General features: G+C 72.6%; 56 protein-coding genes and 3 pseudogenes (1 of these 59 cut by a window edge). 24 read left to right on the top strand and 35 right to left on the bottom strand.

Annotated features, from left to right (window positions below; translation table 11 throughout):
- The 6 genes from BKD26_RS06920 to BKD26_RS06945 all read right to left on the bottom strand — a co-directional run.
- The coding region (locus BKD26_RS06920; protein ID WP_179166443.1) for an AAA family ATPase at positions 1-1,747 on the bottom strand (1,747 nt) is incomplete at its 3' end.
- Positions 1,744-2,910, bottom strand: a complete 1,167-nt coding sequence (locus tag BKD26_RS06925; protein WP_084896868.1) for an exonuclease SbcCD subunit D — start codon at positions 2,908-2,910, stop codon at positions 1,744-1,746. The genes BKD26_RS06920 and BKD26_RS06925, both read right to left, overlap by 4 nt.
- A 106-nt stretch (positions 2,911-3,016) precedes the next feature.
- Positions 3,017-4,138: a nucleotide exchange factor GrpE gene (gene grpE / locus BKD26_RS41205; protein ID WP_241518561.1), complete on the bottom strand. Its 1,122-nt coding sequence runs from the start codon at positions 4,136-4,138 to the stop codon at positions 3,017-3,019.
- Complete coding sequence (dnaK, locus tag BKD26_RS06935) at positions 4,135-6,018, bottom strand: molecular chaperone DnaK (protein ID WP_084896870.1); 1,884 nt, start codon at positions 6,016-6,018, stop codon at positions 4,135-4,137. Before dnaK ends, grpE begins: the two co-directional genes overlap by 4 nt.
- A gap of 10 nt (positions 6,019-6,028) precedes the next feature.
- Complete coding sequence (locus BKD26_RS06940; protein WP_241518562.1) at positions 6,029-6,394, bottom strand: J domain-containing protein; 366 nt, start codon at positions 6,392-6,394, stop codon at positions 6,029-6,031.
- Positions 6,395-6,472: 78 nt separating this feature from the next.
- Positions 6,473-7,099 carry a YigZ family protein gene (locus BKD26_RS06945; RefSeq protein WP_084896872.1) on the bottom strand — a complete coding sequence of 209 codons (627 nt, stop codon included), beginning with the start codon at positions 7,097-7,099 and terminating at the stop codon, positions 6,473-6,475.
- A 64-nt stretch (positions 7,100-7,163) separates the two neighbouring features.
- Between BKD26_RS06945 and BKD26_RS06950 the strand changes: the two genes are divergently transcribed.
- Positions 7,164-7,583 (top strand): CoA-binding protein, encoded by a 420-nt coding sequence (locus BKD26_RS06950; RefSeq protein ID WP_084896874.1) that lies wholly within the window; start codon positions 7,164-7,166, stop codon positions 7,581-7,583.
- On the opposite strand, the gene BKD26_RS06955 is transcribed toward BKD26_RS06950, so the two are convergent.
- Complete coding sequence (locus BKD26_RS06955; protein WP_084896876.1) at positions 7,570-8,133, bottom strand: YbaK/EbsC family protein; 564 nt, start codon at positions 8,131-8,133, stop codon at positions 7,570-7,572. The genes BKD26_RS06950 and BKD26_RS06955 overlap by 14 nt on opposite strands.
- Before the next feature lie 43 nt (positions 8,134-8,176).
- The gene (locus BKD26_RS06960; protein WP_084896878.1) at positions 8,177-8,749 is read right to left on the bottom strand and encodes an XRE family transcriptional regulator; all 573 of its coding nucleotides are present in this window, start codon (positions 8,747-8,749) and stop codon (positions 8,177-8,179) included.
- Positions 8,750-8,841: 92 nt separating this feature from the next.
- On the opposite strand from BKD26_RS06960, the gene BKD26_RS06965 reads away from it, so the two are divergent.
- On the top strand, positions 8,842-9,708 hold the full coding sequence (locus tag BKD26_RS06965; RefSeq protein ID WP_084897007.1) for a DMT family transporter: 867 nt from the start codon (positions 8,842-8,844) through the stop codon (positions 9,706-9,708).
- On the opposite strand, the gene BKD26_RS06970 is transcribed toward BKD26_RS06965, so the two are convergent.
- Positions 9,709-10,446 (bottom strand): acyltransferase, encoded by a 738-nt coding sequence (locus BKD26_RS06970; RefSeq protein ID WP_084896880.1) that lies wholly within the window; start codon positions 10,444-10,446, stop codon positions 9,709-9,711.
- 131 nt (positions 10,447-10,577) lie between these two features.
- Here BKD26_RS06970 and BKD26_RS06975 point away from each other — a divergent pair, with 131 nt between their 5' ends.
- On the top strand, positions 10,578-11,108 hold the full coding sequence (locus tag BKD26_RS06975; RefSeq protein ID WP_084896883.1) for a gamma carbonic anhydrase family protein: 531 nt from the start codon (positions 10,578-10,580) through the stop codon (positions 11,106-11,108).
- A 405-nt stretch (positions 11,109-11,513) separates the two neighbouring features.
- On the opposite strand, the gene BKD26_RS06980 is transcribed toward BKD26_RS06975, so the two are convergent.
- The 3 genes from BKD26_RS06980 to BKD26_RS06990 form a co-directional block, all read right to left on the bottom strand.
- Positions 11,514-12,197 carry a DedA family protein gene (locus tag BKD26_RS06980; RefSeq protein ID WP_084896885.1) on the bottom strand — a complete coding sequence of 228 codons (684 nt, stop codon included), beginning with the start codon at positions 12,195-12,197 and terminating at the stop codon, positions 11,514-11,516.
- Between the two features lie 66 nt (positions 12,198-12,263).
- Positions 12,264-14,735 (bottom strand): glycoside hydrolase family 3 N-terminal domain-containing protein, encoded by a 2,472-nt coding sequence (locus tag BKD26_RS06985; RefSeq protein WP_084896887.1) that lies wholly within the window; start codon positions 14,733-14,735, stop codon positions 12,264-12,266.
- Between the two features lie 140 nt (positions 14,736-14,875).
- Positions 14,876-15,328, bottom strand: a complete 453-nt coding sequence (locus BKD26_RS06990) for a DUF4442 domain-containing protein (RefSeq protein ID WP_084896889.1) — start codon at positions 15,326-15,328, stop codon at positions 14,876-14,878.
- A 94-nt stretch (positions 15,329-15,422) separates the two neighbouring features.
- On the opposite strand from BKD26_RS06990, the gene BKD26_RS06995 reads away from it, so the two are divergent.
- Positions 15,423-16,520 (top strand): hypothetical protein, encoded by a 1,098-nt coding sequence (locus BKD26_RS06995; RefSeq protein WP_084896891.1) that lies wholly within the window; start codon positions 15,423-15,425, stop codon positions 16,518-16,520.
- A gap of 59 nt (positions 16,521-16,579) precedes the next feature.
- A complete protein-coding gene (locus BKD26_RS07000; protein WP_084896893.1) occupies positions 16,580-17,896 on the top strand; it encodes an MFS transporter in 1,317 nt (438 codons plus the stop codon).
- On the opposite strand, the gene BKD26_RS07005 is transcribed toward BKD26_RS07000, so the two are convergent.
- Positions 17,858-18,649 (bottom strand): fused MFS/spermidine synthase, encoded by a 792-nt coding sequence (locus BKD26_RS07005; protein ID WP_084897008.1) that lies wholly within the window; start codon positions 18,647-18,649, stop codon positions 17,858-17,860. The two genes, BKD26_RS07000 and BKD26_RS07005, sit on opposite strands and share 39 nt — an antisense overlap.
- A gap of 172 nt (positions 18,650-18,821) precedes the next feature.
- Here BKD26_RS07005 and BKD26_RS07010 point away from each other — a divergent pair, with 172 nt between their 5' ends.
- The gene (locus BKD26_RS07010) at positions 18,822-20,492 is read left to right on the top strand and encodes a tetratricopeptide repeat protein (RefSeq protein ID WP_241518563.1); all 1,671 of its coding nucleotides are present in this window, start codon (positions 18,822-18,824) and stop codon (positions 20,490-20,492) included.
- Positions 20,493-20,591: 99 nt separating this feature from the next.
- On the opposite strand, the gene tuf is transcribed toward BKD26_RS07010, so the two are convergent.
- A complete protein-coding gene (gene tuf, locus BKD26_RS07015) occupies positions 20,592-21,773 on the bottom strand; it encodes an elongation factor Tu (protein WP_084896895.1) in 1,182 nt (393 codons plus the stop codon).
- Positions 21,774-22,124: 351 nt separating this feature from the next.
- Here tuf and BKD26_RS07020 point away from each other — a divergent pair, with 351 nt between their 5' ends.
- Entirely contained in the window at positions 22,125-22,829 is a 705-nt protein-coding gene (locus tag BKD26_RS07020) for a TVP38/TMEM64 family protein (RefSeq protein WP_084896897.1), read from the top strand.
- Positions 22,830-22,832: 3 nt separating this feature from the next.
- On the opposite strand, the gene BKD26_RS07025 is transcribed toward BKD26_RS07020, so the two are convergent.
- Positions 22,833-24,002 (bottom strand): thiolase family protein, encoded by a 1,170-nt coding sequence (locus BKD26_RS07025; RefSeq protein ID WP_084896899.1) that lies wholly within the window; start codon positions 24,000-24,002, stop codon positions 22,833-22,835.
- A 124-nt stretch (positions 24,003-24,126) separates the two neighbouring features.
- On the opposite strand from BKD26_RS07025, the gene BKD26_RS07030 reads away from it, so the two are divergent.
- From BKD26_RS07030 to lnt, 6 genes are all read left to right on the top strand, one after another.
- Positions 24,127-24,582 carry a helix-turn-helix domain-containing protein gene (locus tag BKD26_RS07030; protein ID WP_084896901.1) on the top strand — a complete coding sequence of 152 codons (456 nt, stop codon included), beginning with the start codon at positions 24,127-24,129 and terminating at the stop codon, positions 24,580-24,582.
- A gap of 103 nt (positions 24,583-24,685) precedes the next feature.
- Positions 24,686-25,561, top strand: coding sequence for an undecaprenyl-diphosphate phosphatase (locus BKD26_RS07035; protein WP_084896903.1), 876 nt, complete (start codon positions 24,686-24,688; stop codon positions 25,559-25,561).
- Positions 25,562-25,655: 94 nt separating this feature from the next.
- Positions 25,656-25,832, top strand: coding sequence for a hypothetical protein (locus BKD26_RS40145; RefSeq protein WP_179166445.1), 177 nt, complete (start codon positions 25,656-25,658; stop codon positions 25,830-25,832).
- 284 nt (positions 25,833-26,116) lie between these two features.
- Positions 26,117-26,332 carry a hypothetical protein gene (locus tag BKD26_RS07040; RefSeq protein ID WP_084896905.1) on the top strand — a complete coding sequence of 72 codons (216 nt, stop codon included), beginning with the start codon at positions 26,117-26,119 and terminating at the stop codon, positions 26,330-26,332.
- 79 nt (positions 26,333-26,411) lie between these two features.
- Complete coding sequence (locus BKD26_RS07045) at positions 26,412-26,870, top strand: nuclear transport factor 2 family protein (RefSeq protein WP_179166446.1); 459 nt, start codon at positions 26,412-26,414, stop codon at positions 26,868-26,870.
- A 58-nt stretch (positions 26,871-26,928) separates the two neighbouring features.
- Positions 26,929-28,530, top strand: coding sequence for an apolipoprotein N-acyltransferase (gene lnt / locus BKD26_RS07050; protein ID WP_084896910.1), 1,602 nt, complete (start codon positions 26,929-26,931; stop codon positions 28,528-28,530).
- Here lnt and BKD26_RS07055 read toward each other — a convergent pair.
- Both BKD26_RS07055 and BKD26_RS07060 read right to left on the bottom strand, forming a co-directional pair.
- Positions 28,451-29,359 (bottom strand): Gfo/Idh/MocA family oxidoreductase, encoded by a 909-nt coding sequence (locus BKD26_RS07055; protein WP_084896912.1) that lies wholly within the window; start codon positions 29,357-29,359, stop codon positions 28,451-28,453. The two genes, lnt and BKD26_RS07055, sit on opposite strands and share 80 nt — an antisense overlap.
- Before the next feature lie 10 nt (positions 29,360-29,369).
- Entirely contained in the window at positions 29,370-30,590 is a 1,221-nt protein-coding gene (locus BKD26_RS07060; RefSeq protein WP_084896914.1) for an FAD-dependent monooxygenase, read from the bottom strand.
- A gap of 82 nt (positions 30,591-30,672) precedes the next feature.
- On the opposite strand from BKD26_RS07060, the gene BKD26_RS07065 reads away from it, so the two are divergent.
- Positions 30,673-31,290, top strand: a complete 618-nt coding sequence (locus BKD26_RS07065) for a TetR family transcriptional regulator C-terminal domain-containing protein (protein ID WP_084896916.1) — start codon at positions 30,673-30,675, stop codon at positions 31,288-31,290.
- A gap of 88 nt (positions 31,291-31,378) precedes the next feature.
- Positions 31,379-31,870 carry a hypothetical protein gene (locus BKD26_RS07070; protein ID WP_084896918.1) on the top strand — a complete coding sequence of 164 codons (492 nt, stop codon included), beginning with the start codon at positions 31,379-31,381 and terminating at the stop codon, positions 31,868-31,870.
- A 343-nt stretch (positions 31,871-32,213) separates the two neighbouring features.
- Here the strand turns inward: BKD26_RS07070 and BKD26_RS07075 are convergent, their stop codons facing one another.
- The 7 genes from BKD26_RS07075 to BKD26_RS07105 all read right to left on the bottom strand — a co-directional run bounded on the left by BKD26_RS07075 (position 32,214) and on the right by BKD26_RS07105 (position 38,190).
- Complete coding sequence (locus tag BKD26_RS07075) at positions 32,214-32,609, bottom strand: hypothetical protein (protein ID WP_179166454.1); 396 nt, start codon at positions 32,607-32,609, stop codon at positions 32,214-32,216.
- Between the two features lie 193 nt (positions 32,610-32,802).
- The gene (ung, locus tag BKD26_RS07080; protein ID WP_084896922.1) at positions 32,803-33,489 is read right to left on the bottom strand and encodes a uracil-DNA glycosylase; all 687 of its coding nucleotides are present in this window, start codon (positions 33,487-33,489) and stop codon (positions 32,803-32,805) included.
- 70 nt (positions 33,490-33,559) lie between these two features.
- Positions 33,560-35,137, bottom strand: coding sequence for an ABC transporter substrate-binding protein (locus BKD26_RS07085; protein ID WP_084896924.1), 1,578 nt, complete (start codon positions 35,135-35,137; stop codon positions 33,560-33,562).
- Between the two features lie 120 nt (positions 35,138-35,257).
- Positions 35,258-36,025 (bottom strand): SDR family oxidoreductase, encoded by a 768-nt coding sequence (locus tag BKD26_RS07090; protein WP_084897010.1) that lies wholly within the window; start codon positions 36,023-36,025, stop codon positions 35,258-35,260.
- A gap of 17 nt (positions 36,026-36,042) precedes the next feature.
- Entirely contained in the window at positions 36,043-36,804 is a 762-nt protein-coding gene (gene fabG / locus BKD26_RS07095) for a 3-oxoacyl-ACP reductase FabG (protein WP_084896926.1), read from the bottom strand.
- 145 nt (positions 36,805-36,949) lie between these two features.
- Positions 36,950-37,333, bottom strand: coding sequence for a DUF3037 domain-containing protein (locus BKD26_RS07100; protein ID WP_084896928.1), 384 nt, complete (start codon positions 37,331-37,333; stop codon positions 36,950-36,952).
- Positions 37,330-38,190, bottom strand: coding sequence for a HipA family kinase (locus BKD26_RS07105; protein ID WP_084896930.1), 861 nt, complete (start codon positions 38,188-38,190; stop codon positions 37,330-37,332). Before BKD26_RS07105 ends, BKD26_RS07100 begins: the two co-directional genes overlap by 4 nt.
- Positions 38,191-38,325: 135 nt before the next feature.
- On the opposite strand from BKD26_RS07105, the pseudogene BKD26_RS07110 reads away from it, so the two are divergent.
- A pseudogene (locus BKD26_RS07110) lies at positions 38,326-38,617 on the top strand (transposase); the annotation flags it as partial.
- Here BKD26_RS07110 and BKD26_RS07115 read toward each other — a convergent pair.
- Positions 38,589-38,867: a hypothetical protein gene (locus BKD26_RS07115; RefSeq protein ID WP_084896932.1), complete on the bottom strand. Its 279-nt coding sequence runs from the start codon at positions 38,865-38,867 to the stop codon at positions 38,589-38,591. The pseudogene BKD26_RS07110 and the gene BKD26_RS07115 sit on opposite strands and share 29 nt — an antisense overlap.
- 372 nt (positions 38,868-39,239) lie before the next feature.
- Between BKD26_RS07115 and BKD26_RS07120 the strand changes: the two genes are divergently transcribed.
- On the top strand, positions 39,240-40,118 hold the full coding sequence (locus tag BKD26_RS07120; protein WP_179166447.1) for a HEAT repeat domain-containing protein: 879 nt from the start codon (positions 39,240-39,242) through the stop codon (positions 40,116-40,118).
- 247 nt (positions 40,119-40,365) lie between these two features.
- On the opposite strand, the gene BKD26_RS39715 is transcribed toward BKD26_RS07120, so the two are convergent.
- From BKD26_RS39715 to BKD26_RS07135, 3 genes and pseudogenes are all read right to left on the bottom strand, one after another.
- Positions 40,366-40,569: a hypothetical protein gene (locus tag BKD26_RS39715; RefSeq protein WP_143662619.1), complete on the bottom strand. Its 204-nt coding sequence runs from the start codon at positions 40,567-40,569 to the stop codon at positions 40,366-40,368.
- Between the two features lie 93 nt (positions 40,570-40,662).
- Positions 40,663-40,995, bottom strand: a pseudogene (locus tag BKD26_RS39005) (transposase); the annotation flags it as partial.
- 1 nt (position 40,996) lies between these two features.
- Positions 40,997-41,116, bottom strand: a pseudogene (locus tag BKD26_RS07135) (helix-turn-helix domain-containing protein); the annotation flags it as partial.
- A 181-nt stretch (positions 41,117-41,297) separates the two neighbouring features.
- Here BKD26_RS07135 and BKD26_RS07140 point away from each other — a divergent pair.
- From BKD26_RS07140 to BKD26_RS07150, 3 genes are all read left to right on the top strand, one after another.
- Entirely contained in the window at positions 41,298-42,491 is a 1,194-nt protein-coding gene (locus tag BKD26_RS07140; RefSeq protein WP_084896938.1) for a cytochrome P450, read from the top strand.
- Positions 42,488-42,709: a ferredoxin gene (locus BKD26_RS07145; RefSeq protein ID WP_084896941.1), complete on the top strand. Its 222-nt coding sequence runs from the start codon at positions 42,488-42,490 to the stop codon at positions 42,707-42,709. Before BKD26_RS07140 ends, BKD26_RS07145 begins: the two co-directional genes overlap by 4 nt.
- Positions 42,710-43,018: 309 nt before the next feature.
- A complete protein-coding gene (locus BKD26_RS07150) occupies positions 43,019-45,151 on the top strand; it encodes a prolyl oligopeptidase family serine peptidase (RefSeq protein WP_107417785.1) in 2,133 nt (710 codons plus the stop codon).
- 41 nt (positions 45,152-45,192) lie between these two features.
- Here BKD26_RS07150 and BKD26_RS07155 read toward each other — a convergent pair whose 3' ends face one another.
- Positions 45,193-45,828: a class I SAM-dependent methyltransferase gene (locus BKD26_RS07155; RefSeq protein ID WP_084896945.1), complete on the bottom strand. Its 636-nt coding sequence runs from the start codon at positions 45,826-45,828 to the stop codon at positions 45,193-45,195.
- Between the two features lie 134 nt (positions 45,829-45,962).
- Here BKD26_RS07155 and BKD26_RS07160 point away from each other — a divergent pair, with 134 nt between their 5' ends.
- Complete coding sequence (locus tag BKD26_RS07160) at positions 45,963-46,415, top strand: Rieske (2Fe-2S) protein (RefSeq protein WP_084896947.1); 453 nt, start codon at positions 45,963-45,965, stop codon at positions 46,413-46,415.
- Here the strand turns inward: BKD26_RS07160 and BKD26_RS07165 are convergent.
- On the bottom strand, positions 46,402-47,058 hold the full coding sequence (locus BKD26_RS07165; RefSeq protein WP_084896949.1) for a cysteine hydrolase family protein: 657 nt from the start codon (positions 47,056-47,058) through the stop codon (positions 46,402-46,404). The genes BKD26_RS07160 and BKD26_RS07165 overlap by 14 nt on opposite strands.
- Positions 47,059-47,140: 82 nt before the next feature.
- Between BKD26_RS07165 and BKD26_RS07170 the strand changes: the two genes are divergently transcribed.
- Positions 47,141-47,611, top strand: coding sequence for a pyridoxamine 5'-phosphate oxidase family protein (locus BKD26_RS07170; RefSeq protein WP_084896951.1), 471 nt, complete (start codon positions 47,141-47,143; stop codon positions 47,609-47,611).
- A 15-nt stretch (positions 47,612-47,626) separates the two neighbouring features.
- On the opposite strand, the gene BKD26_RS07175 is transcribed toward BKD26_RS07170, so the two are convergent.
- Positions 47,627-48,532: a LysR family transcriptional regulator gene (locus BKD26_RS07175; protein WP_084896953.1), complete on the bottom strand. Its 906-nt coding sequence runs from the start codon at positions 48,530-48,532 to the stop codon at positions 47,627-47,629.
- A 74-nt stretch (positions 48,533-48,606) separates the two neighbouring features.
- Here BKD26_RS07175 and BKD26_RS07180 point away from each other — a divergent pair, with 74 nt between their 5' ends.
- Positions 48,607-49,554 (top strand): DMT family transporter, encoded by a 948-nt coding sequence (locus tag BKD26_RS07180; protein WP_084896955.1) that lies wholly within the window; start codon positions 48,607-48,609, stop codon positions 49,552-49,554.
- Here the strand turns inward: BKD26_RS07180 and BKD26_RS07185 are convergent.
- Entirely contained in the window at positions 49,545-50,879 is a 1,335-nt protein-coding gene (locus tag BKD26_RS07185; RefSeq protein ID WP_084896957.1) for an aminotransferase class I/II-fold pyridoxal phosphate-dependent enzyme, read from the bottom strand. The two genes, BKD26_RS07180 and BKD26_RS07185, sit on opposite strands and share 10 nt — an antisense overlap.
- Before the next feature lie 36 nt (positions 50,880-50,915).
- Here BKD26_RS07185 and BKD26_RS07190 point away from each other — a divergent pair, with 36 nt between their 5' ends.
- Complete coding sequence (locus tag BKD26_RS07190) at positions 50,916-51,566, top strand: pyridoxamine 5'-phosphate oxidase family protein (protein WP_241518564.1); 651 nt, start codon at positions 50,916-50,918, stop codon at positions 51,564-51,566.
- A 237-nt stretch (positions 51,567-51,803) separates the two neighbouring features.
- Here BKD26_RS07190 and BKD26_RS07195 read toward each other — a convergent pair whose 3' ends face one another.
- The 3 genes from BKD26_RS07195 to BKD26_RS07205 form a co-directional block, all read right to left on the bottom strand.
- Positions 51,804-52,787: a DMT family transporter gene (locus tag BKD26_RS07195; protein ID WP_084896960.1), complete on the bottom strand. Its 984-nt coding sequence runs from the start codon at positions 52,785-52,787 to the stop codon at positions 51,804-51,806.
- A 167-nt stretch (positions 52,788-52,954) separates the two neighbouring features.
- On the bottom strand, positions 52,955-53,956 hold the full coding sequence (locus BKD26_RS07200; protein WP_084896962.1) for an EamA family transporter: 1,002 nt from the start codon (positions 53,954-53,956) through the stop codon (positions 52,955-52,957).
- Positions 53,957-53,979: 23 nt separating this feature from the next.
- Positions 53,980-54,490, bottom strand: partial view of a Clp protease N-terminal domain-containing protein gene (locus BKD26_RS07205; RefSeq protein WP_084896963.1) — the 3' portion only. It continues 71 nt past the right edge of the window; 511 of the gene's 582 nt are visible here — the last part of the coding sequence; the start codon falls outside the window, past its right edge; its stop codon occupies positions 53,980-53,982.

Raw genomic sequence — 54,490 nt, forward strand, 5'->3', positions numbered from 1 at the left:
GGGCGCCCAGGTCGGCGACTTCCGCGCGGGCGGCCGTCAAGGCCTCCTCCGTGACCGCGAGTTCGCGTTCGGCGGCCGAGCGGGCTTCGTCGGCGTGGGCGTGGGCCTCGTAGGCCGCGTCCTCCGTCGTGCGGTCGACGTGGTCGGCGTCGGCGCGGGCGGGGGCCGGGTGGTCGGCGGAGCCGCAGACCGCGCACGGCTCACCGTCCGCGAGCCCGGCCGCGAGTTCGGCGGCGATACCGCGCAGGCGGCGTTCCCGCAGGTCCAGCCACGTCTCGTGGGCCGCGTTGGCGTGTTCGCGCGCGGCCGTCAGGCGGGACGCGGCGGCCGCCACGTCCCGTACCAGCGCGTCGCGGCGGCGGGCGGCGGCCAGCCGGCGGCGGGCGGGTTCGAGGCGGCCCGCGAGGTGTTCGGCGCGGGTCGCCGCCTCCTGGGCGGCCTCCACCCGGTCCTGGAGGGCGCGGCGGGTGGTGTCCCAGCCGGCCAGCCACACGGCCGCGTCCTGCAGGGTCTCCTCGTCGGCACGGTCCTGCCGGTCCAGTTCGCCGCGCTCGCGGGCGAGCTCCGCGGCGCGCCGCTCGGCCCGCCGGGCGGTGTCGAGGCCGCCGAGGTCCTCCCGCAGCCGGCCCGCCAGCGCGGCCAGGTGCTCGGCGCCCGCGTCGGCGAGGTCCGGCTGCAGACCGGCCGCCGCCCGCTCGTGGGCCACACGCGCCGCGCGGTGCTCCCGCTCCGCGTCGTCGCGCAGGCTCAGCGGCCCGGCCACCCGCTCCGCCTTGCGGGCCCGCTCCAGCCGGGCCTGCCACCCGTCACGCTCACCCCGCCGGGCGTCCAGCTCGGCGCCGCGCCGCCGCGCGTCCCCGTACCGCTGCTGCCGCGCCGCCAGCTCCCGCTCCTCGTCGAGGGCGCGGCGCGCGGCGGCCTGCCGGCCCTCGGCGGCGACGAGCGCCGAATCGGCGATGTCCAGCGCCTCCCGGGCACCCGACCGCGCCACGGCCGCCCAGGCCAGGACGGCTCCGGCGAGTCCCGGGTCGCCGGGCTTCGCCTCCGGGGCGGGCCAGCCCTCGGCGGCGTCGCCCGCCGCCTGGGCCATCCGGTGGGCGAGGGCGAGGAGCCGTTCGTCGCCGTCCTTCACCTGCTGCTCGGCGGCGCGCCGCAGGTCGGCGAGGCGCTCCTCGACGGCGGCGAAGCGCCGGGTGTCGAAGAGCCGGCCGAGGAGCTTGCCGCGCGCCTCGGCGTCGGCGCGCAGGAACCGCGCGAAGTCGCCCTGCGGCAACAGCACCACCTGGCAGAACTGCTCCCGGCTCATGCCGAGCAGCTGGGTGACCTCCTCGCCGATCTCCTGGTGGGAACGGCTCAGCCCCCGCCACTCGCCGCTCTCCGGGTCGTACTCCCGCAGCCACGACTGGGCCTTCTCGGTGGTGAAACCGCCGCCCCGCTTCTTGGGGCGCGGCTGCGCGGGCCGCCGGGTGATCTCCAGCCTCCGCCCGGCCACGGTCAGGTCGAGCACGACCTCGGTGGACGTGCCCGCCGGGGCGTGGTCGCTGCGCAGCGAGGTCCCGGGGCTCTGGCGGGCGCCGGGCACCGCCCCGTACAGGGCGTAGCAGACGGCGTCGAGGACGGAGGTCTTGCCCGCGCCGGTCGGGCCGTGGAGGAGGAAGAGCCCGGCCTGGGACAGGACGTCGAAGTCGACGGTCCGGGTGGTGCCGAACGGGCCGAAGCCGGTGATGTCGAGCCGGTGGAGTTTCACCCGGCCACCTCGCGCTGTGCCATGTCCACCCGTACGTCGTCGAAGGCGCGCAGGAGCGCCGCGCGCTCCTGGTCGTCGGGGCCCGCCCCGCCGCGTACATGGGCGACGAAGTCCTCGGCGATCTGCTGGTCGTCGCGGTCGCGCAGGCGCTGCGCGTACGAGGCGAGGGGCTCGTCGTCTGGCCGCTCGGGGGCGAAGAGGAGGCTGAGGGTGTGGGGGAAGCGTTCGGTGAGGCGGGCCATGGGCTCGGCGGGGCGCACCGGGTCGGTGAGGGTGGCCTCGACCCACGACTCCTCGTGGCGGTCCAGCGCGGGGTCGGCGAGCAGGTCGTCGAGCCGGCCCCCGATGCGGGCGAGGCGGCGTGGCACCGGGCAGTCGATCCGCTCGGCGCGGACCGTCCCGTCGCCCTTCAGGTCGACGAGCCACATCGTCTTGCGGTGGTCGGCCTCGGAGAAGGAGTACGCGAGGGGCGAGCCCGAGTACCGGACCCGGTCGGTGAGGGCCTGGCTGCCGTGCAGGTGCCCGAGCGCGACGTAGTCCACGCCGTCGAAGACCCCGGCCGGGACGGCGGCCACGCCGCCGACGGTGATGTCGCGCTCGCTGTCGCTCGGCGCGCCGCCCGCGACGAAGGCGTGGGCGAGGACGACGGAACGGGTGCCGGGGGCGCGCCCTGCGAGGTCGGCGCGAACCCGCTCCATGGCGGCCGTCAGCACGGCCTCGTGCCCCGCCTTCTTCGCGCCCAACTGCTCGCGTACGAGAGCGGGTTCCAGGTACGGCAGGCCGTAGAACGCCACGTCGCCGTGTGCGTCGGCGAGCAGCACGGGGGTGCCGACGCCGGCGGGGTCGGTCCGCAGGTGTATCCCGGCCCGCTCGATGAGCCCGGCGCCGACGCCGAGCCGGCGGCCCGAGTCGTGGTTGCCGGAGATCATCACGGTGGGTACGCCGGCCTCGGCGAGCCGGTGCAGCGCGGCGTCGAACAGCTTCACGGCGGGCAGCGGCGGCACCGCGCGGTCGTAGATGTCCCCGGCGACCAGCACCACGTCCACGTCGTGCTCACGGACCGTCGCCACGAGGTGGTCGAGGAACGCGGCCTGGGCCTCGAGCAGGCTCACCCGGTGGAACGACCGCCCCAGGTGCCAGTCCGATGTGTGCAGCATTCTCAAGATGCCGCTCCGACCCGCATGTTCACCGCTCCTCCGCCCCCGGCACCTGATTCCTCACGCGCCACAGTCTGCCATCGGGGACTGACAACGTCCGACGAACCGGTGATCACCCGGCGCTCGGCGGCCCGGTGACAGTCACCTCGGCGGGGCGGAGGAGGTGGTCGCCGACACGGTATCCGGGGCGGACGATCTCGCTGCACACGGCCCGCTCGACGAAGGGGGAGCGGTGGTACGCGACGGCCTGGTGGACGCGCGGGTCGAACGGGTCGCCCACCGCGCCGAAGGCCCCGAGGCCCAGGGCCGCGAGCTCACTGTCCAGGGCCAGGGCGACGCGCTGGAACCCGCCCGTGAGCTCGCCCTGCCTGGCCGCCTCCGCGATGGCGTCCAGCACGGGCAGGAACCGGCGCAGCACGTTCCCCACGGCCACCTCACGCACCGCGAGGCGGTCGCGGTGGACCCGGCTCCGGTAGTTGTCGTACTCCGCCTTCAGCCGTTGCAGGTCGGCGGTCCGCTCCGCCAGCGCCACGGCGAGCGCGGCCGCCCCTGGGGGCGGCGGCGCCGGCCGGAGCGACCGCTCACGCCCGGCGCGCTCGTGGCGCCCGGCGCGCTCGGCGCGGTCGGCGCGACCGGGGGCGCCCCGGTGCTCGCGGATGCCGGGGCTCTCGGCGGGCCCGGCGGGGCCGTCGTGGTCCGCCCCGTCGGCACACTCGGCGCGCGCGGCACCATCCGTGCGCTCAGGGCGCTCGGCACGGTCGGCCCCGCCGGCACGGTCTGCGCGGTCGCGCCGGTCCATGGGCTCGGGGCGCTCGACGCGGTCCGCCCCGCCGACGCCGTCGTGGCGCTCGGCGCGGTCGGAGCGCTCCGCACCCTCGGCCCCATCGAGGTGCCCATGGCGCTCGACGCGATCGCCCCCGTCGGCGCCGTCGCCCCCGTCGGCGCCGTCGCTGCGCCCGGCCCGGTTCACGCGCCCGGCACGGTCAGCCCCATCGACGCGCTCTTGGCGCCCGGCGCGGTCGGCCCCGTCATCGCGCTCGGCCCCGTACGGCCGGCCGGCGCGGTCCTGCCACTCGGCGTGGTCTCCCCGATCGGGGCCGTGCGCCGGGTGCGGCGGAGTGGCCCCAGGGGCGTCCGGGTCCCGGCGCGACGGGGTGGGGGTGGCCGGGGCGATCATCGGGGGCGGGTCGGGGCGGCCGCTCACCGTGGTCAGCCTGCGCCTGCCCTGCCTCATCCTCCGCCTCCCTGCTGCTGCCGGTCGTCGTCGACGATCTCGGCGTCCACGACCTCGTCGTCGGCTGCGGCGCCCTTCGAACCCTCGCCGGGACCGGAACCGGCACCGGCACCGGCGGTTCCGCCCGCGGCCCGGGCGTCCGCGTACATGGCCTGGCCGAGCTTCTGGGAGACGGCCGCGACCTTCTCCGTGGCGGTGCGGATCTGTGCGGTGTCCTCGGCCTTCAGCTTCTCCTTCAGCTCGGCGAGGGCGCCCTCCACCTCGCCCCTGACCTCGCCCGGGACCTTCTCCTCGTTGTCCTTGAGGAACTTCTCCGTCTGGTAGACGAGCTGCTCGCCCTGGTTGCGGGTCTCGGCGGCCTCGCGCCGGCGCCGGTCCTCCTCGGCGTGGCGTTCCGCGTCCCGGACCATCTGGTCGATGTCGTCCTTCGGCAGGGCGGAGCCGCCGGTGACGGTCATCTTCTGCTCGCGGCCCGTGCCGAGGTCCTTCGCCGTGACGTGCATGATGCCGTTGGCGTCGATGTCGAAGGCGACCTCGATCTGCGGGACGCCGCGCGGGGCCGGCGGCAGGCCCGTCAGCTCGAACATGCCGAGCTTCTTGTTGTACGCCGCGATCTCGCGCTCGCCCTGGTAGACCTGGATCTGGACCGACGGCTGGTTGTCCTCCGCCGTCGTGAAGATCTCCGAGCGCTTCGTCGGGATCGTCGTGTTCCGCTCGATCAGCTTGGTCATGATGCCGCCCTTGGTCTCGATACCGAGGGACAGCGGAGTGACGTCCAGCAGCAGGACGTCCTTGACCTCACCCTTGAGGACACCGGCCTGGAGCGAGGCGCCGATCGCGACGACCTCGTCCGGGTTCACACCCTTGTGCGGGTCCTTCCCGGTCAGCTCCCTCACCAGCTCGGTCACCGCCGGCATGCGGGTCGAGCCGCCGACCAGGATGACGTGGTTGATGTCGGACACCTTGATGCCGGCGTCCTCGACCGCGTTGTGGAACGGGGTCTTGCACCGCTCCAGCAGGTCGGCCGTCATCTGCTGGAACTGGGCGCGGGTCAGCTTCTCGTCCAGGTGCAGCGGGCCCTCGGCCGACGCGCTCAGGTACGGCAGGCCGATCGTGGTCTCCGTCGTCGCCGACAGCTCGATCTTGGCCTTCTCGGCGGCCTCCCGGAGGCGCTGCGTGGCCATCTTGTCCTTGGTCAGGTCGATGCCGTACGCGCTCTTGAACCGCTGCGTCAGGTGGTCGACGATCCGCTGGTCCCAGTCGTCGCCGCCCAGGTGCGTGTCGCCGTTGGTCGCCTTCACCTCGACGACGCCGTCGCCGATCTCCAGCAGCGAGACGTCGAAGGTGCCACCACCGAGGTCGAAGACGAGGATGGTCTGGTCGCTCTCCTTGTCAAGGCCGTACGCGAGCGCGGCGGCCGTCGGCTCGTTGATGATCCGCAGGACGTTGAGGCCCGCGATCTCACCGGCCTCCTTGGTGGCCGTGCGCTGGGAGTCGTTGAAGTACGCCGGCACCGTGATGACGGCGTCCTTCACGTCCTCACCGAGGTAGCCCTCCGCGTCCCGCTTGAGTTTCTGCAGCACCCGTGCGGAGATCTCCTGGGCCGTGTACCGCTTGCCGTCGATGTCGCCCTGATCGGGGAAGCGCCAGTCCGCCTCGCCCATGTGCCGCTTCACGGACCGCACCGTGCGGTCGACGTTGGTCACGGCCTGCCGCTTGGCGACCTCGCCGACCAGGACGTCCCCGTTCTTCGCGAAGCCGACCACGGAAGGCGTGGTGCGCGCACCCTCCGTGTTGGTGATCACCGTGGGCTCGCCGCCCTCCAGAACGCTGACCACCGAGTTCGTCGTACCGAGGTCGATACCCACTGCGCGTGCCATCGCCGTCTCCTCAGCTCACCGTCCACTCCCACAGAAGGTCCAGGACCGTGCGGTGGCTCCGCGCCCATGGCTCCGCCGGTTCCACGCGGGTCGGCCCGGCCCGCAGCAGGTCCTCGGCCGCGACTCGCCGCGTGGGACCTCGACGCGCCCGCCGGGCTTCGTCGTACGCGGCGCGCCGGTCCGGATCGCGCAGCGTCCCGTAGGCCGCCACGACGTCGTCCAGTCGCTCGCGCGCTGCCGACCGCTCCGCGTCGCACCGGTCGGGGTGGGCGTCGGGGTGCAGGGCGCGGACCTGCCTCCGGTAGGCGGAGGCGATCTGTTCGGCCGAAGCCATCGGCTCCACCCCGAGTGCGGCGTAGTGGTCCGGGCGCGCCACGGTTCTCACCTCACTGACGTCCTCAAAATGTGCATAGAACGTCACCAGGCGCGTGTCAAGGTGCCCTGGTTTACCGCGTTATGCGTCCCCGTACGCCTCTCCGCCGAGTTCCACCGCCGCGGTCCCGGCCGTCGCGTCGGCGAGCCAGGCGCGGAAGGCGTCGACGTCGGCGTCCGGCAGGCCGACCTCGATGGTGACGGCCTCGGCGTACCGCACGTCGCGCACCGCTCGCCCGGTCGCCCGCAGGTCGTTCTCCAGCTTGCCCGCCCGCTGGTGGTCGACGGTGACGGTGGCGAGCCGGAACCGCCGCCGGGTGAGGGTGCCGAGCGCGTCCAGCGCCTCGCCGACCGCACCTCCGTACGCGCGGATGAGCCCGCCCGCGCCGAGTTTCACGCCTCCGTAGTAGCGGGTGACGACGGCGGCCACGTACCGGACGTCGCGCCGCATCAGCATCTGGAGCATGGGGACGCCGGCCGTGCCGCCCGGTTCGCCGTCGTCGCTCGCCTTCTGTACGGCGGCGTCGGCGCCGATGACGTACGCGAAGCAGTTGTGGGTGGCGGTCGGGTGCTCCTTGCGGACGCGTGCGACGAAGTCCTGCGCCTCCTGTTCGGTCGCGGCGGGCGCGAGGGCGCAGATGAAGCGCGATCGGTTGATCTCGGTCTCGTGCACGCCCGCGCGGGCGACCGTCCGGTACTGCTCCTGCATCCCGCCACCCTATGCGTACCGTGGCGGGGGACGAGACGACGACCTCACGCGCAGGAGGCAGACGGTGCCGAGCGAGACGGAATGGGACACCATCCGCAAGATCCTCACCGAGTCGGGGGACACCTGGGCGGTGGTGGGGCTGTCCACCAACCGGTCCCGGGCGGCGTACGGCGTGGCCGCCGTCCTCCAGCGCTTCGGCAAGCGCGTCGTGCCGGTGCATCCCAAGGCGGAGACGGTCCACGAGGAGCAGGGGCACGCCTCGCTCGCGGACATCCCCTTCCCCGTGGACGTCGTGGACGTGTTCGTCAACAGCCACCTGGCGGGGGCCATCGCCGACGAGGCGGTGGCGAAGGGCGCCAAGGCGGTGTGGTTCCAGCTCGGGGTGATCGACGAGGCGGCGTACGGGAGGACCCGGGCGGCCGGGCTCGACATGGTCATGGACCGCTGCCCCGCCATCGAGATCCCGCGGCTCAGCCGGGGGTGACCCCGAGCCCTTCGAGGACGACCGCGCCCGGCAGTTCCGCGAAGGTCTTGCCGGGCACGATGAGCTTGCCCCGGCGCCGGCCGCTGCCGATCAGGACCCACTCGGTGTCGACCACCGCGGCGTCGACGAGCAGCGGCCAGCCGGCGGGCAGCCCGATCGGGGTGATGCCCCCGTACTCCATGCCGGTCTCGCCGGTCGCCGTGTCCATGGGCGCGAAGGATGCCTTGCGGGCGCCGAGTTGCCTGCGTACGGCGCCGTTGACGTCGACGCGGGTGCTGGAGAGGACCACGCACGCCGCGAGGGACGTCTCGCCGCCGCGCTTTCCCGCGACGACGACGCAGTTGGCGGAGGCGTCCAGCAGGTCACGCCCGTGGTGCTCGACGAAGACGGCGGTGTCGGCGATGGCCGGGTCGGTGTCGACGTACAGCATCTGATCGGCGGACACGGTCCCCCGCCAGGCCCGCACGGCCTCGGCGACGGGGGCGGTGAGCTGGTCGAGGCAGTCGGGGACGGGGCGGGCGTTGGCGAAGTCTCCGATGGGTGCGCGCATGCGGGCACGCTAACAGCGGCCGGGAGAAGGGCGGTTGGGTGTCTCAGCGTACGGGCGGGATGGAGACCGCCATGGTCATCCCGACCGGTTCCTCGCCGTCGTTGCGGTAGGCGTGCGGGACATTCGACTCGAAGACGGCGGAGGTGCCGGCCGGTACCTGGTGGTTCACGCCGTCGACGACCAGGGTGAGTTCTCCCGCCGTGACGTGGAGCAGCTCGGTGGTGCCGTCCGGGTGCGGGTCGGAGGCGCTGACGTCGCCGGGCATCAGTGTCCAGGACCACAGCTCCAGCGGGCCGCGCGCCTCGGTGCCGACCAGCAGGGTGGTGTGGCTGCCCTTGTCCGTCGACCACATCCGTACCGCCTGCTCCTGCGGTACGAGCCGCACGTGCGAGCCCTGCTCGTAGTCGAGGAGCGTGGTGATGGAGACGCCCAGCGCGTCGGCGAGCTTCACGGTGGTGCCGACGCTGGGGTTCGTACGGGCCTGCTCGATCTGGATGATCATGCCGCGGCTGACGCCCGCGCGGGCGGCGAGCGCGTCGAGTGTGAAGCCGCGTTCGCCGCGCCAGCGCTTGAGGTTGCGGGCGAGCGACTGCGTGAGCTGGTCGAGGTCCGACACATTCCGTCCAATATTTTGAATGACAGAGTTCAGTGGACTGCACTACGGTCTGATGCACCGCAATGTTCACCGCACTGTACTGCGAGGATGTCATGACCGCACTGTTCGCCCTGGCCACCAGCCTCCTGTGGGGGCTGGCCGACTTCGGCGGCGGGCTGCTCACGCGCCGTATGCCCGCGCTCACCGTGGTCGTCACCTCCCAGACCGTCGCCGTGGTGGTGCTCGGGGCGATCGTCGTCGCGACCGGCGGCTGGAGCGAGGCCGGACCGCGGCTCTGGTACGCGGTGGCGGCCGGGACCGTCGGACCGGCGGCCATGCTCGCCTTCTACAAGGCCCTCGCCCTCGGCCCGATGGGCGTGGTCTCGCCGCTCGGCTCACTCGGCGTCGTCGTGCCCGTGTCGGTGGGCCTGCTGGTCGGCGACCGGCCGGGGCTGCTCCAGTTCGCGGGGATCGGCGTGGCCGTCGCGGGTGTGGTCCTGGCGGGCGGACCGGAGCTGCGCGGGGCGCCCGTACAGCGGCAGGCCGTGCTGCTGACGCTGGTCGCGGCGTTCGGCTTCGGCTCGGTGATGGCCCTGATCTCGGAGGCGTCCACCACCCTCACCGGGCTGTTCCTCGCACTGTTCGTGCAGCGCGTCACCAACGTCGCGGTGGGCGGTGCGGCGCTGTGGGCCTCGGTGAAGCGGGGCGCGCGGGCGCTGCCGGAGGACGGCGGGATGCGCGTCGTGTGGGGGGCGCTGCCCGCGCTGGCCTTCGTCGGTCTCGCGGACGTCGCGGCCAACGGCACGTACTCGATCGCCGCGCAGAACGGTCCGGTCACCGTGGCCGCCGTGCTCGCCAGCCTCTACCCGGTGGTGACGGCGCTCGCCGCGCGGGGCGTGCTCAAGGAGCGGCTGCGGGCGGTGCAGGCGGTGGGGGCGGGGCTCGCGCTGGTCGGCACGGTGCTCCTGGCGGCCGGTTGATCAGGCGTCGTCCAGCTGGGCCAGGGCGAGGAGCTGCTGGGGCGTGATCCCTTCGGGGAGGGGTACGGGGGCGGGCGTACGCAGCGGGGGCTGCCAGCCGTTCTCGGCGTCCCAGCTCCGTACGACGCGGGCCGGCGCCCCGGCCACCACCGCGTGGTCGGGCACCTCGCCCCGTACGACGGCACCCGCGGCCACCACGACGTTGCGGCCGAGGCGGGCGCCGGGGAGGATCACCGCGCCGGTGCCGAGCCAGCAGCCCGGGCCTATCTCGACCGGTTCGGAGCGCGGCCACTGCCGGCCGACGGGCTCGTGGGGGTCGTCGTAGCTGTGGTTGGTCGAGGTGATGTAGACGTACGGGCCGCAGAACGTGTCCGAGCCGATGGTCACCGCCGCGTCGGCGATGACATGGCTGCCGCGACCGAGGACCACCCCGTTGCCGAGCGTCAGGATCGGGTCGGGCCCGAGGTCGAGCCCGGGCATCATCCCGGCGGTCAACGTCACCTGCTCGGCGATGATGCAGTGGTCGCCCAGCTCGATCCACTCCTCGCCGAAGACGGTGCCCTGCGGGAACGCCAGCCGCGTGCCGGGACCGAGCCGGCGGAAGCGCAGCCGCCCGGGGTGCTCGGCGGTGACGGCGCCCGCCTCCTGCACCCAACGCCAGCCGCCGTGCACGGCCCGGCTGAGGACCCGGCGCCGCCAGGCGGCCAGGGATGAGAACGTGTTTCTGTTCTTCGGCACCCGGACACGGTAGTCGCCCGGATCTCGCCCGACCGGCGCCGCGCGCTGTGATGTTCGCCCCACCGTCGCCGCCCGGGAAGCCGTCGCTTAACGTTCCCCGTGGCGCGACGTGCGGAACCGAGGAGCAGACGATGACAGAGCGGCCGTTGATCACCGGAGTGGGCGGCAAGGAGCCCGACATGCATCCGGACGCCTTCGCCGCGCCCACCTCCGTGGTCGTCGGCGAGGTGACGATGGCGGCCGGGTCGAGCGTCTGGTACCACGCCGTCCTGCGCGCCGACTGCGGCCCGATCGTCCTGGGCGCCGGCTCCAATGTGCAGGACAACTGCACCGTGCACGTCGACCCGGGCTTCCCCGTCACGGTCGGCGAGCGCGTCTCGGTCGGCCACAACGCGGTCCTGCACGGCTGCACGGTCGAGGACGACGTCCTGATCGGCATGGGCGCCACGGTCCTCAACGGCGCCCACATCGGCGCCGGCTCGCTGATCGCCGCGCAGGCGCTCGTGCCGCAGGGCATGCGCGTCCCGCCGGGGTCCCTGGTCGCGGGCGTGCCGGCCAAGGTGAAGCGGGAGCTGACGGACGAGGAGCGGGAGGGCATCAAGCTCAACGCCGCGATGTACCTGGAGCTCGCCCGTGCCCACGGCGAGGCCCACAAGGCCTGACGGCCGGCCCGACCGGCGGGTCCACCGCCGGTCCGGTCCGTCCGCGAAGGCGGGAGCGCCGGCGAAGGCCGGGTGCGGCCCCGAAGGCCGGGTGCGGCCCGGAAGGTCGGGTACGGCCCGGAAGGTCGGGTACGTCCGCGAGGGCCGGACGCCTGCGAAAGCGCTGCCTCGCCGGGCCGCCCGGGGGCGGCGGTGGTACCTGCCAGTGGGCGGGGTCGGGGCCCCTCCGGGCTCACCTCCTCGCGGTCGGCGGCCCTGGGAGCGTGCATGGGAGCCGTTTCCGCGCCGCCGATCCGCTGCGGGGGCGACCCTGCACGGCCCCTCCGCGCCGTTGCTGCGGTGCACCGGTGCCGCCACGGTGGGCAGCCCTGGTGACGGGTCCCGGCCTGGAAGGCGGGGGCGCCGTCAGTCGGCGGCGGCGCCGACCGGTTCCCGTGCCGCGCCGGGGGTGGCCACTTCGGCGGCCGACCGGGTCTCCGCCTGCGCCGCTGCCTTCTTGGCGCGGCTCTTCAGGACCAGCATGGACGTCAGGCCCACCAGGACGGCGAGGACGAGCCCCAGCCAGGAGAAGCGCTTCAGCCACGCCTCCGCCACCACACCGACCGAGTAGATGACGGCCGTGGTGCCGCCCGCCCAGAGGATGCCGCCGAAGACATTGGCGACGGCGAACTTCCAGTACGGCATGCGCAGTACGCCCGCGAGCGGCCCGGCGAAGATCCGCAGCAGCGCCACGAAACGGCCGAAGAAGACGGCCCACATGCCCCACTTCTCGAACGACCGCTCGGCCATCGCGATGTTGGCCTCGCTGAAGTGCTTGGGGAACTTCTTCCCCAGCCGGGCCAGCAGCGGGCGGCCGCCCTTGCGGCCGATGGCGTAGCCGATCGAGTCGCCGATGATCGCGCCGGCCGTGGCGCAGGCGCCCAGGACGTACGGGTTGATGTCGCCGTGCTGGGAGGCGAGCAGCGCCGAGCTGACGAGGACGATCTCGCCCGGCAGCGGGATGCCGAGGCTTTCGAGCCCGATCACCACCCCCACCAGGATGTAGATGCTGACCGCGGGAACGGTCTCGAGCCACTCCTGGACGTGCAAAGCCGGTTCCTCCGTCGTTGTTCCGCGCCGCCGTGCTGCCCGGCGCACGCCGGGCAGCCTACCTCGTCACAGGGGCAGGACCTCCGCCCGAGCGGTGAGCCTCAGGTCGCGCGAGGAGGTGCCGAGGCGGATGGTGCGGGTGCCCGTTCCGAGGGCCCAGGCGTGCCGTTCCGGGTCCCAGGAGGACAGGGTCCGGGCGGGGATGGGCACGGTGACGTGGCGGACCTGGCCGGGCCGCAGCTCGATGCGCCGGTAGCCGGCGAGCGCACGGGCGGGCTGGTCCAGCGTCAGGTCCGGCGAGGGACCGACGTACAGCTGGGCGACGGTGACGCCGGTGCGCCGCCCGGTGTTGCGGACGGTGAAGCGGGCGGTGAGGCCGCCGCCGGGCGCGGGGGTCACGGCGAGGCCGGCGTACGCGAAGGTGGTGTACGACAGGCCGTGCCCGAAGGGGAACAGCGGCTCGACGCCCTCGGCGTCGTACCAGCGGTAGCCGGTGCGGATGCCTTCGGAGTACTCCTGGATCCCGCCGGTGCCGGGATAGCGGCGCGGGTTGCCGGCCATGGGGTGGCGGGTGTCGGAGACCGGGAAGGTCTGGGTGAGCCGGCCGCCGGGGTCGGTGTCCCCGAAGAGGACGGCGGCGGTGGCGCGGGCGCCTTCCTGGCCCGGGTAGTACATCTGGAGCACGGCGCCGGTGCGGTCGAGCCACGGCATGGTGACGGCGGACGACGTGTTGAGGACGACGGTCGTACGGGGGTTGGCGGCGGTCACGGCGTCGATGAGCGCCTCCTGGTGGCCCGGCAGCGCGAGCGTGGTGCGGTCGCGGCCCTCGGCGGCGTCCTCGTACGCGAAGAGCGCCACGCTGTGGGCGGCGCGGGCGACGCGTACGGCTTCGGCGACGTCCGCCGCGCGGGTGGCGGTGGTGATGCGGCGGAGCCGGAACAGCTGCCCGTGGGCGCCGCCGGTGGCGGTGACGCGCAGGGTGTGGCGTCCGGCGGTGAGGCGGAGGGTGCGGCGGCGGACCTTCAGGCCGTCGGGGGCGGTGGAGACGAGGCCGAAGCCGGCGAAGAGCTCGGCCTCGCGGTCCTGGAGGGTGAAGAGCTCGGTGCCGTCCAGGTGGACCTTGGGGCGTTCGCCGCTGTAGTGGACGAGGAAGGTCCACTCGTCGGGGTCGTCGAGGGTGAGTGTCCCTTCGTAGGTGTAGGTCTTCCCGGCTCGGACGCGCTGACCTTCGAAGGCCGCCCCGCGTACCGGGAGGGGCTTGCCGTACAGGTCCTCGCCCAGGGCGTACGTGACGTGGGCGCCGTCGCCCGCGCGGGCGGTGATGGCGTCGAGCGGGCTGTCGGCGCGGTCGGGGACGACGTGGGCACTGCCGCCGCCGGAGGCGAAGGGCACCGTGCCGGTGGGGCCGATGACGGCGACGGACCGGGCGGCGGGCCCGGTGAGCGGCAGCGTGGCGTGCTCGTTGCGCAGCAGGGTGGCGCCCGCGACGGCGACCCGGTACGCGAGCTGCGCCCCGGCCTCCCGGTCGCGGGCGGCGGGGCGGGCGGGCGCGGTGCCGTCGAGGAGGCCGAAGCGGCCCATGACGGTGAGGATGCGGCGTACGGAGCGGTCGACGGCGTCCTCGGGGACGGTGCCGTCGCGGACGGCGCGCTGGAGGGCGTCGCCGAACCAGCGGCCGGCGGGCATCTCCATGTCGAGGCCCGCGGTGAGGGACGGGACGGTGCTGTGGGTGGCGTCCCAGTCGCTCATGACCCAGCCGTCGAAGCCCCACATCTCGCGCAGGACGCCGGTGAGCAGGGCCCGGTTCTCGCAGGCGTGGACACCGTCGACCTTGTTGTACGCGCCCATCACCGCTCCGGTGCCGGCGGCGACGGCGGCCTCGAAGCCGCGCAGTTCGGTCTCGTGCAGAGCCTGTTCGCCGATCCGTACGTCGACGGTGGTGCGGTCCTTCTCCTGGTTGTTGAGGGCGAAGTGCTTGACGGTGGCGATGAGGCCCTCGTCCTGGATGCCGCGGATCTCCTGGGCGACGAGGTCGGCGGCGAGGAGGGGGTCCTCGCCGAACGTCTCGAAGTTCCGTCCGGCGTAGGGGGTGCGGATCAGGTTGACCATGGGCGACAGCAGGACGTCCTGCCCGAGCGCCCGGCCCTCGTGGCCGATGACGCGGCCGTACTCGTGGGCGAGGGCGGGGTCGAAGGCGCTCGCCAGCATCACCGGGGCGGGCAGGGCGGTGGCGTGTGCCCGGACGCGTACGCCGGCGGGGCCGTCGGCGAGCCGGAGCGGCGGGATGCCGAGCCTCGGTACGCCGGGGATCCAGCCGGCCTGGCCGAGGCTGCGGGGGTCCTTGGCGCCGTGCAGGAAGGTGAGCTTCTCGTCGAGGGTGAGCCGGGCGAGCAGGTCGTCCACGCGGTCGCCGGTGGTGGGAGGCGCGGTGGCGTGGGCGGGGGACGGGCCGGTGGCGGCCGCCGCGGCCGCGGCTGCTCCGGTGAGCAGGCGGAGCGTGGTCCTGCGGGTGACGTTTTCTGAGACGTTTTCTGGCATAAGCGCACTATGCGCATGGTGCCGGGGCGTTCCGTGTGACATGCCGTCGGACACGGCCGCCCCCGTACCCGAAGAGGGGTGCGGGGGCGGCCCTCACGCGCGCGTCCGACCACGCGCGCGTGCGACAGGGGCGGCGCGGCTCAGGAGTTGGGGCGGAGGGTCCAGATGATGGTCATCTCGCCCGTCACCGCGCCGTCCTCGCGCGTGATCTCGATGTTCACCGGGAACTCGGGGCGCTGTCCGGCGTCCAGATCGGCGACGACCTCCGCCTTGGTGCGGCCGAGCGTCGCGGTGGCGGTGACGGGGCCCATGGCGAGCTTCTTGTAGCCGATCTCGGCCTTGACTGCGAGGGGCACGGCCCGGTTCATCTGGTCGCCGAACGCGCCGATGACGATGGCGCCGCTGGCGGACTCGCCCAGGGTGAACATCGCGCCCGCGTGCGGGCCGCCCACGTGGTTGTGGAAGGCGGCCTGGTCGGGGAGGCGGAGCACGGCGCGGTCGGCGGTCGCCTCGACGACCTCCAGGTTCAGGGTCTTGGCCATGGGGACGGTGGCCAGCAGCATCTCGCCGATGTTCGGCAGGGTCTCGGACATGCCCCGAAGTTACCAGGCAGTAGTAAGTGCGGGAAGGCTTGGTCATGGGGGCGGGCGTGGCACCCGTCACCCCACCCCTCTATGGTTACTCGCCATGTGGCCAGGACAGCAGCCGCCCGGGGGCGAGCAGAACCCGCAGGACCAGAACCCGTACCAGCAGCCGGGGTACCCGACGCCCAACCCGTACCAGCAGCCCGGCACTCCACCGCCGCCGAGCGCCCCGCCGCAGCAGCCCGGCTACCCGCCGCACTCCGGCCAACAGCCCGGATACCAGCAGCCGGTGCAGCAGCCCGGGTACCAGCAGCCCAACCCGTACCAGCAGCCGACCGTGCCGCAGCAGTACGCGATGCCCGGCCCGCCCGTGCCGTCGCCGCCGCAGGGCTCGGACGACAAGAAGAAGACGACGGTCGTCGCGATCGTCGCGGCGACCGCCGTGGTCGTCGCCGCCGGTGTCACCGGGTTCCTGGTGCTGAAGGACGACGACAAGAAGACGAGGGCCGGCGAGGACCCCAAGCCCTCCCAGAGCGCGTCGAAGTCCTCCGAGGCCGCCCCGGCGCCGACCGACAACCCGCGCGACGGTTCCGACACGGCCAAGCCCACCGTCCCGGGCTGGAAGGTCGTCTACAACCCCAAGCGCAGCGCCCAGTTCGACGTGCCGGCCGACTGGGAGGTCATCGGCGCGGGCACCAGCGTCGGCTTCGAGGACGAGAAGAAGGGCGACGGCAGCCCCGTCGTCACGATGTCCGCCCCGGCCGAGTACAAGAGCAAGTGGTGCGTTGAGGACAGCAACAAGGACGGCCGCCAGGAGGAGAACGGCCTGGCCATGGTCGGCACCAAGGGCGGTCAGGGCGCCAAGGACACCGCCGAGGCGGCGTACAACGAGGCCGGCAACTGGGTGTGGGCGGGCTACGCCCAGACGGAGCCCAAGGGCACCGTCAAGGTCACCAAGGCCGTCCCGTACACGACCACGTCCGGGCTGAACGGTCACGTCGCCACGGCGACCGCCCTGAACACCAAGAAGGAGGGCAAGTGCGACACGGACGGCAAGTCCATCGCCTTCTCCTTCAAGAACGAGAAGGGTGACTTCGTCAGCTGGGTCCTGTACGCCAACACCGGCGTGCCGGGCGAGGTGCCGGACGCCACCATCCAGAAGATCCTGGGAACGGTGCGGCTGGCCGGAAGCGGGTCCTGACCCCGGTTCCGGCCGTAGCCGGTTTGGCACGAGGGCGCGTCGCCGGGGATAGTCCCGGAGTGAGTACTCCCGCCGCCGCGCCCCCGAGGCGCCTTCGCCGCCGGCGCCCCGAGTGGGCCGGACGCAACTACACCCTGCTGACCGCCGCCGCGATCGTCACCAACCTGGGCACCCACGGTGCGCTGATCGCGGCGGCGTTCGCCGTGCTGGAGTCCGGTGGCGACGGCGGCGACGTGGGCCTGGTCGCCGCGGCCCGCACCCTCCCCCTCGTCCTGTTCCTGCTCATAGGCGGCGCGATAGCCGACCGGCTCCCCCGCCACCGGGTCATGGTCGCCGCCAACGCCCTCAACTGCGCCTCCCAGGCGGTCTTCGCCGTCCTGGTCCTGGCGGGCGACCCTCAGCTGTGGCAGATGATGCTGCTCACCGCCCTGTGCGGCACCGGACAGGCGTTCTTCAACCCGGCCGCCGAGGGCATGCTGATGTCCAGCGTCAGCGGCGAGCAGGCCGGCCGCGCCTTCGCGCTGTTCCGGATGGCCATGAACGGCGCGGGCATCGGCGGCGCCGCGCTCGGCGGCGCGATGATCGCGGCGTTCGGCCCCGGCTGGGTGCTCGCCGTCGACGCGGCGGCGTTCGCCGTGGCGGGCGCGCTGCGCGCCTTCCTCGACGTCAGTCACATCGCGGAGCGCGAGCCCGGGGGCGGGCTGCTGGCCGATCTGCGGGAGGGCTGGAAGGAGTTCACGGGGCGGCCCTGGCTCTGGTCGATCGTGGCGCAGTTCTCGGTCGTCGTGGCGGTGGTGGGTGCGGCGGAGTCGGTGTACGGGCCGCTGGTCGCCCAGGAGGAGCTGGGCGGGGCGCGGCCCTGGGGCCTGGCCCTCGCGGCGTTCGGTGTGGGCACGGTCGGCGGCGCGCTGCTGGCGATGCGCTGGAAGCCGCGCCGGATGCTCCTGGTCGGCACCCTGTGCGTCTTCCCGCTGGCGCTGCCGTCGGCCGCGCTGGCCGTGCCGCTCCCGGTGGGCGGCCTGGTCGCGGCGATGTTCGTCTGCGGGGTCGCGCTGGAGATGTTCGGCGTCGCGTGGATGACCACGCTGCACCAGGAGATCCCGGAGGACAAGCTGTCGCGGGTCTCGGCGTACGACTGGTTCGGCTCGACCGCGATGCTGCCGCTGTCGACGGCGCTGGCCGGTCCGGCGGAGAGCCTGTTCGGCCGGTCGCAGGCGCTGTGGGGGTGCGCGGCGCTGGTGCTGCTGGCGACGGCGCTGGTGCTGCTGGTGCCCGACGTACGGAATCTGACGCGGCGTACGAAGGAGGTCACCGGCCGGGCGGCCGCCCTCGCGCCCTCAGCCGATACCGAAGGCCCCGTCGGGCGGCTCGGGTGACGCGACGGCGTCCTCCTCCCGTACGAGCCGCGCGTCGCCCATGAACCGGGCGAGCGACGCCCCGTGCTCCACGCGCGCGGGGAAGGCGTCGGCGGCCGCCCGCCGGGCCAGGCGCGCGGTGTCGATCTCCCGGTGTGAGGCGACGAGCACGGCGTTGCCGAACCGCCGGCCGCGCAGCACGGCGGGCTCGGCGATCAGCGCGAGGTGCTCGAACACGGCGGCGAAGGTGGCCAGCTGGGAGCGGAGGAACCCGAAGGGCGCTCCGTCCGCCAGGTTCGCCACGTAGACCCCGTCCGGTCGCAGCACCCGCTCGGCGGCCCGCGCGTACCCGATCGACGTCAGGTGGGCGGGCACCCGCGACCCGCCGAAGACGTCCGCGATCAGCACGTCCACCGACCGCGCGGGCGCCGCCTCCAGCCAGGCACGCGCGTCCGCGCCGTGCACGGTGATCCCGGAGCCGGGCGGCAGCGGCAGATGCTCGGCCACCAGCGCGATCAGCCTCCGGTCGGCCTCGACGACATCCTGCCGGGAGCCGGGCCGGGTGACGGCCAGCCTGCGGGGCAGTGTGAGGGCCCCGCCGCCCAGGTGCAGCACGTCGAGCGGCTCGCCCTCGGGCGCCGCGCAGTCCACGGCGTGGGCGAGCCGGCGCGCGTACTCGAACTCCAGGTGCGTCGGGTCGTCCAGGTCGACGTACGACTGGGGCGCGCCGTCGATCGTCAGCAGCCACGCCCGGTCGCGGTCCACGTCGGGCATGAGCTTGGCGGTGCCGTGGTCGACATCGCGCAGTACGGGCAGGGGCTCGGGCCGGGGGTGGTTCACCGCCTCATTGTGCCCATACGGCGGCGACGCCTCCGCACGCGCCCCGGTGCACGGTCAACGGCCGTCAATTGGTGAGCCGTTGGCCCCACCTGGCACGATGCGGATCATGACGCAGGACATACAGGCCCGCGGAGAGGCGCTTGTCGCCGCCGCGCAGGCCGGTGACGCGAAGACCGCCCGCCGGTACACCGACTTCTTCGTGCTCGGCCATCACGTGGACGAAGGCATCCCGTACTGGGAGCGGGCGGTGGCGGCGGGCGACGCCTTCTCGCACTACACCCTTGCCCGGTACCGGAAGATCCGGGGTGACCGGCCGGCGGCCGAGACGCTCTACCGCGCCGTCGCCGACCGGCACGCCGGATGCGCCTACGGACTCGGCGTGCTGCTCAAGGAGAACGGTGATCCGGAGGCGGCCGAATGGTTCCGGCACGGCTGGGAACAGGGCCGTCATCTCGACTGCAAGATCGAGCTCGGCAAGCTGCTCGTGGCCGAGGGGCGACTGGACGAAGCACCGAAGTTCCTGATGAGCGACATCGACCTGGGCGACATCGCGGTCTTCCGCTGGGTGAAGCTCTTCGAGTCGATCCGCGAGGACTTCGACCGCGTCGCGGCGGACCTCGACGCCGCCGAGGCCGCCGGGGACGGGGACGCCGCGGCAGAGGCGCTGCGCCCGCTCTTCGACCTGGAGAAGCACTTCCGCGACTACCCGGGCCTGACCACCGAGGCCGCGGGCTACTACCGCAGGGCCTCCACGCTCAGCGCCTCCGCCCGCGTGGACCACGCCGTGTTCCTGGCGGAGACGGCCGGCGACGCGTCCTGGCCCGAGGCACGCCTCCTGCTGGTCCAGGCCCACGAGGAGGGCTACGACGGCGCCGCGTACGTCCTGGGAGTCCTGCACGAGCAGCGGGGCGACCTCGCCGACGCCGAGCACTGGTACGCCCTCGCGGCCGGCAACGGGCACCCGGCCGCCCAGTGGAACCTCGGCCTCCTCTGCAGGCGGCAGCGGCGGTACGAGGAGGCCGAACGCTGGTTCCGGGAGGTCGGGGAGGACGACGAGGACGTCGTGGCGCAGCTCGACCGGATCGCCGCCGTCCGCGAGAGCGGCACGACCGCTCCCGGCAAGGACCTGCGCCGGCTGCCCGGGCTCCGCGAGCGAGCGGAAGCGGGCGACGTCCACGCCTCGTACGCGTACGGGAAGATCCTCCGCGACTGGGCCGGCGCGGCCGACCGCCACCTGGTCCGCTGGATCGAGCCCGCCGCGATGGCGGGCGACCCGGAGGCCGCGTACGACCTCGCGGAGCTGTACGGCTCACTGCGCAGGCCCATCCTGCGCGACCACTGGTACCGGAAGGCCGCCGAGGCGGGCCACCACGGCGCGTGCAACGAGATGGGGTGGCTCTCCGAGTACCACAAGGACTTCCAGGAGGCCGAGCGCTGGTACGTGCGCGCGGCGGACGACGGGTCGCCGCTGAACGCCATGCTCGCGGGCAGGCTGAAGGCCCAGCGCGGCGCGTACGCCGAGGCGGAACCGTTTCTCCGCGTGGCCTGGGAACAAGGCGGCGACTCCGCGTACCGGACGGAGGCGGCGGGGTACTACGGACTCGTCCTGCACCGGCTGGGCCGCCTCGCGGAGGCCGTCGAGCCGCTGCGGGCCGCCGCCGCGCGCTGGGACGACGACGTGCGCGCCCGCTACAGCCCGGACGACTTCGTCGTAATGGCACGGATGGCCGACCCGGACAAGGAGCTGGCCGAGGTGGAGGCGGCGCTGGCGGGGTGACGGCGCGGGCCGGCCGGTCCGCTCCCCGGCGGCCGATTCCTCGCGCCCCCGGTCCGCGGCAGGACGACCAGCTGTCCTGCCGCGGACGGCATCGCCTTGTCAGAGCACCTCCGTCACCGTCCCCGCGCCGACGGTGCGGCCGCCCTCGCGGATCGCGAAGCCGAGACCCGGCTCCAGCGGTACGTCACGGCCCAGTTCGACGGTCATGGTGACCGTGTCGCCTGGGCGGGCGACGGCCACCTCACCGAGGTCGACGTCGCCGACGACGTCCGCGGTGCGGATGTAGAACTGCGGCCGGTAGCCGGTCGTGACGGGGGTGGTACGCCCACCCTCGCGCCCGGACAGGACGTACACCCGTGCGGTGAAGCGCCTGCTCGGTACGACGCTGCCGGGCGCCGCCACCACATGGCCGCGGCGGACCGCGTCGCGTGGAACGCCGCGCAGCAGCAGCGCCACGTTGTCGCCGGCCTGGGCGGACTCCATCGGCTTGCCGAAGGTCTCCAGGCCGGTGACGACCGTCTCCACTCCGGCGCCCAGCACCTCCACCCGGTCGCCGACCCGTACCGTGCCGCGCTCGACGGCGCCGGTGACGACCGTGCCGCGGCCGGTGATGGTGAGCACGTTCTCGACGGGCAGGAGGAACGGCGCGTCCACGTACCGCACCGGCATGGGCACATAGGTGTCCACGGCGTCCAGCAGCGCCTCTATGGCGCCGGTCCAGCGCGGGTCGCCCTCCAGCGCCTTGAGCCCCGACACCCGTACGACGGGGACGGCGTCGCCGCCGTACCCGTGCGCGGTGAGCAGCTCGCGCACCTCCAGCTCCACGAGGTCGGTGAGCACGGTGTCCTCGCCGTCGTCGACGGCGTCGGCCTTGTTGAGGGCGACGACGATGTGGTCGACGCCGACCTGGCGGGCGAGCAGGACGTGCTCGGCGGTCTGCGGCATGATCCCGTCGAGCGCGGAGACGACGAGGATCGCCCCGTCGAGCTGGGCGGCGCCGGTGACCATGTTCTTGACGTAGTCGGCGTGGCCGGGCATGTCGACGTGCGCGTAGTGGCGGGTGTCGGTCTCGTACTCGACGTGCGCGATGTTGATGGTGATGCCCCGCTGCGCCTCCTCGGGCGCCCGGTCGATCCGGTCGAACGGCACGAAGGTGCCGGTCCCGCGCTCGCTGAGGACCTTGGTGATGGCGGCGGTGAGGGTGGTCTTGCCGTGGTCGACGTGGCCCATGGTGCCGATGTTGAGGTGCGGCTTGGTGCGCACGTATGCCGTCTTGGACATGGCTGTCTGCCGTTCCTTCCCGGAACTCGAAGTGTTGAAGGGACCCCTGGGCCTTGCCGACCCTCCCCCTGCGGGGTCCGCCGGACGATCCGGGAAGGGTCAGCTTCGGGCGCCGTCGAGAACGGCGGGGAAGGCGAATGCGGCAGCCTTCGGCGCGTCCGCGACTGCGGACGGCGCTGCGGGGAAGGCGTACCGGAACATGCGTTGATCATGGCTCGGCCGCGGTGTGCGCGTCGACCGATTTTCGGTGCGGGCGGGGCCGGTGGTGCCGGTGGGGCCGGCGAGGCGGGCGGATCGTGCGTGAGGCGGGCGTTACGGCGATCACGGGCCGCCGTCGGTTAGTCTCCCCGGATGCTCGACCCCGTCACCACGCCCCAGGCCGGTCTCGCCGTCCGCTGCTCCCGGGCCCTTCTGTCGCCCTGGTCGCGGCTGTCGCTGCTCCTCGTGGTCCTCGCCTCGGCGGCGGTGACGGTGGTGCTGTACGAGCCACAGCGGCTGCTGTCGACGGGCTGGCCGCCGCAGGTGGGCGGCGCGGGCGCGGTGGTGCTGTTCGCGCTGGCGTACGGGCTGTGCACCGCCGCCTTCGTACCGAGGCCGATCCTCAATCTGGCGGCGGGTGCGCTGTTCGGCTCGCAGGCGGGGCTGGTCGCGGCGGTCGTCGGGACGGTGCTGGGCGCGGGGATCGCGTTCTCGCTCGGGCGGGTGCTGGGGCAGGAGGCGCTGCGGCCGCTGGTGCGGGGGCGCTGGCTGAAGGCGGCGGACGGGCAGCTGAGCCGGCACGGGTTCCGTTCGATGCTGGCGATCCGGCTGTTCCCGGGGGTACCGTTCGCCGCCGCCAACTACTGCGCCGCGGTGTCGCGGATGGGGTATCTGCCGTTCCTGGTGGCGACGGGGCTCGGGTCGATCCCGAACACGGCGGCGTACGTGGTGGCGGGGAGCGAGGCGGCGTCGCCGACCTCGCCCGCCTTCCTGTTCGCGATGGGGTTCATCGTGCTGAGCGGGCTGGGCGCGGCGGTGGTCGCCTGGTGCAAGCGGCACCGCCTGCGCGGCCGCTGAGGCTCAGAGCGCTTCGAGGATCATGGCGTTGGCCAGTCCGCCCGCCTCGCACATCGTCTGCAGGCCGTAGCGCGCGCCGCGCTCCCCCATGGCGTGGACGAGGGTGGTCGTCAGCCGGGTGCCGCTGGCGCCCAGCGGGTGGCCGAGGGCGATGGCGCCGCCGTGGACGTTGACCCGGGCGAGGTCGGCGCCGGTCTCCTGCTGCCAGGCCAGGACGACGGCGGCGAACGCCTCGTTGACCTCGAAGAGGTCGATGTCGTCGAGCCGCAGTCCGGCCTTGCGCAGCACCTTCTCGGTGGCGGGGATCACGCCGGTGAGCATCAGCAGCGGGTCGGAGCCGGTGACGGCGAAGCTGTGCAGCCGGGCGAGCGGGCGGAGGCCGAGCTTCCGGGCGGTGTCGCCGGCCATGATGAGCACGGCGGAGGCGCCGTCGTTGATGGGGCTGGCGTTGCCCGCGGTGACGGACCAGTCGATCTGCGGGAACCGTTCGGCGAAAACGGGGTCGTGGTAGGCGGGCCGCAGCCCGGCCAGTATGTCCGTGGTCGTGCCGGGCCGCACGCACTCGTCGCGCCGGAGATCCGCCAGCGGCGCGACCTCCGCGTCGAACAGCCCGTCCGCCCAGCTGCGGGCGGCGCGCCGGTGCGACATCACCGCGTACTCGTCCATCGCCGTCCGGCCGATGGACCATTTGGCGGCGATCAGCTCGGCGCTGATGCCCTGCGGGACCAGGCCCTCGGGGTAGCGGGAGGCGACGCCGGGGCCGAACGGGTCGGTGCCGGGCGGCACGTTCGACCACATCGGGACGCGGCTCATCGACTCGACTCCGCACGCCACGACGATGTCGTACGCGCCCGACAGCACCCCCTGCGCGGCGAAGTGGGCGGCCTGCTGGGAGGAGCCGCACTGGCGGTCCACGGTGGTGGCGGGCACGGACTCGGGCAGTCCGGCACCGAGCCAGGCGTACCGCGTGGTGTTCATGGCCTGCTCGCCGACCTGGTCGACGCAGCCGCCGATGACGTCGTCGACGAGGGCGGGGTCGATGCCGCTGCGCTCGACGAGGGCGCGGAGGGTGTGGGAGAGCAGCTCGACGGGATGGGTTCCGGCCAGGGCCCCGTTCTTCTTGCCCTTGCCGATGGGGGTCCGGACGGCCTCGACGATGACGGCGTCGCGCATGGGTACGGCTCCTCGCTCAGGGGAGGTGGGTTGGAAAACTGGACCAACACTCACCGGTAACATAACCCGGTGAGTTGGGAAATCCAACCCTCACCTTTAAGGTGACCGCCATGGAGGACGCCGCATGAAGGGCCCCCGCCCCTGTTCGATCGCGGACACCCTCGCCCTCGTCGGTGAGAAGTACGCGCTGCTGGTGCTGCGCGAGGTGTTCCTGGGCGTACGCCGCTTCGACCGGATCGCCCGCAACACCGGCGCCCCCCGCGACATCCTCACCACCCGTCTCCGCCGTCTCGTCGAGGCGGGCATCCTGGAGAAGGTCCCGTACAGCGAGCGCCCGCGGCGCTTCGAGTACCACCCGACCGACGCCGGGCGCGACCTCCACCCCGTCCTGCTCACGCTCATGGCCTGGGGCGACCGGCATCTGAACGACGAGCCGCCGACCGTGGTCGAGCACTCCTGCGGCGCCCGGCTCAGCCCCGTCGTGGTCTGCGGCGCCTGCGGCGAGGAGGCGCGGGGCGACAGCCTGACCCCGCATGTGCGGGCTCCCGGCTGGACGACGGCCGGCCCTGTCGAGACCTGAATCGGGTTCATTCATCTAAGGGCTGTACGCTGCGCACCGACCGGCCGTCGATCAACGGCCCCTTCATTGACCGCACGAGCACATTCGGGACGGCCCTAGCCCCATGAATTGGTTCGAATCGCTCATCCTCGGACTCGTCCAGGGGCTGACGGAGTTCCTCCCCATTTCGTCCAGCGCACACCTGCGCCTCACCGCGGCCTTCGCGGGCTGGCACGACCCGGGCGCAGCCTTCACGGCAATCACCCAGATCGGTACGGAGACGGCCGTACTCATCTACTTCCGCAAGGACATCGCGCGGATCGTCTCCGCCTGGTTCCGCTCGCTGACGAACAAGGCGATGCGCGGCGACCACGACGCGCAGATGGGGTGGCTCGTCATCGTCGGTTCGATTCCGATCGGTGTGCTGGGCGTCACCCTCAAGGACCACATCGAGGGCCCGTTCCGCGATCTGCGGCTGATCGCGACGACCCTGATCGTGATGGGCATCGTCCTGGGCATCGCCGACCGGCTGGCGGCCCGCGTCGAGGAGGGCGGGCGCCACCGCGCCGCGCCGGAGCGGAAGACGCTCAAGGACCTGGGCGTCAGGGACGGCCTGATCTTCGGCATGTGCCAGGCGATGGCGCTGATCCCGGGCGTGTCACGGTCGGGAGCGACGATCAGCGGCGGCCTGCTGATGAGCTACACCCGCGAGGCCGCGGCCCGCTACTCCTTCCTGCTCGCCATTCCCGCCGTACTGGCGTCCGGTCTCTTCGAGCTCAAGGACGCGACGGACGGCGGCCATGTGTCATGGGGCCCGACGATCTTCGCCACGGTCATCGCGTTCGGCGTGGGCTACGCGGTCATCGCATGGTTCATGAAATTCATCACGACCAAGAGCTTCATGCCGTTCGTGATCTACCGGATCCTGCTCGGCATCGTCCTGTTCGCCCTGGTGGGGATGGGTGTCCTCAGCCCCCACGCGGGGGAATCGGGCGGCTGACCGGCGAGTCCCGGGCCACCCCGTCCGGCATGGTGGCGGATCGCACGTCCGAAAGCCGGCGGGATGGCCGGACCCACGGCCTACGCTGGATGCCATGACCCAGTCCCCTGCCCAGCTGCCCACACCGGACGCCGATGCGCTGAACGCGGCGATCCGTGAGCTGTGGGTGCGGTCCGGAGGGCAGCTGTCACCCGACGAGCAGCGGATCTATCAGGCGTTGGTCGTTCGGTGGGCTGCCGCGCAACAGGGCCAGGAGCAGCTCGCCGCCTGATCGGTCCCGCGCCGCCGCGGACGTTCTCGTAGACCCAGTGGGCTCCCCGGACAGCGGGCGGCTCCCCGGACAGCGGGCGGGGGCCGCCGGCAGGGGGGTGACCGGCGGCCCGGTGCCCGGGGCATCCGCCCCGGACACGCACGGAGAGCCTCCCGCGCAATGCGGCCGGGCGCGAGGGCGCGCGGCGCATATATGCACGCATTCCGTTCACACCCCGTGTGAACCGCTGTCGCGGATGCGCCGCCCCGGCTGCGATCACGCGCCGCGCGGCGCACCCTGGTCCCATGGCCTGGCAGGCACCCGTCGTCGTACACCGCCCCTCCCCCGGCGGCGGGCGGCGCGTGACCATCCGCGGGCAGATCGTCGGGCTCGCCCACAACGACGCGGACCTCATCGAGTTCCTGCGGCGCGCGGGACTGGACGAGGCCGACATCTCGCTGGACGACCCGCACCTCGTGGAGTGGCGGGGAGGGCGGGCCCACCACTGGGAAGCGGCGTGAGGGCGTGGCGTGAAGGACGCGTCAGGGACGGGTGTGCAGGGCTCTTGGCCCATGGGCCCGGCTGCCCGACACTGAAGCGATGACACAGCGCGTGGACCTCGCGACCGTGATGGACCGGCTGGCCATCGACGAACTGCTCACCCGGTACGCGGTGGCGGTGGACGACGCGGACTGGACCGCCTACCAGGGGCTGTTCACGGCGGACGGGCACGCCGACTACCGGGCCGCCGGCGGCGTCGCCGGCCGGGCGGGCGAGGTCGCGGACTGGCTGGCGGAGACGATGCGCCTGTTCCCCGTACGCCAGCACCTCATCGTCAACCGGCGGGTGACCATCGAGGACCTCGGCGGCTACCCGGGCGACAGTGCCGAGGCGCTGGCCGACTACCTCAACCCGATGCGTACGGAGGCGGGCGACGACTTCGTCTCGGGCGGCCGGTACACGTTCGCGATGTCGCGCACGGACGGCGGCTGGCGGCTGCGCACGGTGGCGGTGCACGAGAAGTGGCGACGCGCTACGGGCGTACTGTCGGCGGAATGACCGGCTCCCGCACACTGGAGGCGTCCGGAGGGCCCCAGTGTGGCGAGGAGGCGCGGTGATGCGGATTCCGGTCGGCCGGCGGGGCGGCACGGGGCGGCTGCTGGCCTCCCCGTGGTGGCGGGGCGCGGCCGCCCTGGGGGCCGGGGCGCTGCCCGCGTTCGCGTTTCCGGCGCCGTCCCTGTGGTGGTGGGCGTACGTCGCGCTGGTGCCGTGGATGCTGCTGATCCGTACGGCCCCCACCGGGCGCCGCGCGGCCCTGGACGGCTGGCTGGGCGGCATCGGCTTCATGCTGGCCGTCCACCACTGGCTGATGCCGAGCCTCCATGTGTTCATCCTGCTCCTGGCGGCGCTGCTCGGGCTGTTGTGGGCGCCGTGGGGCCCGCTGGTGCGGCTGATGCTCGCCGGGGCACCGTCACGGGCGCGTGCCGCCGCCGCGCTCGCCGTCGTGCCCTCGGGCTGGCTGCTGATCGAACTGGTCCGCTCCTGGGAGGGGTTGGGCGGCCCGTGGGGCCTGCTGGGGGCCAGCCAGTGGCAGGTGCCGCCCGCGCTGCGGGTGGCGTCGCTGGGCGGCGTGTGGCTGGTGACGCTGATGGTGGTGGCGGTCAACACGGCGGTGACCCTGCTGGTGTCGGTCCGCACCGTGCGTATGACGGCTGTGGCCGGCCTCGTGGTGTGCGCGGTCGCCATGGGGGCGGGGGCATGGTGGGTGCCGGCCCCACAGCCGACCGGGCAGGTGGTCCGGGTCGCCGTCGTACAGCCGGGGGTCATCAACGGGGTGGGCGGCGCGGAGCGGCGGTTCGCGCGGGGCGAGGAGCTCACGCGGGAGCTGGCGGGCCGGGGGGACGTGGACCTGGTGGTGTGGGGCGAGAGCAGCGTCGGGGCGGACCTGACGGCGCGGCCGGAGTACACGGACCGGCTGGCGAAGCTCTCCCGTGAGGTCGGCGCCGAGGTGCTGGTCAATGTGGACGCGCGCCGCTCCGACCGGCCGGGCATCTACAAGAGCAGCGTCCTGGTCGGCCCCGAGGGTACGACCGGTGACCGTTACGACAAGATGCGGCTGGTGCCGTTCGGCGAGTACGTCCCGTTCCGGTCGGTGCTGGGCTGGGCCACCTCGGTCGGCAAGGCGGCGGCCGAGGACCGCAGGCGGGGCGAGCGGCCGGTGGTGATGACCGTCGGGGAGCGGGGGCCGCGGCTGGGCCCGCTGGTCTGCTTCGAGTCGGCGTTCCCCGACATGAGCCGGCACCTGGCCCGGGACGGGGCGCAGGTGCTGGTGGCGCAGTCGGCGACGTCGACGTTCCAGGACAGCTGGGCGCCAGGCCAGCACGCCTCGCTGGCGGCGCTGCGGGCGGCGGAGACGGGGCGGCCGGTGGTGCACGCGACGCTGACCGGCGTGAGCGCGGTGTACGGGCCGGACGGCCGCCTCATCGGTTCCCCGCTGGGTACGGAGGCGAGTGCGGCCGCCGTGTACGGGGTTCCGCTGTCCGGCGCGACGACTCCGTACGTACGGCTCGGTGACTGGCCGGTGTACGGGGCCCTGGCCGTCCTGGCCGCGCTGTGCGCCGCCGAGGGGGTACGGGCGGTCAGGCGGAGGCCTGCTCCAGACACTCCCGTACCACCCGCTCGCACAGCTCATGGGTCGCGAGTGCGTCCCGGGCGCTGAGCGTCTTGCCGGCGCGTACGGCGTCGAGGAAGGCGTGCACGGTCTGTTCGATGCCGCGCTGCCGGGCGACCGGCACCCAGTCGCCGCGCCGCCGGACGGTGGGCTGGCCCTTGTGGTCGATGACGTCGGCGATGTTGAGGACCTGGCGCTTGGTGTCCTGCCCGGACACTTCGAGGATCTCCTCGGTGGAGCCGTTCATCCGGTTCATCATGCCGATGGCAGTGAAGCCGTCGCCGGACAGCTGGAGCACGACGTGGTGCAGGAGGCCGTCGCGGATCCGGGCGCGTACGTCGGTGTGCTCGACCTGGCCGGGCAGCAGGAAGCGCAGGGTGTCGACGACGTGGATGAAGTCGTCCAGGACGAGGGTGCGCGGGTCCTCGGGCAGGCCGACCCGGTTCTTCTGCATCAGGATCAGCTCGCGCGGGTGGTCCTGGCACTGGGCGTAGCCGGGCGCCATGCGGCGGTTGAAGCCGACGGCGAGGCTCACGCCGTGCTGCTCGGCGAGCTCCACCAGGCGGCGGGAGTCGTCGAGTTCGTACGCCAGGGGCTTGTCGACGTATGTCGGCACGCCCGCCTCCAGCAGCCGGGTCACGATCTCGGCGTGCACGGATGTCGGGGCGTGCACGAACGCGGCGTCGAGCCCGGCGGCGAGCAGCGAGTCCAGGTCGGTGTGACAGCGGCCGGCGGGCACGTGGTAGGTCTCGGCGACCCGGGCGAGGGTCGCCGGGGTGCGGGTCTGCAGGTGCAGTTCGGCGCCGGGGACGGTGGTGAGCACCGGCAGGTACGCCTTCTGCGCGATGTCGCCGAGTCCGATGCAGCCGATCTTCACAACGCTCTCCCTATCGCCGACCGTACCCCTGATGTTCCTGGTCAGAATACGTGTGCTGGGGCGGCCGCCAGTCGGCGATCCCGTCGAAGGTGCGCAGCGCGAGGCCGGGGCCGAAGCGGGCGAGGGTCATCAGGGTCTCGCGGAGGGCGACGGCCGGGGCGCTGGTGAGGGTGAGCAGCCGGGCGACGCGCGCGGACGTGCGGACGATGCCGGTGGTGCGCGGGAGGCGGGTGGCGGAGTACGCGGCGAGGCCGGCGCCGATGTCGCTGTGGGGCGGCAGGTGGTGGGCGAGGACGACGCCGTCCTCGATGGCCTGGTTCCCGCCCTGGCCGAGGGTGGGTGCCATGGGGTGGGCGGCGTCGCCCAGGAGGGCGGTGCGGCCGCGGTGGAGGGCGGGCAGCGGGGTGGTGAGGTGGCGGACGTCGTGGCGGAGGACCTGATCGGGGGCGACGGCGGCGATGATCGCGGGGATGGGGTCGTGCCAGGTCCCGAAGCGGCGCAGCAGTTCGGCGCGTTCGTCGTCGGGGGCCGTGGCTCCGGCCGGTGCGGCGGCCGCCGCGTAGGCGTAGACGCGGCCGTCCTTGAGCGGCTGGGTGCCCCACAGGGCGCCGCGGCCCCAGGTCTCGTGCGGGTGGAAGGGCCGTTCGGGCGCCGGGATGACGACGCGCCAGGTGGTGAGTCCGGCGTACGCGGGCTCGGGGTGCGCGGGGAACAGGGCGGGGCGGACGGCTGAGTTGATGCCGTCGGCCCCGATGACGAGGTCCGCCTCGATGACGCCGTCGGGGGTGGTGACGACTCCTGGGCGGCCTCCGGTGGGGGACCCCGGGTCGGTGAGCGCGGCGGGCGTGCCGGTGCGGATGGCGCCGTCCGGCAGCCGTTCGGCGAGGGCGTCGATGAGCGTGGCGCGGTGGACCAGGACGAGTGGGTCGCCGAACCGGTCGGCGGCGGCCCGCGCGTTCGTACGGGCGAGCCAGCGGCCGCTCGGGGTGCGCATGCCGCCGTCGCCCTGCCAGGCCGCGAGGGCCCGGATCCCGTCGCCGAGACCGATGACGTCGAGGGCGCGCAGCGAGTTGGGGGCGAGGCCGATGCCGGCGCCGACGGGCTGGAGCGAGGGGGCGCGCTCCAGGACGGTGACGCGCCAGCCGCGCTGGTGCAGGGCGGCAGCGGCGGTCAGTCCGCCGATGCCGCTGCCGATGACGACGGCCAGGGGTGCGGCGGTTCGGTTGTCCATGGCTCCTCCAGGAAGCTGGCACTACACCTGTAGTGACCTCTTTACCGTACTACGGATGTAGTCCGGCCGGTAGGTTGTCCGTATGACCGCACGCGCCACCGCACGCGCCGGCACCGCACGCGCCGACCTGATCGCCGACGCCGCCCTGACCCTGCTCGTCGAGCGGGGCATGCGCGGGCTGACCCACCGCGCGGTGGACGAGGCGGCCGGGCTCCCCCAGGGCTCGACGTCCAACTACGCCCGCACCCGGCAGGCCCTCCTGGAGGCGGCGGTACGGCGGCTCGCCGACCGTGAGGCACAGGTGCTGTCCGTGGCGGAGATGCCCGCGCCGGGCGACGGCCTCGACGGGCTGCTCGACACCCTGTCCCTGGCGCTGCACCGCTACCTGACCGGCCACCGCGACCTGCTCGTCGCGCGCTACGAACTGGGGCTCGAGGCCACCCGTCGTCCCGAACTGCGCGCCTTCTACGACGACACCGGCCGGCGGTTCCGCGAGCCGCTGACCGCGCTGATGAGAGCCGCCGGTTCGGCGCAGCCGGAGCGCCACGCCCTGTCCCTCGTGGCCTGGTGCGAGGGGCTGATGTTCTCCTGCGCGGTGGGGTCGTTCCACTCGGCCGTACCGAGCCGGGAGGAACTGCGCGCCGGATTCGGCGAGTTGCTCAGCGGGATGCTCGGCGGTCACCTCACCGCCGAAGACTGATCATCAGCCGGTCACACCCATCACCCATGTGGGCCAATAACCGCGGTTGGCAATCCCCAAGAGGCCGGTCACCGACCACAGTTACGGCGTGCAACGAACGAGAATCACAGCGAAGGTCCTGGCGACCGTGGCCGTTGCGGCCGTCTCCGGCTGCGTGTCGGTGGATTCCGGCCCCTCACCCGCACCGGCCGCCCCGGAGGCGAGCCGCCTCGCCAACCAGGACGTCGCGCCGCAGATCCTGGAGGGCCCCGCGCGGGAGGCCCTGGAAGCCGCCCTGCCGCCCCCGGCGGCGCCCGCGGCGCCTCCCGCCCCCTCGCCGCCCCCGGACGAGCCCAGCCGCGCACCGGCCGCCGCACCGCCCACCACACCACCCGGCGCACCGGGCGCCGACCTGCCTGCCCGGATCCCGGCCGCGCCGGAACGGATCCGCGAGCAGTTGCCCCGCATCCAGCCCCCGGCCGTCCCTTCCGTCCCCGCCACCGCCACCGTCCCGGACGTCTGCACCCTCGGCCGTAGCCACGGCGGCTGGGACCCCGACAGCCGTCAGGCCCAGCTCTGCCGGGAGGCCTACGGCCACTGACCCGAGCCGAGCGGACCGGCCCGTCACCACCCGAACACCTACTGGCCCGTCGCCTGCCGGGATCACCCGGGCGCCGCCTACTGGCCCCTCGCCTGGCGGGGCCACGCGGGCGCCGGCTACCGACCCATAGCCGGCCGGGGCCACGCGGGCGCCGCCTACCGCCCGTCGCGTGCCCGGGCCACCCTGCCCGGCCTCGATCCGCACGAGCCCCGGCCCGCCACCGCGCGGGCCGGGCCACGCGGCCCCGACCCCGCACGGGCCGCCCCGTCACCACGTGGCGCCGCCCTCAGGTCGATCAGCGACCGGGGCCACCCCGCTCAGCCCGTGCGACGGGCCGGGGCCGTCACTCCGTGGCGAGGCGCTCGGCCAGGCGGGCGATGGCCGCGCGGACGCCGTTTCCGTACCCGTCGTCGGTCAGGGCGTCCGACGCGGCGCGGGCGCGGGCGAGGTGGATCCGCGCGGCGTCCGGGCGCCGCAGTTTGACGTAGTCGGCGGCGAGGTTGATGTGCAGCGACGGGTACAGGGCGCGCAGCGCCAGGTGGCGGCCGTCCACCCCTTCCGCGGCGGTCAGCGCCCGCAGGTCCCAGGCCAGCTCGTCGTAGGGGTCGTCCTGGGCGTCGGCCATGCAGTGCGCGAGCGTGCAGCGGTGGAGCGGGTCGCCGTCCGCTCCGAGCTGCTCCCACAGCTCTCCGAAGCGGTTGCGCGCCTCCTCCCGGTCGCCTCCGTGAAGCAGCATCATCGTCTGCCCGATCCTGGTCAGGACGGCGTCCTCCGACGCGTCCGACGCGCCCTGCTGCTGCTCGCGCACTGTGCGGCCTCCACTCGTCCCTCGGCGTCCCGCCCCGAGGCCGGCGAGGGCCCGGGGCCGGTGTTCCGACGCTAGCCGCAGTCACCGGCTTTCCCGCTCAGGCTCGGGCGCCGGTCACCCGCCGTCAGCCGCCGAGGTTCGGGATGCGCCAGTCGATGGGGGCGTGCCCCTGGTCGGCGACGGCCTTGTCGATCTGCGTGAAGGGGCGGGAGCCGAAGAACTTCTTCGCCGAGAGCGGCGAGGGGTGCGCGCCCTTGACCACCACATGGCGCGTCTCGTCGATCAGCGGCAGCTTCTTCTGCGCGTAGTTGCCCCACAGTACGAACACGGCCGGATCGGGCCGCGAGGCCACCGCGCTGATCACCGCGTCCGTGAACTTCTCCCAGCCCTTGCCCTTGTGCGAGTTCGGCTCGCCGGCCCGGACCGTCAGCACCGCGTTGAGGAGCAGGACACCCTGCTGGGCCCACGGCATCAGACAGCCGTTGTCCGGCACGGGGTGCCCGAGCTCCTCCTGCATCTCCTTGTAGATGTTGCGCAGCGAGGGCGGGGTCTTGACGCCCGGCCGTACGGAGAAGCACAGGCCGTGCCCCTGACCCTCCCCGTGGTACGGGTCCTGGCCCAGGATGAGGACCTTGACCTTGTCGTACGGGGTGGCGTCGAGGGCGGCGAACACCTCCTCGCGCGGCGGGTAGACCGGCCCCTTGGCCCGCTCCTCCTCGACGAACTCGGTGAGCAGCTTGAAGTACGGCTTCTGCAGCTCGTCGCCGAGGACGCCGCGCCAGGACTCGGGCAGCATGTCGGTGTCGGTCACGTCAACAACCTCCGGTGGGTGATCGCCTTGTCTGATCACAGAACTTACCGGTGACCACTGACAACCGGCCCTACCAGCTGGTCTTGCGCTGCAGCTCCCACATCTGCATGACCGTCTGCGGGTCCAGCGCACGCTCGCCGCCGGCGATCTCCTCGCTCGCCGCGATGTAGAGCTTGCCCTGCCACAGCGGCAGCAGCCGGACGTCGTCCACGATGATCTCCTGCGCCTGCTGGAACTCCTCCGTGACCGCCGCCCGGTCGCTCACCTTGCGGGACTTGGGCAGCAGCTTGTCGGTGATCTCCGGCCGCACGTACGGCGTGGACAGCACGTTCTCCTTGCCGACGAACGGGGCGATGAAGTTGTCGGGGTCCGGGAAGTCCGGGAACCAGCCGCGCCCGAAGACCGGGTACTCGCCCTTCTGGTAGCCGGCCTGGAACTCCTTCCAGGGCTTGCTCTTCAGCGTGACCTTGAACAGGCCCGACTTCTCGAGCTGCCGCTTGAGCTCCTCGAACTCGGGCTTCGTGGCGGAGCCGTAACGGTCGGTGGTGTACCAGAGGGTCAGCGCCACCGGACCGTCGATGCCCTCCTCGCTCAGCAGCTTCCTCGCCTTGTCGACGTCCGGCTCGCCGTACCGGTCGAAGAAGGCGGTGGTGTGCCCGGCGATGCCCTTGGGGACCATGGAGTACAACGGCTCGGCGGTGCCCTGGTACACCTTGGCGACCAGCGCCTCACGGTCGACGACCTGGGCGATCGCCTGCCGGACGGCGAGCTTGCTCACGGACGGGTCCTTGGGGTTGAACACCAGGTAGCGGATGTCCGCGCCGGTCGACTCGACCAGCTGGAGCCCCTCGTTCTCCGGCTTCTTCTCCCGCAGCTGGACGACCTCCTCCGCGGTCAGACCGCGGTAGGTGGCGTCGATCTCCTTGTCGCGCAGCGCTCCGACCATCGCCTCGGAGTCCTTGAAGTACCGGATGGTGACGGCGTCGTTCTTGCGGTTCGCGAACCCCTTGTACGTCGGGTTCTTGGTGAGCTCGGCCTCGGCGCCCTCTCTGTACGAGTTGAGCACGTAGGGCCCGGAGCCGGTGACCTTGCCGTCCGTGCGCAGCGCGTCCGCCGGGTACCTCTCGGGCGGGACGATGGACATGGCGGGCGTGGCCAGGATGAACGGGAACGTGGCGTCCGGTTCCTTGAGGTGGAACGTGACAGTCCGGTCGCCGCCGGTGACGACCTTGTCGAGAGACCCGAGGAGCGGGCCGGGACCGCCCTTCGCGTTGATCGTGCGGATCCGGTCGACCGAGTGCTTCACGGCCGCCGCGTCGAGCTTGCCCCCGTCGGAGAATGCCAGCCCGTCCTTGAGCCGGCATTCGAAGACCTTGCTCACGGTGTCGGTGAACTTGCACTCGGCAGCGTCCGGCTGGGGAGTCGCGCTTCCGCTCGGGAAGCTCAGGAGGGTCTGGTAGACATTCCGGTACAGCTCCCAGGAGCCGTCCCAGGAGGCGGCGGGGTCGAGCGTGCTGGGTTCGCTCATCGTGCCGACTACGATCTTGTTCTCCCCATCGGCGTCATCCCCCGAAAAGAGGCTGCATCCCGCCAGCAGGGATATGGACGCAAGGGCTGCAGCCGCCTGCAGACTGGTCCGGTTGAACACGTGCGCACGCTCCTCGTTCAGCCATGGGTCGGCCGACCATACCGCAGTGCCCCGCCGGGTCAATGTGATGGCCGGGCGGGGCACTTGGGGTCAATCAGCGGTCAATCGGGAAAATCGGGATCAGCCGACTCCGGCATTGAGGAAGATTCCGCCGTCGACCACCAGGGTCTGGCCGGTGATCCAGTCCGACTGTCCGGAGGTGAGGAATGCGGCGGCTCCGCCGATGTCCTCGGGAACTCCGAGCCTGCCCAGCGGATACGCGGCCGCGGCCTCCGCTTCCCGGCCCTCGTAGAGGGCCTGGGCGAATTTCGTCTTCACGACGGCCGGGGCGATCGCGTTGACCCGCACCTTCGGGGCGAATTCGTGCGCCAGCTGGAGGGTCAGATTGACCATGGCGGCCTTGCTCATGCCGTAGGCGCCGATGAAGGGCGACGGGGCGATTCCGGCGACCGACGCGATGTTCACGATCGCACCGCCGTTCTCCTTCTGCCACGCCTTCCACGTCTGCTGGGCGAACCCGAGCGCCGAGATGACGTTGGTCTCGAAGACCTTGCGCGCGACGTTCAGGTCCATGTCGGCCATCGGCCCGAAGACCGGGTTCGTACCGGCGTTGTTGATCAGGAAGTCGACGCGGCCGAACGCCTCCATGGTGCGCTCCACGGCGAGCGCCTGGTGCGCCTCGTCGTGGGCCTTGCCGGCGACGCCGATCACGCGGTCGGCGCCCAGCTTGTCCACGGCCTCCTTGAGGGCGTCCTCGCCGCGGCCGGTGATGCACACGCGGTCGCCGCGGGCGACGAGCGCCTCGGCGACGCCGTATCCGATGCCTCGGCTGGCGCCCGTGATGAGGGCGACCTTGCCGGACGGCGGGGGAAGTTCCTGTGCGGTCATGTCCGTCACCCTTCGGTTCAGTTGAGCGGGCCGCCGGCCACGTACATGACCTGGCCGGAGATGAAACCGGCGTCATCGCCCGTGAAGAAGGCGATCGCGTGCGCGACGTCCTCGGGCCGGCCGACCCGCTGCACCGGGATCTGGGTGGCGGCGGCGGCCTGGAACTCCTCGAAGCCCATGCCCACGCGCGCGGCGGTCTGCGCGGTCATCTCGGTGACGATGAAGCCGGGCGCCACGGCGTTGGCCGTGATGCCGAACTTGCCGAGCTCCTTGGCGAGGGTCTTGGTGAAGCCCTGCAGGCCGGCCTTGACGGCGGAGTAGTTGGCCTGGCCGCGGTTGCCGAGGGCGGAGGACGAGGAGAGGCTGACGATCCGGCCGAAGCCCGCGTCGACCATGTGCTTCTGGCAGGCCTTGGCCATCAGGAACGCGCCCTTGAGGTGCACGTTCATCACGATGTCCCAGTCGGACTCGCTCATCTTGAAGAGGAGGTTGTCGCGCAGCACGCCCGCGTTGTTGACGAGGATCGTCGGCGCGCCGAGCTCGCCGGCGACGCGCGCGACGGCGGCCTCCACCTGGGCGCTGTCGGAGACGTCGCAGCCGACGGCGACGGCCTTGCCGCCCGCCGCGGTGATCTTCTCGACGGTGTCCTTGCAGGCCGCCTCGTCGAGGTCGAGTACGGCGACGGCGCGGCCTTCGGCCGCCAGCCGGACCGCGGTGGCGGCGCCAATGCCGCGCGCGGCCCCGGTCACGACGGCGACGCGCTGCTCGGTGGTGGACATGCTGGTTCTCCTCGCCCTTGGATCCCTGGTAAGCGGCTAGACCGGCACGTCCATGCCGGTGAGCGACCGCTTAGTACCTTCAGCAGACGAGACGCTAGAGACCCTGGCACCCGGTGTCAACGGCCCACCGGGTGCACCCGGTCACTCAGCGCACCAGCAGGTCGAGCAGCCGCTCCGCCTCGCCCTCAGGATCGGCGGTCAGCCCGGTGTGCACGGGGCCGGGCTGGACGACCGTGGACCGCGGCGCGATCAGCCACCGGAAGCGCCGCCCGGCGTCGTCGCGCGCCGCCTGCCCCGCGTGCTCGCCGCCCTGGCACACGCCCTCCACGGCATGCAGGGCCGCCCGTACGCCGGTCACGTCGGCCTCCGGGTCCAGCGCCCGCAGCTTCGCCTCGTCGAGGTGCGTACGGGCACACACGAAGGACTTGGCGCGGCAGTAGACCACCACGCCCGCGTTGAAGCACTCGCCACGCTCGACGCGCGGTACGACGCGCAGCAGCGCGTACTCGAAGACGTCCCGGCCGGTCACTGGCTGCTGTCCTTGCTGTTCTTGCTGTTCTTGGCGGGGTGCGGCCAGGGGGTCAGGTGGTCGGTCAGCCACCCGGGGGCCTGGGACTGCTGGGGCTCGGTCCGCTCGCCGAGCGTGATCCGCTCGTGGATGGTGGCCGCGCGCGACAGCAGTGCTTCCACATAGGCGCGGCGCAGTGCGTCGGCCGTGTCGAAGCCCGGCTCGTCGACCAGCCACTCGTCGGGGACGTCGGCGGCGACCTCGGTCAGCAGGTCCTCGGTGACCAGCGGCGCCAGTTCGGCCGCCGCGCCCGCGACGTCGGGGCCGAAGGAGGTGAGGACGTGGTCGGAGGCGTCGTACGGCTTGGCTGCGGAGGCCTCGGCGCCCGGCCAGTTGTGGTGCCAGATCATGGTGGCGCCGTGGTCGATCAGCCACGGCTCGCCGTGCCAGACCAGCATGTTGGGGTTGCGCCAGGAGCGGTCGACGTTGTTGATCAGCGCGTCGAACCAGACGACCCTGCCCGCCTCGGCCGGGTCCATGGCGTAGGCGAGCGGGTCGAAGCCGAGCGAGCCGGGCAGGTAGTCCATGCCGAGGTTCAGCCCGCCGCTCGCCTTGAGCAGCTCCTGCACCTCCTGGTCCGGCTCGCCGAGTCCGATGACCGGGTCCAGTTGGATGGTGACCAGCTCGGGGACGCGCAGCCCCAGCCGACGGCCCAACTGCCCGCAGATGACCTCGGCGACGAGGGTCTTGCGGCCCTGGCCCGCGCCGGTGAATTTCATGACGTACGTGCCCAGATCGTCGGCCTCGACGATCCCGGGAAGCGAGCCGCCCTCGCGCAAGGGCGTGATGTACCGGGTCGCGGTGACTTCTGTCAGCATCTTCCCAGGCTATCCGACTTCCTGATCTTGCAATCGATACCTGCCCATAGTGGACGCGGAACGAGGGACTTGGCCATGATCACCCCTGGGGAGAATCTGGGGAGTTTTGGCTGACGTGCCTATCCCTCCGGCTTCCGAGCACCCCGACGGCGCAGGCCGGGCAAGCTCCACGGCGACAAGGGCTACGACTACTCCCACCTGCGGCGATGGTTACGCGAGCGTGGCATCACCCCCACCGCATTTGCCCCGAAAGGGTATCGAGACCTCCCAGCGACTGGGCCGACATCGCTGGACCATCGAACGCACCATGTCCTGGCTCGCCGGCTGCCGACGTCTGCACCGACGCTGTGAACGCAAGGCCGAGCACTTTCTGGCTTTCACGGCCATCGCCTGCACCTTCATATGCCTGCGCCGTCTTGTCGGCTGATGTGTCGACGCAAAAGCTCTATCGCCAGGGTGTGGTCGTATTGTTCGGCCACGTCCATGGGCGTCTGACCATCGGGGTCCGGGGGCTGCGGGTCGGCGCCGAAGGCCAGCAGGATGGCAGTGGTGTGCACGGTCAGCGGGCGTCGGCTCTGCAGGGTGCTGTCTCCCTCGACGTCAATGGCGTGCGTCAGGAGCGTCGAGTTGCCCTGCACCTCATTGGGATCACTCCCACTGGCCAGCAGGCGGGCCAATGTCTCGGACCTTGCGGGTGAGAGTGTTCGACTGAGTCAGTGGGTGACCGAGCCGAAGGGGAGCCGGGCGGGCTCGGACTGCTGCTGGTGTCGGTGCACCCGGACGAGAGTCCGGGGAACGGGATCCCGGGACAGTCCGTGTGGTGGTGCGAGTTCGCGCGGACGTAGTGCCCGTCCGCGCCCGGGACGAGTCCCTAGGCGAGGCAGTAGTGTCGCTCCTGGACACGGGCACGGGCGCAGGGTGGACGCATGAGATGGTGGAAGAAAAGGCGTGCCGGTACCGGGAATCGGTGTGAGCTGTGCTATGCGAAGCTGACCCCGTCTGCCGAACCGCCCAGACGGGGCAGGGTCTACGTCTCCGATGGCTCGGATGTGAAGCAGCGATACGTCAATCGAATGTGCTGTGACACCTGCTGGCAGCGCGGTGTCGAGCTCGAAGCGGAAGCTGAGGCACGATTCCGTCGCGCGAACCCGGTGGATGAGGTGTGCACAGCGCTGAGGGACGGGGACGTCTCCGTCCGCCGCGACGCGGCACACACGCTGGAGCGGCTGCGCGACCCGCGCGCAGTGGACCCGTTGTTCGACGCCCTCGGAAGGGAAGACGTCAGGCGGGGGGCGGGTGCTGCCCACGCCATGATTGAGGCGCTGGCCGCGATCGGCGGATCCGAGGTCGGGGAGCGCCTTCTGGGCCTGCTGCACAACGAGGCGTATTGGACCGAGAGATACGTCGGCATCGGGGATGAACCTCCCATGGTTACCGCCGTTGACTGTGTGAATCCGGCCCTGTTCACAGTTGGCGGATCGGAACTGATGCTGCGTGGCCTGCTCGACGTGCTGGGACATCAGGAGCAGATGCTGAGGTGGTACGCGGCGCGGGAGCTGGCGAACATTACCTATCGCAGTACGGTCGGCTACGGCCTGACGGTGAACGGTTCCCATGGCGAACTCGTCGATGCCGACCGGCAGTTGATCGTCGGTCCGCTGCGCTCGGCGCTGCGTGACAAGTTCTGGCTGGTCCGCGAGAGCGCGGCCACCGCTTTGGGGCACCTCGGTGACCGGAGTGTGCTGGACGACCTGCTCGCCTGCCTTGCCGACGACCATCACCACCGGGTCCGGTACTTCGCCGCGAAGGCACTGGGTGACCTGGGGGACGCCAGTGCCGTCGAGCCGCTCCGCCGCGCCCTCAGCAGCGACGTGGAGATCTCCGTGGCGGTAAAGGAGGCGCTGGCCAAGCTGGTGACGCGGAGCTGACCCCGTGCCCACTGAGGCCGTATCCGTCTCTTCTCCTGTCCACCCCCACAGGCGAAGGACGCGCTGCCGACCAGATCCGACCAGCGCTCTCCCCGCTCGGCCCTCCTCCTCGACGATGCGGTGCACCCGTCCTCGGGACCGCTCCTCCTTGTCCGCGGCCCGAGCGACGAAGTACTCGGCCCGGTCTTTCCGCGCGTAGCAGCAGGACTGGGTGGCGGCCGAGGACCAGGTGGACGTGCTTGTCGCCTTACGACCCACCCGCTCCAGATGGCAGGACGGCGCGTTCGGCGAGGTAGGCGGTCCAGTCGGGTTGTGAGTAGGAGGCCCATTTCCGGGCTGTGTGGACGTGGATGTTGAGGAGTTCCGCGAGGACTGGGGAGGGCAGTTGCCTCGCGAGGGCGATCAGCGCTGCACTTCGGGCGGGGATGGTGCGGAAGCCGTGGCGTCGCATCAGCAGGCTGTAGCCGGCGGTGCTGAGGGGCCGGCCGGGATCTGTCCCGGGGAGAGCCAGGCCTCGATGATGGGCCAGGTCGTTTCCGCAATGTCATGGCAGCCAGAGCTGTAGGCAGGCGAGGGTGACCATGGATTGGTAGTGGCGGGCGCGTTTGTCGTAGCGGGTGGCCAGGGCCTTGTGGTGCTTGAGCTTGTTGAAGCAGCGCTCGATGACGTTGCGGCGCCGGTAGGCCGCCCGGTCGAGCCGGCAGTGGCTCTCGCCTCGTCGGATACGGCCGTTGATCTGGTCGATCCGCTACGGGATCGCGGCCTTGATGCCGCGCCTGCGCAGGTATGCGCGGATCTTCGTGGACGAGTAGCCCTTGTCCGCGGCGACCTGTTCGGGCCGGGTTCTGGGGCGTCCTGGCCCGCACCGCGGGATGCGCCCGGCTGATCGTCGAGGTCGGACGTTCGAGCCGTCTGGCGATCTCGGCGTAGGAGAGGCCGTCGGCGAGTCCGGTCGCGATGCGCTGGCGATCCCGCTGGGTCAACCGCCCTCCTGGTATGCCGCCAGTATTGCCTTCGCCCGTCAGCCATTGCAACGTGCCGTTGCATTCGATCGCACACCATTGCATCAATTCAGGTTTATTACCTGCGCTTACGACTTCCAACGATTGACGACATCATGAATGCAACGTAGCTTTCGAGCATCTTCAAACACGTCATATCGCGAGATGAGGAATGGCCATGAGCGAGTCCGTCCACACCGTCACGACGCTGCCGACGGAGCGTCGGAGCGGCTGCCCGTTCGACCCGCCGGCAGAGCTGCTCGACGCCCGCCGACACGGCCCCATCAGCCGCTACACCCATCCCGGTGGGAAACCCGGCTGGCTGATCACCGGGTACGGCATGGTGCGATCGGTCCTGGCCGACGCGCGGTTCAGCTCGCGCAAGGAGCTCATGAACGTCGTCGACTTCGAGCTTCCTCCGGCGCCGCCCGGCGAGTTCCTCCTCATGGACGAGCCGGAGCACAGCCGCTACCGGAAGCCCCTGGTGGGCAAGTTCACCGTGCGGCGGATGCGGATGCTCACCGAGCGGATCGAGCAGATCACCGCCGACTGCCTGGACGCCATGGAGGAGGCCGGGCCGCCGACGGACCTGGTGACGGCGTTCGCCAAGCCCATCCCCACCATCGTGATCTGCGAGATCCTGGGCGTGCCCTATGAGGACCGGGCGTCCTTCCAGGAGCAGATCGACGCGTTCATGGGCGGGGAGGTCAGCGACGAGGAGCTGATCGCGGCCTACACCGCGACCCAGGAATACCTGGCACAGCTGGTGGCCGCCAAGCGCGCCAACCCCACCGACGACGTCCTCAGCGAACTCACCGACAGCGACCTGACCGACGAGGAGCTGAAGGGAATCAGCCTCATCCTCCTGGCGGCCGGATTCGACACCACCGCGAACATGCTGTCCCTCGGCACCTTCGCGCTGCTCCAGCATCCGGAGCAACTCGCGGCGCTGCGCGCCGATCCCGCGCTCACCGACGGGGCCGTGGAGGAACTGCTGCGGTATCTGAGCGTCGCCAAGACGTTCCACAGGACGGCGCTGGAAGACGTAGAGCTGGGCGGCCAGACCATCAAGGCCGGCACGACGGTCGTCCTCTCGTACAACACCGCCAACCGCGACCCCGAGCGCTTCACCGACTCCCACACGCTCGACCTCCGCAGGCAGGCCGCAGGGCACCTGGCCTTCAGTCACGGCATCCACCAGTGTCTGGGGCAGCAGCTGGCCCGCGTCGAAATGCGGGTCGCGTTCCGCGCGTTGGTCGACCGCTTCCCCACGCTGCGCCTGGCCGTACCTGCCTCGGAGGTCGGGCTGCGTCCGGAGACCGCGGACATCTTCGGAGTGAAGAGCCTCCCGGTCACCTGGGACAAGAAATGAGCACGTCGCACCTGAGCGTCGACCGCGAGCGCTGCATCGGCGCCGGCATGTGCGCCATGACCGCCCCTCACGTTTTCGACCAGGACCCCGACGACGGCCTCGTGCTCCTGCTCCACGCCGGCCCGCCCGCGGCCCACCGCGCCGCCGCACAGATGGCCGTCGGCGTCTGTCCCGCCGGGGCGATCACCCTCCACGAGCCGGAAGCCGGCGGCTCCTAGCCTCCGAGGGCGACCGCATCCGGACCGAACCGCCCGCCGCGCGTCAGCAGGGGCTCTCGCCCGCCCAGCGGGCAGCCGGGCCAGAACCGTCATTTCGATGCACGACGGCACGACACTCCGCTACCCGGTCACGCCCGGCGTTCCCGCCAGTGTGCCGCGCTTCTGGTGGTCGTGACGATGTCGCCTGATGCGGCACTTGCAAGGGTCGGGAAAGCCGTCGAGATGCCCCGTCTCCTGGTGATCCCACCGGACGTCCCGGCCGGTCCAGCGAGCACCCCCTCACATCACGTGCCTGTCATGATCTTCCCCATGGAGATCGCCAATGCCCTGGAAGTGCCGGGATTCCCAGGCCAGTTCGCCCGTACGCGCCGCTTCTCGCTCGGTGTCCCGGGCGGGTTCAGCGTCTCGCCGGACGGCGCGCGGGTGCTGTTCGTACGGACCGGTTCGGGCTCCGACACCGTCGGGCGGCTGTGGCTGTACGAGGACGGCGGGGAGCGGCTCCTGGCCGATCCGGCCGCGCTGGACGCGGGCCGGGAGGAGGACGTCCCGGAGGCGGAGCGGGTGCGCCGGGAGCGCGCCCAGGTGACCTCGACCGGTGTGGTGGGGTACGCCACCGACCGGCACGCGCGCGTGGCGGTGTTCGCGCTGGGCGGTGCGGTGTGGGCGGTACGGACCGGCGGCGGTGCCCCGTGGCGGGTGCCGACGGCGGGGCCGGCCGTGGATCCGCGGCCGTCGCCCGACGGTTCGCTGGTCGCGTACGTGACGGACGGCGCTGTCCGCGTCGTCCGCACCCACGACGGGACGGAGGACCGGCTGCTGGCCGCGCCGGAGGGGCCGGACGTCACCTATGGGCTGTCGGACCATGTGTCGGCCGAGTCGATCGGCCGGCTGCGCGGCCACTGGTGGTCGCCGGACGGGGACGCCCTCCTGGTGGCGCGGACGGACCACGCGCGCGTGGGACGGTGGTTCCTCTCCGACCCCACCGACCCGTCGAAGCCGCCGCGCGCCATCCGCTACCCGGCGGCCGGTACGGCCAACGCCGACGTGTCGCTGCACATCCTCAGCCTCCGAGGGAAGCGGACTCCCATCCGGATACCGGCGCAGGCCGATCCGGACACCCACCCTTCGGGCACCTGGACGGACCCCCGCTTCGAGTACGTCACGGCCGCCGGCTGGGACGCGGCCGGCCCCTTCGCCGAGGTCCAGACACGTGACCAGCGCTCGACCGTCCTGCTCGCCATCGACCCGGACACCGGCGGCACCCTCCCGCTGGTCCACCGGCGCGACCGCGCCTGGGTGGAGCTCACGCCGGGCGTCCCGGCCCGCACCGGCACCGGAACGCCGGTCGTGCCGCTCGTACGCGACGACGTACGCGGTCTGCGCGTCGGTGACGTCGCGAGCCCGCCCGGGCTCCACGTCCGTGCCGTCCTCGGCACGGTCGGCGACCGGGTGTACTTCACCGCGAGCGAGGACCCCACCGAGACGCACGTGTGGGCGTACGACCCGGAAAGGGCCTTCGGCCGTATCAGCCAGGAGCCCGGCGTCCACACCGCGACGATCGGCGGCGACACCGTCGTCCTGGACAGCCGGACGCCCGACGGGCACACCGTGACCGTCCTGCGGCGCGGGAGGCCCGCCGGGAGCATCGCCGTGCTCGCCGAGACGCCCCTGGTGACGCCGCGGCCGTCGCGTCTGTCGCTGGGCGTACGGCGACTGCGCAGCCACCTCCACCTGCCGTCGTGGTACGAGCCGGGCTCCGGTCGGCTGCCCGTGCTGCTCAGCCCGTACGCGGGCTACGGCATCCAGCTGGCCGTGCGGGCGGGCGGTTGGTACGGCGCGGTGGCCCAGTGGTTCGCCGAGCAGGGCTTCGCGGTGCTGGTCACGGACGGGCGGGGCACGCCGGGGCGCGGCCGGGCGTGGGAGACGGCGATCCACGGCGACCGGCTGACCGCCCCCCTGGAGGACCAGGTGGACGCGCTGCACGCGGCGGCGGAGCGGTACCCGGAGCTGGATCTGGAACGGGTGGGCATCCGGGGCTGGTCGTACGGCGGCTACCTCGCCATCGGCGCCGTACTGCACCGCCCCGACGTGTTCCACGCGGCCGTCGCGGGCGCCGCGCCGACCGACCGGCGGCTGTACGACACGCACTGGGAGGAGCGCTTCCTCGGCCACCCGGACGTCCGGCCGGACGCCTACGAGCGCTCCTCCCACGTACCGTACGCACACCTGCTGACCCGGCCGCTGCTGCTGATGCACGGGCTGGCCGACGACAATGTGGTGGCGGCCCACACCCTGCGGTTCTCCGCCGCGCTGCTGGCGGCCGGACGGCCCCACAGCGTGCTGCCCCTTCCCGGCGCGACACACAGGGTCACCCGGGAAGATGTGGCGAGCAGCCAGTTGATGGCCGAAGTGGACTTCCTCAGGAGGTACTTGATCCCCTGACCACGCCGCCGCCCGGACCGGTCACCAGCGGGTTTACGGGCTCAGCGGGGCGTACAGGCGTACGCATGCACCCAGTCGATGTCCCGATGGCCGGGCCCGTAACGCTCGCGTTCGTTGACGACCCGCACGTCGGGTCCGGTGAATCCGGCGGCCTCGAGCAGCGTACGGACGCGGTCCGCTGTCTGGTAGCGGAAGAAGCGGGCCGCGTCGGCGCTGAAGGACTCGACGAACTCCTCCTCGCCCTCTCCCTCCTTGAAACTGACGAACACCGCCCCACCAGGCCTCAGCACCCGGTGGAATTCCCCCAGGGCGGCCTGGACGAGCTCGTCCTTGAGGTGCAGCAGGGTGGCCTGGCACCACACCCCCGCGAAATCACCGTCGGCGAAGTCGAGCGCACACACGTCCATACGGCGGAAGTCCAGTGCGGGATGGAGCTCCCTGGCCCGTACGAGGAAGGTCTCGCCCAGGTCCACTCCGGTCACGGACAGACCGCGCGCGGCGAGGAGGGCCGTGTCCCTGCCGAAGGCGCAGCCGGCGTCCAGCACGGGCCCCGCCGGGTCGGGCAGCAGCCGGGTGAAGTGGTCGAGCTCCACGTCCGGGACCATGCCCTTCGTGGCGGCCTCGTACGTGTGCGTACTGTGTTCGTAGGCGGCGAGGGTGCGAGAGCGATAGTCCACGCCGGAAATCTACGTCACGCTGTCGTCCCGCCGGCCAAGGCCGTCGAGCGACTGAACACCTCGCACAGTGCTCCCGTACTTCCCCGTGACGCGAGACGTCGTGTAAGTCGACCACCACGGAAGGGGAGCCGGAAATGACCGGATCGCAGGAGACCAGCAGGCCAGTTGCGCGCCGTACCGTCGTCGCGGCGGCGAGCGGTGCCGGGCTGGCGGCCGTGCTCACCGCGTGCGGCGGATCGGACAGCCCGGCCACGTCCGCCGGCGACGCCCCGGCGGGCGGGAGCCCCACGAGCGGCGGGGCCGGGGGCCAGGTGCTGGCGAAGACGGCGGACATCCCCGAGGGCGGCGGCAAGGTCGTCGGCGACGTCGTGGTGACCCAGCCGACGGCGGGCGAGTTCAAGGCGTTCTCGTCGAAATGCACGCACGCGGGCTGCGCGGTCAAGGAGGTCGCGGACGGGGTCATCAACTGCCCCTGCCACGGCAGCAAGTTCGACGCGACGGACGGCAGCGTCAAGGCGGGCCCGGCCACCGCCCCGCTGGCGGCGGCGTCGATCACGGTCGAGGGCGACTCGATCAGGCTCGCGTGACGCCGACGCGTCTCGGGCGCTTCCAACAAGCCAGCACCTCGTCGGTCGTGGTGACCGTGGCGACCAGCGCGAGCGTGTGGCGGACCATCGCGGGGGTGTAGTCGGAGGGGATTCCCGCGATGGCGTCCGCCGGAACCACCGCCGTATAGCCGAGGTTGACCGCGTCGAAGACGGCGTTCGGTATCGCGACATTGGCCGAGACGCCGGTGACGACCAGGGTCCGGCAGCCGAGGTTGCGCAGCAGGGCGTCGACGTCCGTGCCGGCGATCGGGGACAGCCCGTGCAGCCGCCGTACGACCATGTCCTCCTCCGCCACCTCGATGGGTTCGGCGATCCGGACGGCGTCGCTGCCGCTGTGCTGCTGTACGGGAAGCCTCGCGGCCGCCCGGAAGAGCCGGGCGTTGCGGCTGGCGCCCCGCCCGTCGGGACGCCGCTCCGCCACGGCGTGCAGCACCTGTACGGAGGCCTCGTGCGCGGCGGCGACCAGCCCGGCCACCCGGTGCAGGGCGCCGGACGACCGTGCCTCGGCGGCGAGTTCGGGCAGGGCGCCGTCCGGGCCCACGACGCCGCGCTGGCACTCGACGGTGAGCAGCACCGTATGGGCGGGGTCGAGCTGCTCGCGGAGCTGTTCGAACGTCGGCATGCGGCGGGAGGGTAGCCCCCATTGCGCGGGGGCGGAAGAGAGCCCATGCTTTCTGACACACCATCAGAAAGCGAGGCGGCCGATGGCGGTCACCCAGCGCCGGGGCCGGCGCATCATGATGTCGCAGCCCGAACTCGACGCGTACCTCACCGAGCAGCGCACCTGCCGGGTGGCGACCGTCTCCCCCGACGGCCGGCCGCATGTCGGCGCCCTGTGGTTCGCCTGGGACGGGACGTCGCTGTGGCTGTACTCGCTCATCCGCAGCCGGCGCTGGGCGGACCTGCGCCGCGACCCGCGGATCGCCGTCGTGGTCGACGACGGCGAGGAGTACGGCGAGCTGCGGGGCGTGGAGCTGTCCGGCACGGCGGTCTTCGTCGGGGAGGCCCCCCGCACCGGAGAGCCGTGCCCCGGCCTGGACACGGTGGAGCGGCTGTTCGCCCGCAAGAACTTCGGCCTGGACACCATGCCGCACGACGGCCGCCACGCATGGCTGCGGCTGACCCCGGACGCCGTCGCGTCCTGGGACTTCCGCAAGCTGAACAACGCCCACTGACCCCCCCCCCGGCCGTCAGCTCCCCACCGACCGCCCCACCTCCCGCAGCGCCTCCACGGCCGCCCGGATCGACGGCCGCCGGTCCGCGTCCGTCCGCCACACCGCGTAGATGTGGCGCCGCATCTGATGGCGTACGGGTACGAGGACGACGCCCGCGGGCACGGCCCCGCGCCCCAGCCGGGGTGTGACGCACACGCCGAGCCCGGCCTGGATGAGCGCCAGCTGTGTGTGGTGCTCCCCCGCCAGGTGCGCGATGCGCGGCTCGACGCCCTTGGAGCGCAGCGTGAACATCAGCCACTCGTAACAGAACTCACCCTCCGGCCAGGACACCCAGTCCTCGTCCGCGAGCTCCTCCAGGTCCACCTCCGCCCGTCCGGCGAGCGCGTGCCCCGCCGGGAGCGCCACGTCGGCGGCGTCGTCCAGCAGCTGCGCCCTGGCCAGCCCGGCCGGGACGGGCAGCCGCTTGTTGCTCCAGTCGAGCACGACCGCCAGGTCCATGTCGCCGCGCATCACCTGCCGTATGCCGTGCTCGGGCTCCAGCTCACTGGTGCGTACCACCAGGTCGGGGTGGTCGCGCCGCAGTGCGGAGACCGCCCCCGGGAACAGCCCGCGCGCCGCCGTAGGAAACCCGGCCAGGCGCACCTCACCCACCACCTGTCCGCGCTGCGCCTCGATGTCCGCCTGGGCCAGCTCCACCTGGGACAGGATCCGCGCGGCGTGATCGGCGAGGAGCAGACCGGCGTCGGTGAGCCGGACACCGCGGCCGTTCTTCGCGACGAGCTGCTGCCCGACCTCCCGTTCCAGCTTGGCGAGTTGCTGCGACACCGCCGACGTGGTCACATGCAGGCCCTCCGCCGCACCGCTCACGGAGCCGTGGCGGGCGAGGGCGTCGAGGGTACGGAGGCGCTCCAGGTTCAACATGTAAGCAATACTAAGCATAGCCCGTCACAAAAACTCGCTTGTCCTAACACATACTGGCAGCCATCGTGTGCGGCATGAGCACCGCAACCTCCCACCGTCCGCCGCGCACCGCACCCGCCACCAGCCGCGTACCGCGCCCCGCCCTCGACTGGCGCGTCCGCTTCGCGCTGCTGTCCCTCGTCTGGGGCTTCAGCTTCCTCCTCATCAAGGTCGGCACCGAGGCCTATGCCCCCTTCCAGGTCACCCTCGGCCGCCTGCTGTTCGGTACGGCGGTGCTCGCCGTCGCCATGGCAGTGAAGCGCGCGAAGCTGCCGCGCGGCGCCCGCACCTGGGGCCACCTGGCAGTGGCCGCGTTCTTCCTCAACGCCCTGCCGTTCTCCCTCTTCGCGTACGCCGAGCTGACGATCCCCTCGACGCTCGCCGGCATCTGCAACGCCACCTCCCCGCTGTGGGGCATGGCCCTGTCCCTGGTCGCCCTGTCCGAGGACCGCCCGACGCGCCGCCGGGTGGCAGGCCTGGGCCTGGGCTTCATCGGCGTACTGACCGTCCTCGGGGCCTGGCAGGGCTTCTCCGGACTGGACGTCACGGGCACCGCGATGGCCCTGCTGGCCTCGCTCAGCTACCCCATCGGCTGGATCTACGTCCGCCGTACGCTCGTCGGCCGCAGCGAGTCGCACCTCTCCCTCACCGGTGCGCAGCTCTTCCTGGCCACCGTCCAACTGGGCGTGGTCACACCGCTGTTCACGAGCCGGCCGACCGCCTTCCCGGTCGTGCCGCTGCTCGCGGTGATCGCGCTCGGCGCGCTGGGCACCGGCCTCGCGGTACTGCTCCAGTACGGGATCGTCGCGGAGGTCGGCCCGACGACCGGCCAGATGGTCACCTACTTCATCCCGGTCATCGCCACCGCCGCGGGCGTCACACTCCTGGACGAGGCGCTGACCTGGAACACGCCGGTCGGGGCACTGATCGTGCTCGCCGGAGCGGCCCTCACCCAGAAGACCGGCACGGCACGTCAGCCGTGACTGCGCGCCTCCATCGGCTCGACCGCCGCCGCCACCGCGTCGGCGAGCGGCTCCAGGTCCGCCACCGGCAGGCCCGACACGGTGATCCGTACGCCCGGCCCGGCGGCCATCCGGAACCGGGCCCCGGGCGCCACCGCCCACCCCGCGTGCAGCAGGCGCGCCACCGTGCCGGTCTCGTCGGCCACCGGCACCCACACGTTCATGCCGCTGCGCCCGTGCGCCGCGACGCCCCGCCGCGCCAGGGCCGCCACGAGCCCGTCGCGCCGTTCCCCGTACGCCGCCGCGACCGCCCGCGCGTCCACCGCGCCGGTCTCCCACAGGTGCACCACGGCACGCTGCAGCAGGTGGCTCACCCAGCCGGGCCCGAGCCGCTGGCGCCCCAGCACCCGGTCGACGGTGACCGCGTCGCCGGTCAGGGCGGCCACCCGCAGATCCGGCCCGTACGCCTTGGAGACCGACCGCACCAGCACCCAGTGGTCGGTCACGCCCCCGAGCGGGTGAAGCGGCAGGTCCACCAACCCGTACCCGTGGTCGTCCTCGATCACCAGCACGCCAGGATGTGCGGCCAGCATCCGCCGCAGCTCCACCGCCCGCGCCGCGCCCAGCGCCGCACCGGTCGGGTTCTGCACCCGGTCGGTCACGATCAGCGCCCGCGCCCCGGCGTCGCGGAGCGCCCGCTCCACCTCGCCCGGCAGCGGCCCGTCGTCGTCGAGGGCGACCGGCACGGGTTTCAGCCCCAGCGCCGGTACGAGATCGAGGAGGGCGCCCCAGCCGGGATCCTCGACCGCCACGGCGTCACCGGGGCGCAGGTGCGCGGCGAGCACCCGCTCGATGGCGTCCAGGGAGCCGGACGTGACGGCGACCGGCCCGTCGGGCACCCCGTCCGCGTCCAGCGCGGCCCGGGCGAGCCGCGCGAAGCCCTCGTCCACCGGGGCCTGTCCGTACAGCCCCGGCTCCTGGGCCGCACGCCGCGCCACGACCGCCAGCGCCTCGCCGAGCGGCGGCAACAGGGCCGGGTCGGGGTTGCCCTTCCCCACGTCCCGTACGCCCGCCGGCGCGTCGATCCGGATGGACCCGCGCGCCGTGGTGGCCGGACGGGGCCGCACCCGACTGCCCCGGCGCCCGGCCGTCTCGATCACCCCGCGCTCGCGCAGGGTGCGGTAGGCGGCCGCGACCGTATTGGGGTTGACTCCCAACCGGGCCGCCAACTCCCGCATGGGCGGCAGCAGTTGCCCCGGCTCCAGCGCACCGGAACCGACACCCGCCTCCACACTCGCGGCAATCTCCGATGCGCGACGCCCAACAATCCGATATTCTCCTACCACAAACCAGATTATGCACTAGTGCAATGGAGTCCACAAGTGACGTACCAGCCCACCGACCGCACCGTCCCCACCCGCTCCCGGGACCGTGCCTCGTACGACCGCGAGTTGGTGCACGCGATACTCGACGAGGCGTACGTCTGCCACCTCGGTTTCGTCCGCGACGGCGCGCCCGTCGTCCTGCCCACGCTGTACGGCCGTGTCGGCGAGCGCCTCTACGTCCACGGTTCCAGCGGCTCGCGACCGCTGCGGATGGCGGGCCAGGCCGACCCGGGCCTCGCCGTCTGCCTGACCGTCACCCACGTCGACGGCCTGGTCCTGGCCCGCTCCGCCTTCCACCACTCGATCAACTACCGCTCGGTCGTGGTCCACGGCATCGCCCACCAGGTCACCGACCCCGACGAGAAGCGCGCCGCGCTCGACGCCCTCGTCGACCATGTCGTCCCCGGCCGCTCCGCCGACTCACGGCCGGCCAACGCCAAGGAGCTCGCCGCTACCGCCGTGCTCCGCCTCGACCTCGACGAGGTGTCCGCCAAGCTCCGCACCGGCGGCCCCAACGACGACCCCGAGGACCTCACGCTCCCCCACTGGACGGGCGTCGTCCCGCTCCAGACCACGTACGGCACCCCGATCCCGGCGTCCGACCTGGCCCCAGCGATCCCCGTCCCCAGCTACGTCACCGCGCTCTGAGACGAGAAGTAACCCCCACCGGCCTGCAGTCGAGCGACAGCCGGGGTGGGGCCGTGCAGGGTCGTCCCCGCAGAGGCCGGCGGCAACGGCAGGGCTCCCAACCTGACGCACCCATGGCCGCCGGCCTCGAGGAGACGAGCCCGGAGGAGCCACGCCCCCCACCCACCGGCAGCAGACGACCCGCACGTACCCAGCCGCATGACGCAACCAACCACCGGCACAGGCCCCCCGCCCGACTCAGGCCGGCACCCCCGCCCGCCGCCTCCCCACCGCGCCCCGCGCCTCCGCGGCCGCCAGCCCGGCAACCGCACCGAGCAGCAGCAGCGTCCCGCCGACCGTCGCCCCGGTCAGCCGCTCACCGAGCACCGTGACCGCGATGACCGCCGCGCTCACCGGCTCCAAGAGCATGATCACGGAGACGGTCGCGGCGCGCACCACGGCCGCGCCCGCGAAGTACAGCGCGTACGCCAGCGCGGTCGGCACGGCCGCCACGTACACCAACAACCCCACCACCTGCGCGAGTTCGGCGGTGTGCGGGACCAGCCCCTCGGCCGCCGCCATCGGCAGCAGCCCCACCGCACCGACCGCGAAGGCCCAGGTGCTCGTGGCCAGCGCGTCACCACCGCCACCGTGCCGCCCGAGCCACCGCGTCAGCAGCGTGATCGCCGCGTACCCGGCGGCGGACAGCACCGCGAAGCCGACCCCGGCCGGCCGCACGTCCACGCCCCCGCCGCCCCCGCCGCCGAGCACCAGCACGGCGAGTCCGGCCAGCGCACCCGCGACGGCGACGACTCCGCCGCGCCCGAGCCGCTCCCCCATGGTCAGCCGCGCGCCGAGCGCGATGAGTACGGGACCGGCGCCGAGCGTGACGACCGTACCGACCGCGAGGCCGGTCGCCTCGACGGCGGCGAAGTAGGCGCTCTGGAAGAAGGTGAGCCCGATCCCCGTACCGAGGATGCGCAGCAACCGCCGCCGCCGGGACTCGACGGCCCTCGGCATACGGCGGCGACGGCGGCGCACCGCGAGCGCGCCCATCAGCAGCACGAGGCCGCCGACGCAGCGCCAGAACGACAGGGCCAGTGGGCCGAGGTCGCTGACCAGGAACACCAGCGAGGCGGCCGCCCCGGCGGTGCCCCAGGCGACCCCGGCGACGATCAGATAGAAGAGACTGCGCCCGACAGACAAACCGGACACAGTAGGCACAACAGAAGCATTCGACACGCGCACTTCTCCGCACGAAGACAGACAGGATGGTTGGCCGCTCGACTCCGCACGCGGGCAGCGACGAACCACCCGGGGACTGCCCGGGCCGGTCTACGTCAGGAGTTGGGTGCCGCCCGCGTTACGCGGCGGGCGGCGGAAGCACGGTGGAATGCATGATCGGCACCTTACGTGGCGGTCCGCCCGGCCGACAACCCGTCCTCCGACAACTCCGCCTCCGACGGCGCCTGCTCCGACCCGGCCACCGGCCCCGGCGACGCCGCCTTGGGCGTCGACGACTGGGCGATGAACGCGCCGACGAGCACGACCGCCCCGCCCAGGATCTGCGGCCCCGACAGGTGCTCCTTGAGCAGCACCCAGGCCAGTACGGTCGCGATGACGGCCTCCAGGCAGGCGACGACGCCCGCCACCTGCGGCGAGAGCCTGCGGACGGCGACGATCCCGGTGACGTACGCCAGGACGGTGGCGATCAGCACGATCCACCCGAGCAGCAGCCACGCCGGGGCCGTGGTCCCGCCCATGTCGGCGTTGCCGCCCAGCACGGACCAGTCCATGCGCCACGGGCGGGCGACGACGGTCAGGACGACGGCACCGATGAGCAGCCCGTACGCGATGACTCCGAGCGGATCGGCCGGTTCGGCCTCGTCGCTGCCCTGGTCGGAGAGGACGAAGTAGCCGACCTGGCAGCAGGCGGCACCCAGCGCGAGCACGAGCCCGAGGAGGTCGAAGCTCAGCCCCGACCACACCTCCACGACGCAGGCGAGTCCACCGACGGCGAGGATCACGCCGAGCGCGGCGGCGCGCGTCACCGGCCTGCGCTGCACGAAGCGCACCCAGCCGAGCACCAGCGCGGGGGCGAGGTACTCGATGAGGAGCGCGACCCCGACGGGGATGCGGGAGATGGCCGCGAAGTAGCAGGCCTGGACGCCGGCGACGGCGAGCAGGCCGAAGCCGGCGAGCAGGGCGGGCTTGCGGCGCAGCAGATCGCGGTGGCGCCAGGCCACGGGCAGCATGACGAGTGCGGCGCCGGTCACCCGTAGCCACACCACGTGCAGCGGGTCGAGCCCCGCCTCGATCAGCGGCTTGGCCGCGACGCCTGATCCACCGAATGCGAACGCCGAGGCCAGGGCGAGTCCCAGGCCGGCGCTTCTCCCCTGAGACGCGTGCATCGGCACATCATGGCAGCAGCGCGTCAGGAGCGTAAAGGCTGTGACACCTGTTGAGACGGCGCGCCGATCCGGGCAGCCAGCGACGCCGCGTCGACCCCGGCCCGGGTCAGTACGTCGACGGCCCGGCACGCGCGGTCGGCGGCCAGCGCGGCGAGCAGATCGAGCCCGCTCGCCCGCGACTCACCCCGCTGCCGGGCCCGCTCGAGGGCGCACTCCATGGCGGCGACGGCGGCGGGCGACCATCCGGAGACGACCGCCTCCGGCGGGAGGGGTACGGCGCCGGAGTCCTCGACGGAACCCTGCCAGCGCAGCCCGTACCCGATGCTCCGCTGCACAAGGTAACCGAGCACGCGCGCCACCTGCGGACCGCCGTCGAAGGCGGCCCTGGCCTCCGGGTCGGACTCGAGGAGCGAGTGCAGCAGATGAGCAGTGTCGATCTGCCGGTCGCCGTCCCGCAGTGCCCTGCGCCGGGCACCGGCGACGACGGAGGCCGGCTCGACGGTGAACCGGGCCTCGCTGCCCGCACGGCAGGTC

The organism is Streptomyces sp. CB03238, from assembly GCF_002099185.1.
Classification (GTDB): Bacteria; Actinomycetota; Actinomycetes; order Streptomycetales; family Streptomycetaceae; genus Streptomyces.

What these genes read in the sequence shown, in the direction of transcription:
- grpE (WP_241518561.1), bottom strand. Translation starts at nt 4,138, where the DNA reads ATGAGGCAGGGCAGGCGCAGGCTGACCACGGTGAGCGGCCGCCCCGAC.
- dnaK (WP_084896870.1), bottom strand. Translation starts at nt 6,018, where the DNA reads ATGGCACGCGCAGTGGGTATCGACCTCGGTACGACGAACTCGGTGGTC.
- BKD26_RS06945 (WP_084896872.1), bottom strand. Translation starts at nt 7,099, where the DNA reads ATGCAGGAGCAGTACCGGACGGTCGCCCGCGCGGGCGTGCACGAGACC.
- BKD26_RS06955 (WP_084896876.1), bottom strand. Translation starts at nt 8,133, where the DNA reads ATGCGCGCACCCATCGGAGACTTCGCCAACGCCCGCCCCGTCCCCGAC.
- BKD26_RS06965 (WP_084897007.1), top strand. Translation starts at nt 8,842, where the DNA reads ATGACCGCACTGTTCGCCCTGGCCACCAGCCTCCTGTGGGGGCTGGCC.
- BKD26_RS06975 (WP_084896883.1), top strand. Translation starts at nt 10,578, where the DNA reads ATGACAGAGCGGCCGTTGATCACCGGAGTGGGCGGCAAGGAGCCCGAC.
- BKD26_RS06985 (WP_084896887.1), bottom strand. Translation starts at nt 14,735, where the DNA reads ATGCCAGAAAACGTCTCAGAAAACGTCACCCGCAGGACCACGCTCCGC.
- BKD26_RS06990 (WP_084896889.1), bottom strand. Translation starts at nt 15,328, where the DNA reads ATGTCCGAGACCCTGCCGAACATCGGCGAGATGCTGCTGGCCACCGTC.
- BKD26_RS06995 (WP_084896891.1), top strand. Translation starts at nt 15,423, where the DNA reads ATGTGGCCAGGACAGCAGCCGCCCGGGGGCGAGCAGAACCCGCAGGAC.
- BKD26_RS07005 (WP_084897008.1), bottom strand. Translation starts at nt 18,649, where the DNA reads ATGCCCGACGTGGACCGCGACCGGGCGTGGCTGCTGACGATCGACGGC.
- BKD26_RS07010 (WP_241518563.1), top strand. Translation starts at nt 18,822, where the DNA reads ATGACGCAGGACATACAGGCCCGCGGAGAGGCGCTTGTCGCCGCCGCG.
- tuf (WP_084896895.1), bottom strand. Translation starts at nt 21,773, where the DNA reads ATGTCCAAGACGGCATACGTGCGCACCAAGCCGCACCTCAACATCGGC.
- BKD26_RS07020 (WP_084896897.1), top strand. Translation starts at nt 22,125, where the DNA reads ATGCTCGACCCCGTCACCACGCCCCAGGCCGGTCTCGCCGTCCGCTGC.
- BKD26_RS07025 (WP_084896899.1), bottom strand. Translation starts at nt 24,002, where the DNA reads ATGCGCGACGCCGTCATCGTCGAGGCCGTCCGGACCCCCATCGGCAAG.
- BKD26_RS07030 (WP_084896901.1), top strand. Translation starts at nt 24,127, where the DNA reads ATGAAGGGCCCCCGCCCCTGTTCGATCGCGGACACCCTCGCCCTCGTC.
- BKD26_RS07035 (WP_084896903.1), top strand. Translation starts at nt 24,686, where the DNA reads ATGAATTGGTTCGAATCGCTCATCCTCGGACTCGTCCAGGGGCTGACG.
- BKD26_RS40145 (WP_179166445.1), top strand. Translation starts at nt 25,656, where the DNA reads ATGACCCAGTCCCCTGCCCAGCTGCCCACACCGGACGCCGATGCGCTG.
- BKD26_RS07040 (WP_084896905.1), top strand. Translation starts at nt 26,117, where the DNA reads ATGGCCTGGCAGGCACCCGTCGTCGTACACCGCCCCTCCCCCGGCGGC.
- BKD26_RS07045 (WP_179166446.1), top strand. Translation starts at nt 26,412, where the DNA reads ATGACACAGCGCGTGGACCTCGCGACCGTGATGGACCGGCTGGCCATC.
- lnt (WP_084896910.1), top strand. Translation starts at nt 26,929, where the DNA reads ATGCGGATTCCGGTCGGCCGGCGGGGCGGCACGGGGCGGCTGCTGGCC.
- BKD26_RS07060 (WP_084896914.1), bottom strand. Translation starts at nt 30,590, where the DNA reads ATGGACAACCGAACCGCCGCACCCCTGGCCGTCGTCATCGGCAGCGGC.
- BKD26_RS07065 (WP_084896916.1), top strand. Translation starts at nt 30,673, where the DNA reads ATGACCGCACGCGCCACCGCACGCGCCGGCACCGCACGCGCCGACCTG.
- BKD26_RS07075 (WP_179166454.1), bottom strand. Translation starts at nt 32,609, where the DNA reads ATGATGCTGCTTCACGGAGGCGACCGGGAGGAGGCGCGCAACCGCTTC.
- BKD26_RS07090 (WP_084897010.1), bottom strand. Translation starts at nt 36,025, where the DNA reads ATGACCGCACAGGAACTTCCCCCGCCGTCCGGCAAGGTCGCCCTCATC.
- fabG (WP_084896926.1), bottom strand. Translation starts at nt 36,804, where the DNA reads ATGTCCACCACCGAGCAGCGCGTCGCCGTCGTGACCGGGGCCGCGCGC.
- BKD26_RS07105 (WP_084896930.1), bottom strand. Translation starts at nt 38,190, where the DNA reads ATGCTGACAGAAGTCACCGCGACCCGGTACATCACGCCCTTGCGCGAG.
- BKD26_RS39715 (WP_143662619.1), bottom strand. Translation starts at nt 40,569, where the DNA reads ATGCGACGCCACGGCTTCCGCACCATCCCCGCCCGAAGTGCAGCGCTG.
- BKD26_RS07140 (WP_084896938.1), top strand. Translation starts at nt 41,298, where the DNA reads ATGAGCGAGTCCGTCCACACCGTCACGACGCTGCCGACGGAGCGTCGG.
- BKD26_RS07145 (WP_084896941.1), top strand. Translation starts at nt 42,488, where the DNA reads ATGAGCACGTCGCACCTGAGCGTCGACCGCGAGCGCTGCATCGGCGCC.
- BKD26_RS07150 (WP_107417785.1), top strand. Translation starts at nt 43,019, where the DNA reads ATGGAGATCGCCAATGCCCTGGAAGTGCCGGGATTCCCAGGCCAGTTC.
- BKD26_RS07160 (WP_084896947.1), top strand. Translation starts at nt 45,963, where the DNA reads ATGACCGGATCGCAGGAGACCAGCAGGCCAGTTGCGCGCCGTACCGTC.
- BKD26_RS07165 (WP_084896949.1), bottom strand. Translation starts at nt 47,058, where the DNA reads ATGCCGACGTTCGAACAGCTCCGCGAGCAGCTCGACCCCGCCCATACG.
- BKD26_RS07170 (WP_084896951.1), top strand. Translation starts at nt 47,141, where the DNA reads ATGGCGGTCACCCAGCGCCGGGGCCGGCGCATCATGATGTCGCAGCCC.
- BKD26_RS07175 (WP_084896953.1), bottom strand. Translation starts at nt 48,532, where the DNA reads ATGTTGAACCTGGAGCGCCTCCGTACCCTCGACGCCCTCGCCCGCCAC.
- BKD26_RS07180 (WP_084896955.1), top strand. Translation starts at nt 48,607, where the DNA reads ATGAGCACCGCAACCTCCCACCGTCCGCCGCGCACCGCACCCGCCACC.
- BKD26_RS07200 (WP_084896962.1), bottom strand. Translation starts at nt 53,956, where the DNA reads ATGCACGCGTCTCAGGGGAGAAGCGCCGGCCTGGGACTCGCCCTGGCC.